A 56,571-nucleotide genomic window follows, 5' to 3' on the forward strand; every position below is an offset into this window, starting at 1 on the left:
CGACACCCCCATCGTCACCCGCAACACCGACGCGATCTCTCAGCGTGCCGGGGTCAGCGAGGCCGAGGCGCGGGACATGATGGTCAGCCTGAACCGCCACAAGAAACTGATCCTGCCCGAGGAAATCGCCGCCACCGCGCTGTGGCTGTGCAATCCGGCCTGCGAAAGCGTCAACGGATCGGAAATCGCCATCGGCGGCGGCCAGATCTGACCCTGCAGCGTTGCGCGGCCTGTCAGGGTTTCAGGCTGCGCGCCATCAGACCCGCGAAGACGCCGACACGGTCCAGGTAATCCTGGAAACTGCGGGCGATGGTCTTCTGACCGAACTGGCCCGCGATAATCGCCTCGGCCACGGCTGCGGCATTGGCGTCGGGCAGCACGACCCGGCCCGCCGCGGCCTCTCCGTCGAGCCATTCGGTCCAGATCGCGGCGATCTTTGCATTGCCTTCTTCGGCCAGGCGCGCGGCCTCGCCCGATTTGATGGCCAGCATCTCCTCGCCATGTGGTGAGTCCAGCAGCATCTTGGCCAATGGCCCGACCCGCGCACAGCATCCCGCCATCACGGCCTCCTGCACCGGGCGGCCGGGGCGCAGCGCCTCGCGCAATTCCGCGGCCTCCATGTCGAAGAAGGCGACAACCCCGTGGGCGAGGATGTCATCCTTGTTGCGGAAATACTGGTAGAGCGCCGCACGCGACATGCCCGCCCCCCGCGCAATATCTTCCATCGAGGCGCGCTTGACCCCGTACATCGAGAAAACCTCGATCGCGGCGCTCAGGATACGACCCTGCTTTTCGTCAATGTTTGGAAAGATTTGCGCGTTCATGAAGACGATCTGACAGAATTCGCAAAATTTGTCAATTGACACACTGACAATTTGGCTTGATTTTGTCAGCATGTTAACGGGAGGCGATTCCATGGCCAATCTGACGATCAATGGTGAAACCCGGTATGTCGATCTGCCGGACGAGGTGCCCCTGCTCTGGGCCTTGCGGGACGGGCTGAACATGACCGGCACGAAATTCGGCTGCGGGGTCGCCGCCTGCGGCGCCTGCACCGTGCAGATCGACGGAGAGGCCGTGCGGTCCTGCCAGGTCGCCGTCGGCGATGTCTGGGGCGAGGTCACGACGATCGAAGGGATCGGCACGCCGGACAACCTGTCCGTGCTTCAGGCAGCGTGGGTCGACCACCAGGTCGCGCAATGCGGCTACTGCCAGTCGGGCCAGATCATGCAGGCCGCCGCGCTGCTGGCCGAGAACCCCTCCCCCAGCGATGCCGAAATCGACGATGCCATGTCCGGCAACCTGTGCCGCTGTGGCACCTATCCCCGCATTCGCGCCGCCATCCATGACGCCGCATCCAAGATGCAGGAGGCCTGATCCATGTCCCGTATCGGTAAGATCGCCCGCCGGACCTTCCTCATCGGGTCAGCCGCCATTGTCGGCGGCGTGGCCTTCGGGGTCTATGCCGCCCGCAAACCCGCGCCCAACCCGCTGCGCCCCGAAGAGGGCGAGGTGGCGCTGAACCCCTATGTCCTGATCGACGCCGACGGCGTGACGATCATCGTGCCCAAGGCCGAGATGGGACAGGGCGTGCAGACCACATGGGCCACGCTGGCCGCAGAAGAGCTGGATATCGCTCCCGCCGATCTGCGCATCGAACACGGGCCTCCGGGCAAGGCCTATTACAACCGCGGCATGGGCGGTCAGATCCTGCCGGTGCCGGAATACAAGCTGTCGGGCTGGCAGGAGGCGCTTGGCGAACAGCTGAGCGTGGCCGGCAAGCTGTTCAACATGCAGGTGACCGGCGGCTCGACCTCGACCGTCGACGGTTATGAAAAGATGCGCCATGCCGGGGCCTCTGCCCGCGAAACGCTGAAAGAGGCCGCGGCACAGCAACTGGGCGTGGCCCGGTCCACGCTGAAGACCGAAGGCGGCGCTGTAGTCGCCCCGGACGGCACGCGCCTGCCCTACCCCGAGCTGGCCCTGGCCGCGGCCGAGATCGACCCGATTGTCGCCGACCTGCGCCCGCGTGGCGATTGGCGCCTGCTGGGCCGCAGCCAGCCGCGCCACGACCAGGCGCCCAAGGCCACCGGCACGGCCGAGTTTTCCATCGACGTGCGCTTGGAGGGGATGAAATTCGCGGCCCTCAAGCGCAATCCCTATCAGGGCGGCGCGATGAACGGTTTCGATCCCGCAGACGCGCTGGCCATCCCCGGCGTCGAACAGGTCGTCGACCTGGGCGATGGTGTCGCCGTCGTGGCCAACAATTCCTGGTCCGCGATGCAGGGCGCCGAAGCGGTGGTATTCGACTGGGGCGCGGGCAATTATCCCGCCACCACGGACGCGATCTATGCCCGGTTCGAAGAAGCGCTGAAGGGCGATGCCAATTCGACCCTGCTGGATCAGGGCGACGCCGACACCCTGCCGCAGGGCGCGCAGGAGGTCAGCGCCGATTACCAGGTCCCCTACCTGTCGCATGCCCAGATGGAGCCCCTGTCGGCCACCGCGATCCATCACGGCGACCGGATGGAATTATGGTCGGGCAACCAGATCCCCATTCATTGCCGTGCCGCCGCGGCAGAGGAAGCCGGCCTGGATGAAATCGCGATCACCCTGCACACGACCCTGATGGGTGGTGGCTTCGGGCGGCGTGGCTTCACCGACTTCACCCGCTATGCCGCGCGCCTGGCCACGAAGATGCAGGGCACACCCGTGCAATTGCTGTGGTCGCGCGAAGAGGACATGACCCACGGCTATTACCGCCCCGGCGCCATCGCGAAGTTCCGCGGCGCGGTGCAGGACGGCAAGGCGGTGCTGGTCGACGGTCGGATCGCCGGGCAATCCGCCACGGCCAGCTTCATGAAGATCCTGCTGGGTATCGCGCCGGCAGGCCCCGACAAGATCCATGTCGAAGGCGCCTTCGACCAGCCTTACGCCATTCCCAATGCGCGCATTCGCGGTTACCTGGCCAAGTTCGACCTACCGGTCGGTCCCTGGCGGTCCGTTGGCGCGTCGATCAACGGGTTCATCTTCGACAGTTTCATCGACGAGATGGCCCATGCAGCGGGCGCCGACCCGCTGGATTTCCGCCTGCAGATGATGCGCGAGGAAGACCCGCGCTCTGCCGGGGTGCTGGAAGCGGTGCGCGATATTTCCGGCTGGACGGGCAAGACGCCTGAGGGTGTCGGACGCGGTGTCGGCTTCTGCTATTCCTTCGGCACGCCGGTGGCCGAGGTGATCGAGGTTCACCAGACCGAGGACGGCATCAAGCTGGCCAAGGCCTGGATCGCCGTTGATCCCGGCCTCGCCATCGACCCTGCCAATATCGAGGCGCAGATGTTCGGCGGCATGATGTTCGGCCTGTCGGCGGCGATGCACCAGCAGATCACCTTTGCGGATGGCGCGGCGGAACAGATGAACTTCTACGATTTCGACGCGGTGCGGATGAACACCGCGCCCGAGGTCGTGGAGGTCAAGATCATCGAAAGCGGCCACCGCGTCTCGGGTGTCGGCGAACCCGGCACCCCGCCGGCCGCCTCGGCGCTGGCCAATGCGCTGTTCGATCTGACCGGGCAACGCGCCCGCCGCCTGCCACTGGCAGACCAGTTCGACTTCGTGGTCTGACAGGCCACCGAAACGCGAAAGGGCCCCGATCTCGGGGCCCTTTTTCGTGCGGTTGCGACAGGTCTCAGGCCGTCCGGGCCAGCGGCACCGGTTGACGCCGGTCCATCCAGGCCCGCGCCGCATCGCCGAAGGCCGAGAATAGCGGCCGCGACACCGGGTCCTCTGCCGCGTTGTATTCCGGGTGCCATTGCACACTGAGCGTAAATCCGGGCGCATCCTTGATATAGGCCGCCTCTGCCGTGCCGTCCGGTGCGGTGCCGTCGATGATGAACCGCTCGCCTGCGCGGATCACGGCCTGACCGTGCAGCGTGTTCGTCATGACCTTGCGCGTGCCGTAGAGCCGATGGAACGGGCCGCCTTCGGAAAAGGTCACCTTGTGACGAAGGGCAAACTTCTCTTCGATCGTGCCCTCGGGCGGCATGCGGTGGTTCATCTTGCCCGGCAGATCGCGGATTTCCGGATGCAGGGCTGACCCCATGGCGACCGCGACCTCCTGGAACCCGCGGCAGATACCGAAGACCGGCTGGCCACGTTCCACGCAGGCCCGGACCAGCGGCAGGGTGATCGCATCGCGGGCGCGGTCGAACGTGCCGTGCGCTTCGGTCTCGTCCTCTCCGTATTCCTCGGGGTGAACGTTGGGACGCCCGCCGGTCAGCACGAAACCATCGAAGGTTTCCAGCAACTCGTCGACCGACACGAAACGTGGATCGGCCGGGATCAGCAGGGGCAGGCCATCAGTCACCTCTGCCACGGCGGCCGAGTTCATCACGCCGCCCGCATGGGTGCGATAGCTGTCATTGATGACGTGAAGATTGGATATGATGCCGATACGCGGTCTGGCCATGATCGTCCTGTCTGCTGTTTGTCAGGAAGATAAGACCAAACCAGCTGTCTGCATAGGTCCGTGGCTGTGCGCAGGTGCAGGGTCACCCCGCACAGCCTGTCAAATGTGCAGAAGCCCACGCAAAGCGGGCGTCGCCCTTATTCCATCGCTTCCACGGCGCCGGTGCGGCCGTCGATCTGCACTTCGGCGCCCGAGGGATCGTCCCCGCGCACGAAGGCGGTGAAGGTGATGGCTGCGCCCATCAGCCCCCCGAAGACGAGGGCGGCTAGAATCCCCCAGATCGGGGCGCGATGGCTGGCTGCCTGGCGTTCGACATTGGTTGTCGGTGCGGACATGGCTTTCTCCTTCAATTGCTCTTTGAAGGTAAACGTCCGACGGCCCGCATCGGTTCACTTCAAGTTTTCGTAAGGTCAGACGTTTGAGAAATCCGCCCCGCACCCTGAGCGGCCTGCACGACCGCATGACAAGGCCGTGCGCGCCCCGCGCCTCCCCCTTGCATCCCCCGCGCGCGGCTGGAACAAGTCATGTAACCCGACATGACAGGAGCTCAGGCGATGAAAGATACCGACACCGGTGGCCCGACCATCTATCTCAAGGATTACCAACCCTTCGGTTTCGTGGTCCGGGACGTGTCGCTGCGCTTCGTGCTGCACCCAACGGCCACGCGCGTGCACAGCCGCATCACCTTTGCCCCGAACCCTGACGCGACCGCCCCGCGCGACTTCTTCCTCGATGGCGAGGACCTGAAGCTGATCGAGGCCCGGATCGACGGCACCCCCGTCACCCCCGAGGTGACCGCCGAGGGCCTGCGCTGCGACGTCCCCGAGGGAGAGTTCGTCTGGGAAACCGAGGTCGAGATCGCCCCGGACGAAAACACCGCGCTTGAAGGGCTCTACATGTCCAACGGCATGTATTCGACCCAGTGCGAGGCGCAGGGCTTCCGCAAGATCACCTATTACCCCGACCGCCCCGACGTCATGTCCGTCTTCACCGTGCGGATCGAGTCGGACCTGCCGGTGTTGCTGTCGAACGGCAACAAGGTGGCAACCGGCGAAGGCTTTGCCGAATGGCACGATCCCTGGCCCAAACCGGCCTACCTGTTCGCGCTGGTCGCGGGCGAGTTGCTGAACCTGCCGGGCAGCTTCACCACCCGGTCGGGCAAGGAGGTCGAGCTGAACGTCTGGGTCCGCAAGGGCGACGAGGACAAGTGCGACTTTGCCATGGAGGCGCTGAAGAAGTCGATGAAATGGGACGAGGATGTCTACGGCCGGGAATACGACCTCGACATCTTCAACATCGTTGCCGTCGACGATTTCAACATGGGCGCGATGGAGAACAAGGGGCTGAACATCTTCAACTCCTCCGCCGTTCTGGCCAGCCCGGAAACCGCGACCGATGGCAATTTCGAACGGATCGAGGCGATCATCGCCCATGAATATTTCCACAACTGGACCGGCAACCGCATCACCTGCCGCGACTGGTTCCAGCTGTGCCTGAAGGAAGGGCTGACCGTGTTCCGCGACAGCCAGTTCACCGCCGACATGCGCTCGGCCCCGGTGAAACGGATCGGCGATGCGCTGGACCTGCGCGGGCGCCAGTTCCGCGAGGATGGCGGCCCGCTGGCGCACCCCGTGAGGCCCGAAAGCTTCAAGGAGATCAATAACTTCTACACTGCCACCGTCTATGAAAAGGGCGCGGAGGTGATCGGCATGCTCAAGCGTCTCGTCGGGGACGAGGCCTATGCCAAGGCGCTGGACCTCTATTTCGACCGCCATGACGGGCAGGCCTGCACGATCGAGGACTGGCTGAAGGTGTTCGAGGATGCGACCGGCCGCGACCTGTCGCAATTCAAGCTGTGGTATTCCCAGGCCGGCACGCCCAAGGTCACCATGTCCGAGGATTGGGATGGCGCGACCTATACGGTCACGCTGAAACAGCAGGTGCCGCCCACACCCGGCCAACCGGAAAAGGCACCACAGGTGATCCCCTTTGCGCTTGGCCTGCTGGACCCGTCCGGCAAGGAGGTGCAGCCCACCACCCTGCTGGAACTGACGGAGGCAGAGCAGAGCTTTACCTTCAAGGGCCTCAAGAATCGCCCGATCCCCTCGCCCTTGCGCGGCTTCTCGGCCCCGGTCATCCTGGACCGCGAGACCACAAACGAGGAACGCGCCTTCCTGCTGGCCCATGACACCGATCCCTTCGCCCGGTGGGAAGCGGGGCGGCAACTGGCCAAATCCGCGCTGATCGCCATGATCGACGGCGGCCAGGCCCCCGACGCCGCCTATCTGGACGCGCTGCGGCAGCTGGTGAAGGATGAAACGCTCGACCCGGCCTTCCGCGCACTGACCATGGCCCTGCCATCCGAAGACGACCTGGCCCAGACCTTTGCAGATATGGGCCGCACCCCGGACCCGCAGGCGATCTGGGACGGCCGCGAGGCGATGCGGGGTGCCGTCGCAGAGGTGCTGAAGGACGATCTGACCCTGCTCTACGCCGCCAACACGGTGACAGAGCCGTTCCGCCCGGATGCCGAACAGGGCGGCAAGCGCAGCTTTGCCAACGTGATCCTGTCGCTGATGACCCGGCAGGACAACGGCGACGCCGCCCGCGCCCAATACGCCGCCGCCGACAACATGACCCAGCAACTGGGCGCGCTGTCGGCCCTGCTGGCCAATGACCTGGGCTCGCTCGAACTCGGGGCCTTTGCCGATCAGTGGCAGGGCGAACGGCTGGTGATGGACAAGTGGTTCGCCATCCAGGTTTCGCATGCCCGCCCCGACCAGGCGGCGCAGGTGGCGTCGGACCTGACGGAACGCCCGGATTTCACCATGAAGAACCCCAACCGCTTCCGCGCGGTGATGGGGGCCCTGGCGATGAACCAGGCCGGGTTCCACCATGCGTCGGGCGCGGGGTACAAGCTGCTGGCGGACTGGCTGATCAAGCTCGACCCGCTGAACCCGCAGACCACGGCGCGGATGTGTTCGGCCTTCCAGACCTGGCGGCGCTACGACGCGGACCGGCAAGGCATGATCCGCGAGGAGCTTGAGCGCATCGCCGCCCTGCCCGGCCTGTCCCGTGACACCAGCGAAATGGTCGGCCGCATCCTGGAGGCCTGACCGCCGCGATGGCCCACAACGTCACCCGCTTCTACCGCGGGGCCCGGCGCCATCCCAAATGGGACATGGGTACGCCGCCGGGCCGCCGCCCGCCCCGCCGTGGCGGCAGCGCGCGGCTGGTCAAGTGGCTGATCTTCGGTGCGGTTTTCGTCCTCGCGGGACTACCGGCCGTGGACGCGGTCAACGGTGCGATCAAGACCGAAGGCACCTGCAAGGTCGTCCGCGTGATCGACGGCGACACGGTTGACCTGTGGTGTGGCGGGGCCGAGCTGGACCGTGCCCGCCTGACCGGCTTCGACACGGCCGAGATCTTTTCGCCGCAATGCCTGTCTGAACGGGTGACCGGGCTGCGCGGGCTCTGGGCACTGAAGGTCGAGCTGCTGACGGCCAGCACGATCCGGGTCAGCGGCGACCGGCGCGACCGCTATGACCGCCGCCTTGTCGCGCTGCGGGTGGACGGCACCCCGTTGGCCACCCGCATGATCGACCGGGGCGTCGCACGGGCCTATTCCGGCGGACGCCGCGCGCCGTGGTGCAGCTAAACCCTCGGCAGGTTTGCGCCTGCGGCCAAGGGGTGGTCTAGTCCCGATATTGGACAAGAGGAATCGCCCATGAACCGCACGCTTCTGATCACCGGCGCCAGTTCCGGCATCGGCGCAGCCTGTGCCATACGCGGAGCGGCGTCCGGCACCCATCTGCTGCTGCATTACGGTGCCAACAGGGAGGGCGTGGAAGAGGTGGCCGATACAGCCCGCATCGCCGGGGCCGAGGTCACGCTGATCCAGGCGGATGTGGGTAAATCCGACGACATCACCCGCCTGGGCCGCGAGTCGGCCGAGGCCAGCGATCCGTCTCTGCCGCTGCACCTGATCAATAATGCCGGGGTCGTCGACCAGACCGCGACCATCGCCGACATGACGCCCGACCGGCTGCACCGGATGTTCGGCATCAACACAATCGGCGCCATCCTCGTCGCCCGGGAGGCCGTGGCCCTGATGCGGCGCGGACAGGGCGGCGGTGGCATCGTCAACGTCTCGTCCACCGCGGCGCGGAAGGGGATGGGTGGTCAATATATCGACTACGCAGCGTCGAAGGGGGCCATCGATACCTTCACCATCGGCCTTGCGGATGAGCTCGCCCCCGAGGGCATCCGCGTCAACGGCGTGCGCCCCGGCCTGATCGAAACCGATATCCACGCGAAGGGGGGCGAACCCGACCGCCTGTCGAAGATCGGGGGCACGCCTCCGCTGGGCCGGCCCGGCACGGCGCAGGAAGTCGCCGATGCGATCCTCTGGCTGCTGTCGGACGGGGCCAGCTACGTGACGCGGACCATCGTGGACGTCGCAGGGGGCCGCTGAGGTGGAAATCCGCGTCAATTTGGGCGGAAATCCACTCATCCAAACAGGGGGTTCTGCCCAATTTTGATGATCCTGCCTTATTACTGAATTTTCGCAAGGCTATGAAATCATTCGGGTAATTCTAAAACCCGAAAAATTCATCTTAAAGTTTGGTAATACTTCGGTCCAGATTGCGCCGAAGTGACGGCCATGGTCATGGGGATAACTCTTATTCTCCCCGACCCCGCCTTTTTTCGGCCCGAAAGGGCGGCGACAACCGCGTCAGATAACGTTGGAGTTCCTGATGCCCGGTTTCGCAGATATCACCGCCAAACTCGCCAAGCGTAGCCAGGCGCAGGTGGCCCGGGACAAATCCACATCCGCCGAAACGCCGATCCGGCTGGAGCTTTCCGCCCTGCCCGTCCGCGACGAAACCAAGCATGACCGGGGCCGTAACGTATTCTTTTCGCGGGGACAATTCCTGGCCCGCCAGGACCGCTGGGATGTGCTGGGCCGGCTCATTGCCGAAACCGACCGCAACCGGCTGACCACACCGTCGGGTGTCTCCATGGCGTCGCTTCTGGCCGATGGTGCCCGCGCCGATGCGGTCAGCCAGGCCCGCACCGCCATCGCCGATGGCGGCCAGTCGACCCCCGCCGGGATCACCGCGCTGGAAGAACTGATCGAGGATCACGCCGAGACATGGGGCGTCGCCCTGGTCGTCGCCCGTGCGCAGATCGAATGCGCCTGGGCCTGGCAGGGACAGGTCGACCCCTATGCCTTGCCCCACAAGCCCAAGCCCGATTTCCACGATTGCTTTGCCCGCGCCTTCGAACTGATCGACTATGCCGGTGACCGCGCGCCCAAGAGCGCCGAGATCGCGGCCTCCCGCTGCGACCTGCTGGCTGCCGACCCGATGGCCGAGGCCCGCGTGGACCTGTTCCATGCCCGCGCGATGGAGGCCGACCCGGAAAACCCCGGTCGCCTGCGCGCCTACGGTGTCCACCTGCTGCCGCGCTGGTTCGGCACCCATACCCGCCTCGCCGCCACGGCGGAGGACATGGCCGTCAACGATGCCTGCGACTGGGGCAACCGCGCCTATACCTGGATGTGGTTCGATGCCCTGCGGCTCGACCCCGGCTCGGCCGCGGTGATGGAAGCCGACCGCTTCATTGCCGGCATGCATGAAATCCTCGAGATCAACCCGGCGCCGCACATGGCCAACCTGATGGCCGCCTATGCCGCCGGCATGTCCGCCGCCACCGCGCCCGACGACCTGTCGGCCGAGGCCCGCAAGGTTCGCGCCCGCATCCATGCCGCGCTGCCGGAACTGCTGGACGCCTACCTGACCGAACTGCACCCCCAGGTCTGGGCCCGTGCCCATGCCCTGCCCGGCTCTGCCCATGTCGGTCCGCTCAGCCATGGCCGCATCGCCGCCGCCGCCGCCCAGGCCCGCCAGGCGATCGACAACGCGATGAGCGATCGCGACGAGGCCTGAGCCCCGCGCGACCGCCTTTCCTGCAACGACGTCCGGGGCCTCTTGCCCCCCTGCGCCGCCTCGCCTAGAACGCCGGGGTGACAGACGCGGAGACGGCCATGCTCGACCTCACTTACGAGACCCCCAAGCCCAAGGTGATCGCCGGGGCGAAACATGACTGGGAACTGGTCATCGGGATGGAAATCCATGCCCAGGTGTCCTCCAAGGCCAAGCTGTTTTCCGGCGCCTCGACCGAGTTCGGCGCCGAACCGAATTCCCACGTTGCCTTCGTGGACGCGGCCATGCCCGGCATGCTGCCCGTCATCAACGAATTCTGCGTGGCGCAGGCGGTGCGCACCGGGCTGGGCCTGAAGGCGCAGATCAACCTGTGGTCCGCCTTCGACCGCAAGAACTATTTCTACCCCGACCTGCCGCAGGGCTACCAGATTTCCCAGCTTTATCATCCGATTGTGGGTGAAGGCGAAGTGCTGGTCGAAATGGACGAAGGCATCGCCCGCCTGGTCCGCATCGAACGCATCCACCTCGAGCAGGATGCCGGCAAGTCGATCCACGACATGGACCCGAACATGTCCTTCGTCGACCTCAACAGGACCGGTGTCGCGCTGATGGAGATCGTCTCCCGCCCCGACATCCGCGGGCCCGAGGAAGCGGCGGCCTATGTGACCAAGCTGCGCCAGATCCTGCGCTACCTGGGCACCTGCGACGGCAACATGCAGAACGGCAACCTGCGGGCGGACGTGAACGTGTCGGTCTGCCGTCCCGGCCAATACGAGAAGTACCAGGAAACACAGGACTTTTCCCACCTGGGCACGCGCTGCGAGATCAAGAACATGAATTCCATGCGCTTCATCCAGGCCGCGATCGACTACGAAGCGCGCCGCCAGATCGGCATTCTCGAAGCGGGCGGAGAAATCGTCCAGGAAACAAGGCTTTACGACCCGGACAAGAACGAAACCCGATCCATGCGCTCGAAGGAAGAAGCGCATGACTACCGCTATTTTCCCGATCCCGACCTGCTTCCGCTGGAGATCGAACAGGGCTGGGTCGACGATATCGCCGCCTCACTCCCGGAACTGCCGGACGAGAAAAAGGCACGCTTCATCAAGGAGTTGGGCCTGTCGGATTACGACGCATCGGTGCTGACCGCCGAGGTCGCGAACGCTGATTTCTTTGAGAAAACCGCCGCGGGGCGGGACGGGAAGCTGGCGGCGAACTGGGTCATCAACGAATTGTTCGGCCGGCTGAAAAAGGACGAGAAGGACATCACCGAAAGCCCCGTCTCTCCGGACCAGCTGGGTGGTATCATCGCCTTGATTTCAAAGGGAGATATCAGCGGCAAGATCGCCAAGGACCTGTTCGAGATCGTCTATGTCGAAGGCGGTGACCCGGCGGTGATCGTCGAGGAACGCGGGATGAAGCAGGTGACCGATACCGGCGCGATCGAGGCGGCGGTGGACGAAGTGATCGCTGCGAACCCTGCCCAGGTCGAAAAAGCCAAGCAAAATCCGAAGCTTGCGGGCTGGTTCGTGGGCCAGGTCATGAAGGCGACCGGCGGCAAGGCCAACCCCAAGGCGGTGAACGAGATCGTTGCGGCCAAGCTGGGTTTGTAACCTGATATCAGAGACTTGAGATAAAGGGCGCCCCATCGGAGGCGCCCTTTTTCGTGCCCGCCGCAAGACTGCGCAACACCCACCGAACGGGACGTCGGTATTGCGTCGGTATCACGTCGGTAGTGCGTCGGTGCGGGTTCAGCCCTTCGGCGGCCTCGGCCTGATGCTCCCCAACCAGAAGCTGGCCCGTCTTTTCGCGGACCGGCAACGGAACCGGTGCCAGCCGCCAGGGCGCGGCGTCACCGGAACCGCCTTGGAAGAGGTCAGTCGCCTGCGCGACCGCTTCCTCGACCACATCACCCATAACGCCTCTCTTTACCCCAAAGTCAGATCAATCTACCAACGGGTCAACTAAGCCGGAGGCGCCGAGAATGACCGCAGACCCCTATCGCAAACCCATGGCCGGAGAGATCGTCGACGGGCGGTTCCTGGGCGAGGAGATGGAGATCAAACCGGAGTGGATCGACTTCAACGGCCATCTCAACATGGCCTATTACGGGGTGCTGTTCGATGTGGGCTGCAATCACGGGTTCCGGGCCCTGGGCTTCGGCGATGCCTACCGGCGCGACCATGGCTTTACCACGATGACCGCGGATTTTCGCATCCGCTACCTGAGGGAGCTGCACCTGGGCGACCGGGTCAGGTGTTCGTTCCGCGTGGTGAAAGTGGGCAGCAAGGCGTTTCATTATTGCCAGGAATTGATCCATTCCGACGGCTGGGTGTCGGCCACGGCGGAAACGGTGAACCTGCATGTGGATATGAAGGCCCGCAGGGTTGCACCCTATACGGAGGCCCGTAGGGTAGCGCTGCACCAAATGGCCGAAGAACACAGCAAGTGGCCGGTCCCCGACTGGGTGGGGCTGCCGCTGGGAGTACGAAATTGAGCGAGATTTTCCTGTCCCCCGAAATGGACATCAAACCCGAATGGATCGACCAGAACGGGCATCTGAACATGGCCTATTACGGCGTGCTGTTCGATACCGGCGTGGACGAGGCCTGCAAGGAACTGGGGCTGGGCTGGGAATACACTGCGCAGGGCACACACACGACCTATTCGGCGGAGTTCCGGATCCGGTATCGGCAGGAGCTGCACCTGGGCCACAAGGTCCGCGCGTCGTTCCGGCTGCTGGATGTGGGGCCCAAGGCGATCCATTTCTGCCAGGAGCTGATCCATTCCGACGGCTGGGTCGCGGCGACGGGGGAGGGAATCTCTCTGCATATCGACCAGTCGGGGCCGCGGGTCGCGCCGTATCCGGACGATATCAAGGCCAAGCTGGATGCGATGCTGGCGAAACATGCCCAAATTCCGGTCCCCGACTGGGTCGGCGCGCCGATGCAGATCAGAAAGTGACCTAAGGTCAGGATTCGCTGACTTAGCCCCCATCCGACCTGTGGTATCCTGTCGGCATTTGAAGGGCATGGGCGACTTGTCCCCCGTGCAGGAATTGCCTGAACCGGCCCCTCATTTCCGGGGCCATACCTCTGATCTGACGATTGGCCGGGGGACCGGCCTGCCACTGGATTGTCGCGATGACGGAAGAGATGACCCTCCTCCTGCGATGGACCGGCTTTGTCGGGGTGATTTTGTACCTCGCCGCCTATTTCGGCGTGCAGACCGGGCGGATGAGCCCGGCGGGCTGGGTCTATCCCTGGATCAATATCGCCGCGGCGAGCCTTGTTCTGCTGAGCATGGCCGCGGACTGGAACCCGGCCTCGGCCGTGATGAACGGGGTCTGGATCGCCATAGGGCTGGGTCACGTATCGCTGCGGGTGGTGCAACGGAGAAGGTGGGCGGCATGGCGGCCACGGGACCGCGCCATGGCGCTGGCCCCGGAGGTCGTGGCGATGGACCCGCCGGTCGAGGACATCGCGCCGCGCTAGGCCCGAGGGCTCGGCCCAAGCCGCGGGAATGCGCGGATTTTCCCCTGAATTGACAAGTTTTGGTTCGTTTTCGGCCTCGAATTGTGGCTAGGTTAGAAACAATCGAGACTGGCCGGTCTGATAAGGTCTGAAGGCACGGCGCGGCAAGAACGGGTATGAGATGAGCAGCTACGAGTACAAGGTCGTCACGGCGCCCAGCAAGGGACGCAGGGGGCGTGGGGTGAAGGGGCCGGACGGGCGCTTTGCCTTTTCCCTGGAATTGCTGATGAACGAAATGGCCGCCGAGGGCTGGGAATACCAGCGCGCCGAGACCCTGCCATCCGAGGAACGCAGCGGGCTGAGTTCGACCCAGACCGTATATCGCAACGTCCTGATTTTCCGCCGCAAACGCGCGGGCGACATGAGCGCCTACGACCCCCGCCTGATTGAAGGGCCCGAGGCCGGGACGATCCTTCTGCCCCCCGCCGCCCCGGACGAGGATAGCCAGGGCGAGAGCGACGAGAGCCTGGCCGGCATGCTGCGCCGCCGGGCGAGCCGGTTGATGACCGGCAGCGCACGCGACGATGCCCATGCCTACGAGGACGAGGACGGGCTGGCCGCGGGCGACAGCAATGCGGCGGCCAGCCTGGCCGACCGGTTTGCCCGTATCGACGAAGAGGAAACCGTGGCCGCCGAGGCGGACACGCCGGCGCCTGATGCGCAGGCGGACCAGGGTGATGCCCGTGCAGAAGCCGACGGCGCGGCAGCCGATGCACAGGACGCTGCCACGGACGCGGAAGACCCGCAGGGTGACGAGGTCAGCAAACAGCCGGGACGCGGGCCGGTTGCGGGCAATGGGCCGCTGTCGCACCGGGCGGCCGCCGAATAAGACACACTCACGGCGACGAAAACCGGGCCTCGCGGGGCCCGGTTTTGCTTTGCTTGCGGGGATGTGCGGCCCGGATGGTCGCGACCGCCGCTGAGGATCAGGCCGACAATTCCAGCGCCAGGGCGTGGATGCGACCGATCAACGCGGGACCAAGCGCGGCATGCACGGCGCGGTGACGCTGGATGCGGGATTGTCCGTCCAGCGCCGCGGCCTTCATGCGCACGCGAAAATGGCTTTCCCCGCCCTCCTGGAACCCGGCATGGCCGCGATGTTCCTCGCTTTCATCGAGCACTTCGAGCTGCTCTGGCGCGAAGCTTTGCTCAAGACGTTCGCGTATCTCTGCCGACACTGACATTTTTTCTGACCTCGCCTCTTCAATCTGCGGAAAGTCAGTCTAAACTGCATCGCCTGACTCGGAAAGGACAACGCATGGCCAAGAGCGACCCCTTCGGATTCGACATGTCGGTTTCTTCCGCGAAGAAGAAGACCAATCGCGGTCGTCGCGGCATGTCAGGCGCCTCTGAGACCTCGACCAAGGTCTGTGAACATCCCGGCTGCGAAGAGCCGGGCAAGTACCGCGCGCCCAAGGCGCCGGACGTTCTGGACGATTACTACTGGTTCTGCCAGCAGCACGTCCGCGAATATAACCTGAAATGGAACTTCTTCGACGGCACGACCGAAGCCGAGATGAATGCCCAGATGACCAAGGACAAGGTCTGGGAACGCGACACCAAGCCCCTGGGCGACCCGGAAGCGCGGGCCTGGGCCCGGCTGGGCATCGACGACCCGCACCAGGTGCTGGGCCAGAACGCGACCCGGAACCCCGGCAAGAACGCGGATGGCCAGACCACGAAACGCCTGCCCTCGACCGAGCGGCGCGCGGTCGAGATCCTGGAAGCCAAGGACCACTGGTCAAAGGCCGAGGTCCGCAAGGCCTACAAGGCGCTGATCAAGGTGCTGCACCCGGACATGAATGGTGGCGACCGCAGCCAGGAAGAACAGCTTCAGCTGGTGGTCTGGGCCTGGGACCAGATCAAGGACAGCCGCAACTTCAAGTGAGGGTGGCGGGGCCGGCACCGGCCCCTGTCCCTTGGGCGGCGCGGCCGGCGACGGCCCCTGCCCTCCGCCCCGGCGATCTGACAGGGCCCTCAACAGGACAAGAAAAAAGGCGCGGCAGGAAATTCTGCCGCGCCTTCAGTTTTTCTGCACTATGCTCTCAGCGTCGATTATCGTCGAACATCAGGTCCTTGGACGTCAGGAAGATAATCTCTTCCTTCGCCTCGGATGCAGCCTGCCCCTCCAGAACGCTACCACCGGCGGAGACGAGCCCCGCCGCAACGATGGTAAGAAGGAGGGAGGTTCTGCGAGAGCAGATCATTTCTCTCAACAATGGACTAACCTATTCATTTCATGCGCCATGGTGACGCTATCAATGTACTTACTCAATGTGACGGTTGTGTCAAACCAACCGCAGCATCTTTATGCTGCAAGTGCAGCAGGAATTTGAAAAAAAGTATAACTTCTCGGCATATGCCCCGCAGCATCCGCGGATTTCCGCCCATTTTCGAACATCAGATACTTTCGACGGGACCGACCGCAAGGACATCGCCGGTGGGCGCCCCGGTCGGGGAACCGCCCTCGGGTTCGTCGGAAATGGCCAGCACCGCGTTCGGCAGGCGGGCCGCCAGATCGGCGGGCAGCACGACGCTTTCACGCTCGCTGCCATTGGGCCAGACGAGGACGGAGACGGGCGCCTGCCCCTCTGCGATCAGCCAGAATTCCAGCGAACGGCCGGGCGCCGCGGCGCCTGAGCGCTGAAGAACCTCGAGCGCGCCGGTATCCACATCATAGGCGGCGGCAAAGACGACGCTTTCATCCTCGGCCGCGATTCGGGCCTGGAATTCGGGCGCCGCGGGGGTCATGACCCCGGAATTCAAAACCACCCAGGCCAGGCCGGCAGCGACGAGACCGCCGGCGGCATAACCGAAGAGACCGCGCAGCGACTTGGGCCGGCGCAGCAGCGACAGGAAGCCGGTACCGCCGTCCTGTTCCGCCAACTTGGCCTCGATCCCGGCCCAGACGGCGGCGGGAGGGACGACCTCGGGCCAGTCGTCGGTCATGGCCACGAAATCCTCGGCCCAGGCGGCGACGGCGGCGCGGAAGGCCGGGTCGCCATTCAGACGCGCCTCGGCCTCGCGCCGGTCGGCGGCGGGCAGAAGACCCAGGACGTATTCGGCCGCGATGATGCGGTCGTCGTCGTCGCTGATGTCGGAGGCGTCGGTCATTCGCTCAGGCATTCCTTCAATTTCAACAGGCTGCGGCGCAGCCAGGTTCGCATCGTGTTGAGCGGCACGTCAAAGCGCGACGCGAGCTCGGCATAAGTTTCGCCTTCGATATAGGCGCGGCGGACCGCTTCGGCCCGGTCGAGCGGCAGGCGTTCGAAACAGGTCAGGATACGGGCCCTGTCGGAGGAGGCCATGGCCAGCGCCTCGGGTCCGGGCGCGGCATCCGGCAATTCATGGGCTTCGTCAAGCCCTGCCCCGCTGGCCCGGCGGGCGCGTAGACGGTCGATGGCGTGGTTCCGGGCGATGGTGATCAGCCAGGTCATCGGGGAATAGCCCCCGGCCCTGTAGCGATCCGCATTGCGCCACACCTTGATGTAGATTTCCTGCAAGGCCTCTTCTGCTTCGGCTTCTGACTTCAAGATACGCAGCACGACACCGAAGAGTTTCGCGGAGGTGTGACCATATAATTGCGCAAAGGCCGCGCGGTCCTTTCGCGCGGCGCCATCAATCAGCGTCTCGATTTCCTCCCGGGTGCTCATCTTTCTCCTTCGGCCGGTCTGGGTTGAGGCATGCCGCCGCGAACCCGAATTTTGCCCTTTCCCTCAAATCCCGCTTCGATATGTTGCGGGTTGGGCCGGGAACGAGACCGGCAGAGGTGAAAGGACAGATCGACCATGGCCGAGGGTATGACCGATATCAACGCTAAACCGACAGAAGATATCTCCGTCCGGGAGGTGTTCGGCATTGATACGGACATGACGGTGAAGGGCTTCGAAGAACCGTCGGACCGCGTTCCGGAGCGGGATTCGACCTACAAGTTCGACCCCGACACGACGCTGGCGATCCTTGCAGGGTTCAGCCACAACCGCCGCGTGATGGTGCAGGGCTATCACGGCACGGGCAAATCGACCCATATCGAACAGGTCGCCGCGCGGCTGAACTGGCCCTGTGTGCGGGTGAACCTCGACAGCCACATTTCCCGGATCGACCTGATCGGTAAAGACGCGATCAAGCTGCGCGACGGCAAGCAGGTGACCGAATTCCACGAGGGGATTCTGCCCTGGGCGCTGCGCAACCCGACCGCGATCGTGTTCGACGAATATGATGCCGGCCGCGCCGACGTGATGTTCGTGATCCAGCGCGTTCTGGAACATGACGGCAAGCTGACGCTGCTGGACCAGAACGAGGTCATCACCCCGAACAAGTATTTCCGCCTGTTCGCGACGTCGAACACGGTGGGCCTGGGCGACACGACCGGCCTTTATCACGGCACCCAGCAGATCAACCAGGCGCAGATGGACCGCTGGTCGCTTGTCGCCACGCTGAACTACCTGAGCCACGACGCCGAGGCGGCGATCGTTCTGGCCAAGGCGCCGCATTACAACACCGAGGCCGGCCGCAAGACCGTGAACCAGATGGTGGTGCTGGCGGACCTGACCCGGACCGCCTTCATGAACGGCGACCTGTCCACGGTGATGTCGCCGCGGACGGTGATCACCTGGGCCCAGAACGCCGAGATTTTCCGCAATATCGGCTACGCGTTCCGCCTGACCTTCCTGAACAAGTGCGACGAGCTGGAGCGCCAGACCGTGGCCGAGTTCTACCAGCGCTGCTTTGGCGAGGAACTGCCGGAAAGCGCGGCCTCTGCGGCCAGCTGATCCGCTCTTCCTTACGGGACATGAAGAAACGGGCGCCTTTCGGGGCGCCCGTTTCCGTTTCGGCTGACTTGTGAGAGTCGGTCCGGCCCTTTCGGGCCGGGATATTGGGCTGGGGCGCCTTATGCGGCTTCCTGTGCCGCATCCGCATCGCGGGCGGCCATGGTGGCATTGGCCCACCAGACGAGGTCGTCCAGCGCCGCGGTGGCGGAGGGCGCGATATGGTCCGCGATCTCCGAGATCGGCTTGTCTGCGCCCATCGGGTGCACGGTCATGAAGTCGCCGCCGCCGATATGCACGGCATTGCGGGTCGGGACCATCTGCAGTTCGACACCGATCAGACGCAGCTGTTCGACAGCGCGGGCCGCGCCGACGCCACCATAGCCGATGGCGGTGAAGGGTTTGCGAACCCATTCCTTGTACGCCTGGTCCAGCGCGTTCTTCAGCGCCGCGGTCAGGCCGTGGTTGTATTCGGCCACGGTGAAGATGAAGCCGTCAAACTCGGCGATCTTTTCCTGCCATGCCACGGCCTTGGGATCCGAGGAGGGCATCCACATGTTCGACGCGGCTTCGTTGAAGAGCGGCAGGTCGAAATCTTTCAAGTCGACCAGCTCGACATCCATGTCGGTGCGGGCCTGGGCCTGTTCCAGCATCCACTGGGCGGGTTTCTCGGCGAACCGTGCGTCACGGGTGGAGCCGATGATGAGGGCGATACGGGGTTTGCGGGACATCTGATGTCTCCCTGTTTGCGTGTGTTACGACACCCATATTGCTCTCTTCGCATGCGCAGAAAACGCCGTTGGCCGCACAGGATCTGTGCGGGGCTGCACCCTCCTGCCCGAGGGTCAGCTTGGCGGGCCGGCTGCGCCATTCGCACCCCAAAAGCAAGGAAAACCACCTCATTCGCGCAAGGTTTTGAGAATATTTTTCATGCATGCTCAAGAAATGTGCGCTACGCTTCGACATATGGAACTGGTGCGATCCCTTGCGATCATCGCGTGCCTGGCCCTTGCGGGCAAAGGCAGCGCCGCGCCGGAGGATCAGAGCCTTGGACACGCCCTGTCCGATCCGGTCGTGATCTTTGCCGGATGCGCCGGCCGGTTTTCCGCCGAATTGGAACATCGCTGGCTGATGAGCCGCGATCCCGGTCGCGCCCGGCATCGCCGCCAGGCCATGGTGGACCTGCTGGACGCCGTGCGACCCTCCGACCGCGGGCCCGAGATCCTGGCCCGGCGGCTCGAGGCGAAACATGCGCAGGCGCAATTGCTGCAACGGGCGGAATTCAGCACCGACCCGGCAGAGGCCCGGATGGCGCGGCAAAGGGCCCGCCGCGCGGTTGCGGGGTGCGAGGCGCTGCTTCTGAGCTGACGCGACTTTTGCCTGCCCCTGTGGCAGGATGGCGGGGATCGCCCCACCCCGGACCCCGCGCCATGAACCCTGCCCAGAACCGCCCCGACCCAGCCCCGCCTCCGCGATGAGCGGCCTCGGTTTGCCCCTGCCCGGACGTCCCGCGCCCGACGCGCCACAGGACGCACAAGACAAGACCCGCCCTGCGACGCGCGAACCGCTTGCCGAGCGCCGCGCGGGATGCTTTACCTCTGCTATGAGCAAGTCCAGCGACAACCCCGCCGATCCGTTCAAGAAGGCCCTGGCCGAGGCCACCAAGGTCATGGCCGACGACCCGGAATTGAATGTCAGCTACACGGTCGACCCGTCGGGCAAGACCGCGGATTCGATGCGCCTGCCGCAGGTCAGCCGCCGCATGACCAAGGAAGAGGTGCTGATGGCGCGCGGCACGGCCGATGCGCTGGCCCTGCATCACCGTTATCACGATGCGGGCACCCATACGAAATACGCCCCCCAGGGGCAGATGGCGCGCGACCTCTACGAGGCGATGGAAACCGCCCGTTGCGAGGCCATGGGCGCCCGCGACATGCCCGGCACCGCCACCAATATCGACGCCAAGATCGGCGCCGAGGCCAAGCGCGCGGGCTATGCCGGGATCACCCAGGCCGCGGATGCGCCGCTGCCGGTCGCCGCGGGCTACCTGATCCGCCACCTCGCCACGGGCCGCGAGATGCCCGAAGGCGCCGACAACGTCATGGATCTGTGGCGCGGCTTCATCGAACAGCAGGCCGGCGGTACGCTGGAAAACCTGCAGGAAAAGCTGTCCAACCAGTCCGAATTCGCCAAGTTCGCCCGCCGGATCATCGAGGATCTGGGCTATGGCGACCAGCTGGGCGAAGACCCCGACAGTGTCGATGACGAGGATCAGGACGCCGCCGAGGATGGCGAAGAGGAACAGGACGAGCCCGACAGCACCGGCCAGTCCGAGGAAGAAGACGAGGCCGAGGCCAGCCCCGAACAATCGCAGGACGAACAGCAGGACCCGTCCGAGGCCACCGTCTCCATGGACGACATGGCCGAGGAAGAAATGGGCGAAGAGGCCGAAATGCCCGAGGGCGAGGCCCCGCTGGAGCCGCCGCCGCCCCCGCCCGTGTCGGATGCGGATCCCAACTACCTGATCTATGCCTCGGATTTCGATGAAGAGGTCGCCGCAGAGGACCTGGCCGACCCGGTCGAGCTGGAACGCCTGCGCGCCTATCTCGACCAGCAGCTGGAACCGCTGAAGGGCGCCGTTGGCCGCCTGGCCAACAAGTTGCAGCGCCGCCTTCAGGCACAGCAGAACCGGTCCTGGGAATTCGACAAGGAAGAAGGCGTGCTGGATGCCGGCCGCCTGGCCCGTGTCGTGGCCAACCCGACCACGCCGCTCAGCTTCAAGGTCGAGAAGGACATGGAGTTCCGCGACACCGTGGTGACGCTGCTTCTGGACAATTCAGGCTCGATGCGGGGCCGCCCGATCTCGATCGCGGCGATCTGCGCCGATGTTCTGGCACGCACGCTGGAACGCTGCTCGGTCAAGGTGGAAATCCTGGGCTTCACCACGCGCGCCTGGAAAGGCGGGCAAAGCCGTGAACGCTGGCTGAACGATGGCCGCCCGCAGCAGCCCGGCCGCCTGAACGACCTGCGCCACATCGTCTACAAGGGGGCCGACGCACCCTGGAGACGTTCGCGCGAGAATCTCGGCCTGATGATGAAGGAAGGGCTTCTGAAGGAAAACATCGACGGCGAGGCGCTGGAATGGGCGCATCGGCGGATGGTGAACCGCCGCGAGGCGCGCAAGATCCTGATGGTCATCTCGGACGGGGCCCCGGTGGACGATTCGACACTCAGCGTGAACCCGGCGAATTACCTGGAAAAACACCTGCGCGACGTGATCGCCATGGTGGAAAAGCGCAAGGCGGTGGAATTGCTGGCCATCGGTATCGGCCATGACGTGACCCGCTACTATGACCGCGCGGTGACGATCACCGATGTGGATCAGCTGGCCGGCGCGATGACCGAACAACTGGCCGCGCTGTTCGACAGCGATCCGCGCGCCCGGGCGCGCATGGTCGGGATCAAGAAGGCCTCCTAGGCTTCATCTTGCCGGAAATACTCCGGGAGGTCCGGAGGGCAGCGCCCTCCGGGGGTGCCACCCGGACCGCCGCCCGATCAGGTGCGCGGCACGGCCACGCGCCAGAGGCGGGTCAGCTGCGCCCAGAGCGTCATCACCGCCTCTTTCCGTCTGGCGCGGGCGACCATGCGGCGGTGCGTCAGCATCGCCTGGGCCTCGCGTTCGTTTTCCGTCGGCGGCGCCAGGAACGGGCCGCGGTGGTGCATCATGGCTGTGTCGAACTGGGGCAACATGGCTTTGTCCTTTCGGTGTCTGCCCTGATCCTGCCCGGCCCTGCCCCGCCTTGCTTGAAGGTCACGCAGAGCTTTCCCTTAGCTTTCCCCTAGAAACCCCCAAGATCTCTGCGCGCTTGCCCGTCACCCCAATTCGGGGCCATATCCGGTCATGATCTATCGCTTCGACAGCTGCCTTCTGGACACCGACCGACACGTGCTGATGCGCGCGGGCGATGCTGTGCCGGTGGAGCCGCAGGTCTTCGACCTGCTTCTGCTGCTGCTCAGCCATCCCGACCGGCTGGTGACCCGCGACGAAATCGTGGAGGCCGTCTGGCAGGGGCGGATCGTCTCCGAATCCGCCATTTCCGCCCGTATCGCCTCGGCCCGCAAGGCCGTGGGCGATGACGGCAAGGCGCAGCGCGTGATCCGCACCGTGGCGCGGCGCGGCCTGCAGATGGCCGTTCCCGTGGAGGTCGAGGCCTCGGACACAGGAGACGCAGCGCCAAAGCCCGCCACGCCCCCGCAGGCCCCGCGCATCCGCTATGCCCGCACTTCGCGCGACCGGCCCATTGCCTGGGCGGTGAATGGCGATGGCCCGCCGCTGGTCTGCGCCAACATGATCGGCACCGATCTGGAACAGGATTGGGCGCTGCACGCCAATCGCGCCATGTGGGAAATCCTAGGCGAACGGCATTCCGTGCTGCGCTACGACCCGGCCGGCACCGGCCAGTCCGGCGAGGACGGGCCCGAGCTGGATTTCGACCGCCAGGCCGAGGACCTGCACGCGGTGGTCGAGGCCGCGGGTCTGAACCGCTTCGTGCTCTACGCGGAATCCGGATCGGTCCTGACGGCGGTGCATTTCGCCGCCCGCTATCCCGACATGGTGCGCAAATTCGTGATCGTCGGCGGCTATGCGGAGGGCTGGAACCACCGCCGGACCGGCGCGTCGGGCACCCCCGCCATGATGGAGATGATCCGCGAAAGCTGGAGCAATCCGACCGGCGCCTTTGCCTCCAGCTTCATGCTGGCCTACCTGCCCGAGGGGCCGCTCGACGTGGTGCATGACCTGGCCAACAGCATGCGCAACGCGATCGACCGCGAAAACGAACTGGCCCTGCGCGAATTGCAGCACCGAACCTCTCTGCTGCCGCTGCTGCCGCAGATCACATGCCCGACCCTGATCCTGCATGGCCGCCGCGACGCCGTGCATCCGGTCAGCGAAGCGCGCAAGCTCGCCGCGGGCATCGCGGGCGCGGAACTGATGACCTTCGACACCGCCAACCACCTGCCGGTGCCGGGCCATCCGCTCTGGTCCGATTACGTGACGGCGATCCTCGACTTCCTGGGGCGCGACTGACAGCATCTGGCATCCCGCGCCCGTTCCGGTAAGAAGGGGGGGCACCCTGATCCCGGAGGTCCGCATGTTCCAGTCATTCGACAGCCCTACGTCACCCGATCAGGGCCCGCCGCGCCTGGCCGCCCTGCGCAAGCACATGAAGGACATCGGCATCGACGCCTTCCTCGTGCCGCGAGCGGACCGGTTCCAGGGCGAATATGTCTCGGACCATGACAACCGTCTGGCCTGGCTGACCGGCTTCACCGGCTCTGCCGGGGTCTGCGCCGTGACGCAGGACGCGGCGGTCGTGATGGTCGACGGGCGCTACAAGGTGCAGGTGAAGGCGCAGGTCGCAAAGGACTTCACCCCGGTGAACTGGCCCGAAACCACGCTGACCGACTGGCTGTCGGACACGCTGTCGACCGGCGCGGTGGTGGGCATCGACCCCTGGCTGCACACGATCGAGGAAGTGGGCAAGATGACCCTCGCCCTGCCCGGTCTCAAGTTCCGGGCCATCGCCAACCCGATCGACGCGGTCTGGGCCGACCAGCCCGACCCGCCCATGGGCCAGATCATCGCCCACCCGCTTGAATTTGCCGGCGAATCCCATGCCGACAAACGCGCCCGCCTGGCTCGTGACCTGGCCGAGCGGGGTGATGGCGCCGCGATCCTGACACTGCCGGATTCGGTGGCCTGGCTGTTCAATATCCGCGGCTCCGACATTCCGCGAAACCCGATCCCCCATGCCTTTGCCCTGCTGCGCGCCGATGCCAGCGCCGTGCTGCTGACCGAGCCCGGGAAATGCACGGGCCTAGACGATCACCTAGGCCCGGATGTCACCGTCGCCGCGCCCGACCAGCTCGAGGCGCTGATCCGCGACACCCAGGGGCCGATCCGGGTGGACCAGGCCAGCGCTCCGCGCGCCCTGGCCGACATGTTTGCCAAGGCGGGCGTGGAATATCGCCATGGCCCCGACCCCGCGCGCCTGCCCAAGGCCTGCAAGAATGCCGGCGAGTTGCAGGGCATGCGCGACGCGCATCTGCGCGATGCGGTGGCGATGTGCAACTTCCTGGCCTGGTTCGACACGACCGAACAACGTGTGTTGACCGAGGTCGACCTGGTCACGACGCTGGAAGGGTTCCGCAGCGAAACCAACATGCTGCGCGAGATCTCCTTCGACACGATCGCGGGCGCGGGCCCCAATGGCGCCCTGCCGCATTACCGGGTCACCACCGAAACCAACCGCGAGCTCGCGGACGGAGAGCTGATCGTGGTGGATTCGGGCGGGCAATATCCCGACGGCACCACCGACATCACCCGCACCCTCGTCGTCGGCGACGCGGGGGCCGAGGAAAAGCGCGCCTTCACCCTGGTGCTGAAGGGCATGATCGCCATGTCCCGCGCCCGGTTCCCCCGCGGCGTGGCGGGCGCGCATCTGGACAGCCTGGCGCGCTATCCGCTGTGGCTGGCGGGGCTGGATTACGACCATGGCACCGGCCATGGCGTGGGCGCCTACCTTTGCGTGCATGAAGGCCCGCAGCGTCTGGCACGGACGGGCGACGTGCCGCTGCAGGAGGGCATGATCCTGTCGAACGAGCCCGGCTATTACCGCGAGGGCGCCTTCGGCATCCGGATCGAGAACCTGATCGTCGTGCAGCAGGCCCCCGCGATCGAGGGCGGAGACGACCGCGACATGCTGGATTTCGAGACGCTCACCTGGGTGCCCATCGAAAAGCGCCTGATCGACCTCGACCTGCTGGACCGGGACGAACGGGACTGGCTGAACGCCTATCATGCGGAATGCCGCGACAAAATCGGCTCTCTGCTTTCGGGGCAAACCGCGGTATGGTTTCATGCTGCAACTGAAAAACTCTGACAGAAACGATACATCTTCACCCGGTTGTCACATGCGCCGGGCATGGCAAGATAAGCCTCTTGGGGAGGGCAAGACATGACTGATATCACGATCCAACCGGCCGAAGGCACGTGGACCGTCCGTTCCGGCGGCGCCGTCCTGGGGGAAAGCCGCAAGGCGCTGATGCTGACCGAGGGCGATTATCCGGCGGTCATCTATTTCCCGCGCGACGATATCGCGATGGCGTTCCTCGACCAGACCGACCACACCACCCATTGCCCGAAAAAGGGCGACGCGACCTATTTCTCCATCGTGACGAAAAGCACGACCCATGAGAACGCCGCCTGGTCCTACGAAACCCCGCTGGAAGGGATGGAACAGATCGCCGGCCACCTGGCCTTCTACGCCACCGATTTCGTGACCGTCGAACGCGTCTGACGCCCGACTGTTCCGCGCCAGGACCCCGCCCCTCGTGGCGGGGTCTTGCGTTTCATGGGGGCCTCTCGTGCCACCCACCTGCTTCATCTTGCCGAAAATACTCCGGGGTGGCCGTCAAAGCGCAGCTTTGATGGCAGGGGCAGCGCCCCTGTCCGTCCCCTCCTCCCACGTCGGCCCCTACCAGCGGGGCGCAACCATCAGCTGTGTTCTTCCGCCGCCGTGGCCGCCAGCGCCCGGTTATAGGCCCTGAGCGCATCGACATGGTAAAGCGCGCCCAGCAGTTCCGGCGGCTGGTCCGCACCCTGCAATTGCACCACCGGCAGGAACACCGCGCCGGTCCGGTCGAAGGCCGGCAGGGCGCTTTCCAGCGTCGCCTGCGCGTCGAGGTAATCGCCGGCGTCGATCATTTCCCAGCAGGTTTCCTCGGGGGCGGCCCGCTCCGCATCGCGGCGGCGCATGGCGCTGGCCACGCGCACAAGGCCCAGCAGGTAGGCCTGCGGCCCGGCGGCCAGGTGCACCCCGCGCCGTTCGATCTGCGTCAGGAAGAAGCTGCGATCCACCAGCCGGGTCCCGATGGCAGTCGAGATCGACACGGTCACCATCACCGCCAGCGCCGTGGCCCAGTCGCCCGTCAGTTCGAACACGATCAGCGTGGTCGAGATCGGCGCGCCCAGCACCGCCGCCGCGACGCCGCCCATCCCCGCCAGCGCATAGAGCGACGACGACCCCGACACGTCCGGAAAGATCGAGGTCGCGATCAGCCCGAAGGCCAGCCCCGTCAGCGCCCCGACCATGAGAGAGGGGGAGAAAACCCCGCCCCCCATCCGTCCGCCGATGGTAATCGACACAGCCACGGTCTTGATCACGGCAAAGACGATTGCGTCCCACAACCCGATCCGTCCGGTCAGGGCCAGCGATGTCGTCTCGTAGCCGACGCCGATGATATGCGGGAACCAGATCGCGATCATGCCCAGCAGGGCCCCGGCAATGGCGGGCCGGATGAAACGCGGCAGGCCGATGCGGCCCTGGATATGGGTCGCCACGTCCTCGGCCGCGAAGATCGACCGCATCAGCATCCCCGCCACCACGCCGCAGACCGCGCCCAGCAGCAGGAAGGCCGGCAATTCCTCGTAGAACTGGAACATGGAGGCATCGGGCAGCGTGAATTCCGTCACCCCGCCGAATTCCAGCCGGTTGATCACCGTCCCCGCGACCGATGCGATGACGATGGGCGCGAAGGCGTGGATGGCGAAGTGGCGCAACACGACCTCGAGCGCGAAGAGAGCCCCGGCAATCGGCGCGTTGAACGAGGCCGACACCGCCGCCGCCACCGCGCAGCCCAGCAGGTCGCGCCCGGTCACGCCATCCGCCTTGAGCCAGTGCAGCACGCGGGACGAGATCACCGCGGCCAGGTGGACCACCGGCCCCTCCCGCCCCGAGGACCCGCCGGTGGACAGCGTGATCAGCGATGCGGCAGCCGAGGCCAGGCCGGCCCGCCCCTCGACCCGGCCATCATTGAGCGCGGCGCCCTGGATCACGTCGGCCACCGAACGCACCCGCCCATCAGGCGTGAAGACATGCAAAATCGCCCCCACCACCAGCCCGCCCAGGATCGGGATCGTCAGCACCCAGTACCAAGGCAGCGTGCCCGCCCAGCTGTGCAGGTGGGTGATGTCGTCGGTGCGGTAGAGAAAGGCCTGAAGCCATTCGATGCCCTTGCGGAAGAACAGCGCCGCCGCCCCGCTGGCGATCCCGACAGCCAGGGCGATGAACCAGAACTGGATCTGGTTGGGCCCCCTTGTCAGGACGACATGCCAGCCCCCCCGCAGATGGGCCCAGGCGCGGTCAGCGGCCTCGGACAACGAGGATCGGCTGTTCTGCGACATGACGCGGGGCGGGTCCCTTTCTTGTGCATTCGGGCAGGCCTGGCAGCACTCCGATGCCCTTTCCAGTTCCCTGCACCTGTCTTAGAAGGGGCAAGCCCTACGAGGAGAGATGGAACATGGCATTTGAGACGGCTTGGGCCGAGCTTTCGGAAGTCTTAGGCGATCGCGTGACGCGCTCCAAGCCCGAAAGGGACGCGCATGGCGCCTCAGAGACCTATTTCCCTGTCGCTGCCCCCGACGCGGTCGCCTATCCCGAAACCACCGAAGAGGTCGCGGCGCTGGTGCGCATCTGCGCGGCCCATGGCGTGCCGGTGATCGGCTACGGCGCGGGCACCTCGCTCGAAGGGCAGTCGCAGGCGTTTTCCGGCGGCGTCACCGTCGATTTCGCCCGCATGAACAAGGTGCTGGAGGTCAGCCAGGGCGACATGCATGCCCGCGTGCAGCCCGGCCTGACCCGCGAGGTCCTGAACGAGGAACTGCGCGCCACGGGCCTGTTCTTCCCGGTCGATCCGGGCGCCAATGCCACGATCGGCGGCATGGCCTCGACCCGTGCCAGCGGCACGACGGCGGTGCGCTATGGCACGATGCGCGACAATGTCATGGCGCTGGAGGTCGTGATGGCCGATGGCCGGATCATCCGCACCGGGTCGCTGGCGCGCAAATCTTCGGCCGGATACGACCTGACGGGGCTATTCGTCGGCTCCGAAGGGACGCTGGGCCTGATCACCGAACTGACGCTGAAACTGCATGGCCAGCCGGAGGCGATCACCTCGGCCGTCTGTGCCTTCGACACGATCGGGGACGCGGTGCGCGCGGTGACCGACACGATCCAGATGGGCATCCCCATGGCGCGGATCGAGTTCGTCGATGCGGCCACGGTACAGGTTTTCAACGAGTATGCCGGCGCCGGCATGGTCGAGGCTCCGCATCTGCTGGTCGAATTCCACGGCTCGGAAAGCGCCGTGGCCGAGGATGCCGGGACCTTTGGCGAGATCGTAGGCGATCACGGCGGGCACGGGTTCAAATGGGCGGCCGATGCGGAGGAACGCAAGGCGCTGTGGACGCTGCGGCACAATGCCTATTGGGCCATCGTCAATGCTCGCGCGGATACCCGCGCCGTAGTGACGGATATCTGCGTGCCGATCTCGCGCCTGGCCGAAGCCGTCGAGGCGACCCAGGCCGACCTGGAAGAGCACAACATTCGCGGCCCGATCCTGGGCCATGTGGGCGACGGCAATTTCCATTCGATCCTGCTGTTCGACCCCGCCGATCCGGCAGAGCTGGAGCGCGTCAAGGCAGCGTCGGACCGGATGGTGCAGCGCGCGCTCGAAATGGGCGGTACGGCCACGGGCGAGCATGGAATCGGTGTCGGCAAGAAGGCCTTCATGGAACGCGAGCACGGTGAGGGCTGGCAGGTGATGGGCCAGTTGAAGGCCGCGCTGGACCCCGACAACGTCTTCAATCCCGGAAAATTGGTTCCAGATACATCTACTTGATGCGCAACGGCGTCAGCCTGGATGGCAAAAATGTTTCCAAAGAGTTAGGCGGGGCGTAAGCTGACCCAAGGTTCTGCCAGGTCACAAGCCCAGCCAAGTCCTTTGAAGTCTTTTGCCGCCATGCCGCTTACATCGCTCATTTCCAATGCCTCTGACAGGTCCGACAGCGTCACTGCGCGGGATATGGAATTGCGGGCCGAGCTTCTGGGCAAGCTCTACGGCGCGGCGCTGGAGCCCGAGCGTCTGGACGATGTGCTGGAGGATTGGGACGCGCTGGTCGTTCCGCAATGGCACCTGCCCTCGCGGTCGCGCCGGGCCATGCTGGAGGGCAGCGGGTTGCTGCCGCATATGCAGCAGCTGAACCGGATGCTGAACCACGTCCGCCGCGCGGCACCGCTGAGCGCCGAAGAGGCCGAGTTGAAGCAGTTCCGCCGCTCGGCCGCCTTCACGATCAATGGCGCGCTCAAGATCTCTGCGGCGAACGAGGCCGCGGTCGAGATGCTGGGCGTGGGCGCGCGGCAGGGTCTGCACGATCTGACCCTGCGCGCCGATGACCGTGCCGTGCTGGCCCGCGTGGCCGACGGCATGCTGAACAAGCGACCCGGCGCGACGGAACAATCGCGGCTGGTGCGCGCCCGGCGGGTGCCTGACGATCACCTGATCCTGTTGCAGATGCGCCTGGTCACCCCCGAGAAACAGCCGAAATTCGTCCTGGTCGTCACGACCGAGATGTACTGGCCGGAAGGGTCCGAAGCGACCCTGCGCGACGCCTTCGGCCTGACCCAGGCCGAAACCGAGGTGCTGATGGCCCTGACCCAGAGCCGCACGCTGAGCGACATCGCCGCAGCGCGGGGCCGGTCGGTCGACACGATCCGCACCCAGATCAAGGCGATCCAGACCAAGACGGAGGCGCGGGGCCAGAACGAACTGGTCAAGCTGGCGATGACGACGATGGATTTCGCCCCCAGCGATCCCGACCGGATCGGCCCGGCAAGCGATGCGCCGGCGGCAGCGCCCCGTGTTTCGCGTGGTGGGCAGGAATTGCTGCCCCTGCCCTATCGCAGCCTGACGCGCCCCGACGGGCGGCGGGTGGACTACCTGGAATTCGGCGCGACCGATGGCCGGCCCGTGATGTATCTCAGCTCGAACCTCGGGCTGTGCCGCTGGCCCGCGGATGCCGAACGGATGGCGATGCAGATGGGTCTGCGGGTCATCGCGCCGATCCGTCCCGGATTCGGCGGCTCCACCCCGCTGCGGCGCGGGCAGGATCGCGTGGGCGCGGTGGCGGCTGACATGATCGCCCTGCTGGACCATCTGCGTATCGCCTCGGTGCCCCTGCTGGTGCTGGATGAGGACATGATCTTTGCCGCGCGGTTGCATCATATCGCACCCCGTCGGGTGACCGCCGTGCTGGGCTGTAGCGCGCTGCTGCCGCTGACCCGGCCCGAACAATACGAACGGATGGGCCGCTGGCACCGCTTCATCCTGGGCACGGCACGTTATACGCCGCAGGTGCTGCCCTTCATGATCACCACCGGCTTTGCCATGGCCCGCCGCATGGGCAAGGCGGAATTCGTGCAACTGGTCTATGCGGGCAGCAAGGCGGATTGCGACGCCACCATCACCCCCCGCATCCAGGAAGCGCTGGACAGCGGATCGGATATCGTCCTGCGCGAGGGGTTCGACGCGGCCAAGGCCTATGCGGCCGAGGTCACGGCCATGCATCGCAACGACTGGAACGACGAACTGGCGGAAATGTCCGCCAACGTGCCCATGATCAACCTGATCGGCACCGAAGATCAGGCGATTCCCCCCGCCACTCTGGCCGAGTTCCGGGAGGCCCATCCGGGCATCAAATTCGAATCCGTGGCAGATGCGGGATCTTTCCTGTTTTTCCAGAAATGGCCGCTGGCCCTGGAGCATCTGGAGGCGCTAATGCGCGTCGAAAATGCTCCGACCGCCAGCGAATAACCGCCAGAACCACCCCATACCCGCCGCTTATCACCCGATTGGGGTATGACGAATTACTGAGATTTCATTAATTTCGAATCCGTAAGCGGTACCTTGTTTGGCCTCGATCCGGTCCTCCGGGTCGGGGCTATTTTTTGTTTGCCACGGGCAGACGACAGGTGCGTGACGGGGACGGCCGCTGGTAAGACCGCTGCCCGCTCAACCACCGAAATCAGTGAGAAACTCAGCCCAGCAGCGACAGGGCCGCCGCGCGCGCCTCTGCGGTGATGCGGTCGCCGGACAGCATCCGCGCGATTTCATCGACCCGTTCGTCGCTGTCGAGCGACGTGACGGTCGACAGAGTCGCTTCCCCCTCGACCCGCTTGGCAACGCGCCAGTGATGCGCCCCGAGTGCCGCGACCTGCGGGCTATGCGTCACCACCAAGACCTGTCCGGTGCTGGCCAACGCGGCCAGACGCCGCCCGACCGCGTCGGCGGTGGCCCCGCCCACGCCGCGGTCGATCTCGTCGAAGATCATGGTGACGCCGGGCGTGTCGCCGGTCAGGCAGACCTTCAGCGCCAGCAGGAAGCGCGACAATTCCCCGCCCGAGGCGATGCGGTTCAGCGCGCCTGCCGGTGCGCCGGGATTGGTGGCGACGGTAAAGGTTGCCTCGTCCGAGCCATCCGGCCCGGGATCGCCGGCGGTCAGGGCGGTACGAAACTCCGCCCGCTCCATCTTGAGCGGGGCGAGTTCCGCCATCACGGCCGCATCGAGCCGCGCCGCGGCCTCGGCCCGCGCCTCCGACAGGGTTTCGGCGGCTTCGGCATAGGCGGTGGCGGCCTGTTTCGCGGATTTCTCAAGCGACGCGATATCGTCCGCGCCCTGATCCAGCCGGTTCAGGCGGTCGCGCAGCAGGTCCGCGAAATCGGCCAAATCGTCGGGGGCCACGGAATGCTTGCGGGCGAGGCCACGGATCGCGAAGAGCCGCTCCTCCGTCGCCTCAAGCTCCAGCGGGTCGAAATCCAGCGCTTCGAGGCAGCGCTGCACCCCGTCGGCGGCTTCGCCCAGTTCGGCCATGGCACGGCCCAGGGCGGCGACCGGATCGTCCAGCTGATCGCCGGTATGTTCGGCAGCACCGTCCAGCCAGCGAAGCGCGTCGGACATCGCCCCCTCTGCCCCGTCGGAGCCGAGTGCTGCATGGGCGCGAGCCACGTCCTCGCGCACCTTTTCGGCGGATTGCATCATGCGGCGGCGGGCGTCGAGGTCGGCTTCCTCCCCCGGTTCGGGAGCCAGCTTGTCCAGCTCTCCGACGGCGTGGCGCAGGAATTCCTCTTCGGCCTGGACCTCTTCCAGCGCGGCGCGGGCGGCCTCGAGCGCCTTGGTCGCCTCCTGCCGCTTGCGCCAGGCCAGGCGCACGGCATCGGTCAGGTCAGGGCGGTTCATGTAGGCATCCAGCAACGCGCGATGGCCCCGTGGGTTCAGCAGCCCGCGATCGTCATGCTGGCCGTGCAGTTCCACCAACGTGTCCGACAACCGCCGCAGCACCTCGCCCGAGGACCGGCGATCGTTGACCCAGGCGGTCTTGCGCCCGTCGAGCCCGTTGACCCGGCGCAGGATCAGTTCGGGCCCGTTGGGGATCCCGGCCTCTTCCAGAACGGCATGTGCGGGGTGATCGTCGGGCAGGTCGAACCAGGCGGTGACCTCGCCCTGCTCCGCGCCCTGACGGACCAGGTCGGCGCGGCCACGCCAGCCCAGCACGAAGCCCAGCGAATCCAGCAGGATCGACTTGCCCGCCCCGGTTTCGCCTGTCAGCACGTTCAGACCTGGCTGGAACTCAAGCTCCAGCCGGTCGATGATGAGCATGTCCCGGATATCCAGCCCGCGCAGCATCCAACTATCCTGTCATGTCCCCCGAAGGGTCGGGGTCACAGCCACTTGCCGTTGATCATCTGACGGTAGATCTTGGACAGCCAGTTATCCCCGAACATCTTCATCTCAAGCCCCTGGCCGGTCAGCAGGTTATAGCTGTCCTCGTACCATTCGGTGGACTGGAAGTTGTAGCCAAGGATCGCGCCGGCGGTCTGCGCCTCGTCCGTCAGGCCGAGGCTGACATAGGATTCCACCAGACGGTGCAGCGCCTCTGCGGTATGGGTCGTGGTCTGGAAATCCTCGACCACGACGCGGAACCGGTTGATCGCCGCCGTGTAATGCTTGCGCTTCAGGTAGTAGCGCCCGATCTCCATTTCCTTCGACGCCAGGTGGTCGAAGGCGAGGTCGAATTTCAGGATCGAGGACCGCGCGTAATCGCTTTCGGGATAGCGTTCGATCACCGTGCGCAGCGATTGCAGCGCCTGGAAGGTCAGGCCCTGGTCGCGGCCGACCTCGTCGATCTGGTCATAATACGAGAGCGCCAGCAGGTATTGCGCATAGGCGGCATCGTCATCTGTCGGGTAGAAGTCGATGTAACGCTGCGCGGCCGAGCGGCTGTTCTCGTAATCCTTGTCGTTGTGATAGGCGAAGGCCTGCATGATCAGCGCGCGCTTGGCCCATTCGGAATAGGGGTAGAGGCGTTCGACCTCGCCGAAATATTCGGCGGCGCGCTCGTATTTGCGGCGATTCATCTCGAATTCAGCGCGGCCGTAGATCTGTTCCGCGGTGAAGGACTCGATCGGTTCGCCGCCCATGCCCAGACCGTCGGTTGATTGTCCGCCGCAGGCTGCCAGCGCCAGACACAATACAACCGGCATCGCCAGCCGTCTGGCCCGACCTGCGCCGCCTGACATTGTTGACTTCACCACTTGCCGTGCCCCGTTCGTCTTATTGGACTTTCCCACTGCGACCAGCCGGTCATAAACCCTGTCGGCCCCGGAGGTCCACTAGGGTCTATCACAGAAATTCCGGGGGGCAAATTGAGTTTCACCCCGATTTCGGCGGTGCTTCGCAAAGGCTTGGACCGGGCCGATCAGGCGACGGCGGGGATCTCTGCCGCGCAGACGCCGGCCCCCGGCAGACGCGACGCCATCGGGATATCGCAATCCACGATGCGGAAGTTCTGCGGGTCCGAGAAGAGTTCACGCAGGAGCGTGTTGGTCAGGCTGTGCCCGGCCCGCGTGCCGGTATAGAGGCCCAGAACCGGGCCACCCGCCAGCGCAAGATCGCCAAGCGCATCCAGCATCTTGTGGCGCACGGGTTCGTCCGTGCGACGCAGGCCGCCGGGGCTGACAACTTCGTCGCCTTCGAATACGACCGCGTTTTCGCCGGGGATGCCGCCCAGAGCCAGGCCCTGCTGCTGCATCGCATCCACATCCGCCTGGCGGCAGAAGGTGCGGCTGTCGCACAATTCGCGCACAAAGGTGCCGTTCTCCATCGTCAGGTGCTTTTGCTGCACACCGATGGCGGCGTCTTCGAAATCGATGGTGAAGGCAATCTCCATCACGCGGTTCGGTTCCAGACGGGCCCTGGCGGCGCCGTTGCTGACCTCGACCGGGCGCAGCACCTCGATCGCGCGGATCGGCGCGGCCTGGATCATCAGCCCGGCCTTGAGGAATTCTTCGACGAAGGGGCGCGCGGAGCCATCGAGGATCGGAACCTCGGGGCCGTCGATGTCGATCATCGCATTGTGAATGCCGCAACCGGCCAGCGCCGCCATAAGGTGTTCGATGGTCGAGACATAGGCCCCGGCCGCGTTTTCGATCTTGGTGCAAAGCGGGGACCGGTTCACCTTGTCCCAGCGGGCCTGGACCATCTGGTCGCCCAGCAGGATATCGGTGCGGCGGAACCAGATGCCGTGATCGGCCGCGGCAGGGCGCACGACGAGCCGTGCCGGTTGCCCCGAATGGAGCCCGACGCCCGAGAAGTGGACCGGTGCCTTGATCGTCTTTTGCACGTTAACCTCGCATCCCCTGCGCTTTGCTGGTCCTTGCCTTCATCCCCGAAGGCGGACCGCGCCTCTTGGTGTCCAATAGGTAAATACCCGCGGGCGAAGGCTCAACTCACTCTTTGCAACGGAGTGAAACATCCTTGCAATAAAGACGCGGGAGATCGCCTATGGGTTCCGCCCTCTGACCCAAGCCATTGATCTTAAATGAAAACGACCGCCCGAAGGCGGCCGCTTGAAGTCAAATGTGACGTCGTGTCAATCCGGCGATCAGTTCGCCTGACGGCGCAGGAATGCCGGGATTTCGATGCGTTCCTGATCCGGATCCTCGGAGTGATCGGGCGCCGCCTGGGCCGATTGGCCGCGGAAAGAGGGCTGCTGACGGATCGGCTGCGGGGCCGGCGTCGGCGCCTGTTTCGGCTCACCAGACATGCGGTTGATCAGCGAGTTGATCCCGAAGCGCGGCTTTTCGGCGGCCGGTTCTTGGGACTTCGGTGCCTTGTTTACGGCTGCCTGAAGGCGGGCCAGGGTTTCGGCCGACGGCTCGCCCGTGCGGGGCGAACGGGGGGCGACGAAATCCTCGGCCGCGTGGTCCGCGGCTGCGGTGGAATGCGGCTGGCGCGGCGGAACCATCTGGGCCGCTTCCGGGCGGTAGGCCGGGGCGGGCAGATCGTCTTCGTCATCGGCGAAGAGGTGATCCTCTTCATATTCGGACGAGGCGGTTTCGGCGTCGAAATCGGTGAAGAGCGACGGCTCTTCGATTTCCGGCTCGGGCTCTGCCACGGCGGCGACGACTGGTTCTGCAACCGGCTCGGGCTCGGCGGGCGCTTCGGCCTCGACCGCCTGGGTCAGCGGCTCTGCCAGGCGGCGACGCGGGGTCGGGATGTCATGCGGCACTTCGGCGGCGTCGATGCCGGTGGCGACGACGGAAACGCGCATCGCGCCCTGCATGTTGGTGTCCAGAGTGGAGCCGACGATGATGTTGGCGTCCGGGTCGACCTCTTCGCGGATGCGGTTGGCCGCTTCGTCCAGTTCGAACAGGGTCAGGTCTTCAGCGCCGGTGATGTTGATCAGCACGCCGCGCGCGCCGCGCAGGCTGATCTCGTCCAGCAGCGGGTTCGCTATCGCCTTTTCGGCAGCCTGGATGGCGCGATCTTCGCCCTCGGCCTCGCCGGTTCCCATCATGGCCTTGCCCATCTCGTCCATCACCGCGCGGACGTCGGCGAAGTCGAGGTTGATGAGGCCCGGGCGGACCATCAGGTCGGTCACGCCCTTCACGCCCTGATACAGCACGTCATCGGCCAGAGAGAAGGCTTCGGTGAACGTGGTCTTTTCGTTGGCGAGGCGGAAGAGGTTCTGGTTCGGGATGATGATCAGCGTGTCGACCATCTTCTGCAGGGCTTCGACGCCTTCCTCGGCCTGGCGCATGCGCTTGGCGCCTTCGAACTGGAAGGGCTTGGTCACGACGCCGACGGTCAGGACGCCCAGTTCACGGGCGGCCTGCGCGATGATCGGCGCGGCGCCGGTACCGGTGCCCCCGCCCATGCCAGCGGTGATGAAGCACATATGCGAGCCGGCCAGGTGGTCGACGATCTGTTCGATGCTCTCTTCGGCGGCGGCCGCGCCGATCGTGGCCTTGGCGCCAGCGCCCAGGCCTTCGGTCACCTTCACACCCAGCTGGATGCGATGCGAGGATTTGCTTTGCTGCAGAGCTTGGGCATCCGTGTTGGCCACAACGAAATCGACGCCATCAAGCTCCTTGTCGATCATGTTGTTAACCGCGTTGCCGCCAGCGCCGCCCACACCGAAAACGGTGATGCGGGGCTTCAGCTCTTCCTGTCCGGGGACCGAGAGATTCAGTGTCATGGTTTCTTCCGCCTGTAGGGCCGCCTTCTGACGGCGTTTTTCATTGCCTGCTGCACCCGATTGTAACGCCTTGCAAGGCTCGGGTCACGAAAAAATGGTTAAAAACACACTAAATATGGCAGTTTTTTCAAAGGGATTTGCGGGATTTTGCCGATCTGCCCACATATTGCGTTCACCAATTATCCTTGAACCAGCGCACGGCGCGTTTCAGCGACCGGGCCGGGTAGCGATCGATCGGCAGGTCGAAATCCCACCATTCATCCTGAGGATGTGCCGCGAACAAGCACATGCCCACCGTCGCCGCGAAACCCGGACCCGTCGCCGCCTGCGGCAGGCCATGCACGCGCAGCGGGCGGCCTAGGCGGACCTGCTGGCCCAGGATGCGGCTGGCCAGCCCATCGAGGCCGGGGATCTGGCTTGCCCCGCCGGTCAGCACGATCTGTTGCGACGGCAGGTGGTCGAAGCCTGCGGCGTCCAGCCGGTAGCGCACCTCTTCGAGGATTTCCTCGACCCGCGGGCGCATGATGCCGATCAGTTCGGCCACCGACACTTCGCGCCGGTCGTGGTTCCAGTCGCCGGTTTCTGATTTCAGCTCGATCTTTTCCAGGTCGTCGCGGCCGGTGGCCACCACCCCGCCGTAGAAGGTCTTGATCCGTTCCGCGTGGGACATCGGGATCTGCAGCGCCATGGAGATATCGCCGGTCACGTGATCGCCGCCCATGCGCACCGCATCGGCATAGATCATGTGCTTTTTCATGAAGATCGAGATGCCGGTCGTGCCGCCGCCCATGTCGATGCAGGCCGCGCCCAGTTCCTGTTCGTCCTCCACCAGTGACGAGACGCCGGTGACATAGGCCGAAGAGGCGATGCCGGCCAGTTCCAGGTCGCAGCGCTTGAGGCAATGGACCAGGTTCTGCACCGCGACGGAATCCACCGTCAGCATGTGCATGTCCGTGGACAGCGTGTTGCCGATCTGACCGCGCGGATCGTTCAGGCCGGACCGGTGATCCAGCGCGAAGTTCACGGGCTGGGCGTGCAGCACCTCGCGGCCCTCGCCGTAATCGGGCACGTCACAGGCCGCCAGCACGCGAGAGATATCCTGTTCGCTGACCGCCTGACCTTCAACATCGACCTCGCCCGCCAGCCCATAGGAGCGCGGACCCGCGCCCGAGAAACAGGCGATGACGTGATCGACGCGGATATTGGCCATCTTCTGCGCGGCCTGAACGGCGGTGCGGATCGCGCGCTCTGCCTCGGGCATGGCTTCGATCTCGCCGAAATTGACACCGCGGGACCGCGTGGTGGCGGCGCCGATCACCCGGAACCCGGCCTGCCCCGCCATGGAGCCGACACCGTCGCCCGGCGCATCGCCCACCTGGTCGAACCGCAGCACGAGGCAGGCAATCTTGGAACTGCCCACATCCAGAACCGCAACAACACCGCGCTGCATCGCGGCCTTGCGCATGTTGCGCATCGCTCTTTGGGTTTCGTAAAACATCGTCATCAGTTTCCAGTCTCCACCACCCAGTCGTGAACCTTGCGCCATTGATCCAGGGCATGGGCATTCATCCGCAGCGTCGGGCGCGCGGCAATCCGCATGTCCACCGCGGCCAGGTCGCGGTTCAGAACATCCTGTGCCTCGTGCAGGGCGATCACCCGCTCGAGTGCGAAATCCGGCCGGTCCTGCGGCAGCATGATCCGCAGGTCGGGGCTGAGAATGACATCCCAGCGGCGTTCGCCGACCCGGACCAGCCCGCGCAGGCGGTCCTTCATCGGCGCCATGATGTTGATCAGGCGCACGGCCTCCGCCACGTGCCGATCCGCACCGTAGCCGGCAATCACCGGCAGGTCCGGGCGGTCGGCGCGGGTCTGCACTGCGCTGATGGCGATGCCTTCGATATCCAGAACGTCGATCCCGTCACGGGTGCGCCACAGGGCAACCGGCGCGCGTTCGATGATCGACACTTCCAGAACGCCCTTCTGGCGGATGCGCGCGGCGGCTTCGGCCACGGCGGGCAGGTCCTCGACCGACCGGCGCAGCGCGTCGAGATCCAGATCGAAGGTGCTGATCGGGAAATCCAGCTGGGCGATTTCGCGGATATCGGCCTCGGTCCCGCCCGTGGCGCCTTCGACCGCCATCATGCGGACCATGAATTCAGGCCGCGTCTCGAAATCGTTGCGCAGGTCCTGAAGGCCCAGGATGATCGCGTCGCGCCGCGCATCGTTGGACATGTAGAGCGCGACCAGCCCCATCGACACCACGAAGGGCACCAGCACCCGCAGGGTCAGGCGATAGGCCGGGGTCAGCATCAGCCGCTGCATCCGGTAGGCCGCGCGGGACGGTGCCGGATCGGGCCGGGCCGAAGAGGCGGGACGCTTGGCGATCAGCGGTCGCATGAGGCGTCCTCCACCAGCCAGCGGCACAATTGACCAAAGGAAATCCCCTTGGCCTGTGCATGTTCGGGGGTCAGCGAGGTCGGCGTCATGCCCGGCTGGGTGTTCGTTTCCAGCAGGATCAGACCGTCGAGGCCCTTGTCCTCGTCCCAGCGGAAATCGGTGCGCGACACGCCCCGGCAGCCAAGCGCCTTGTGCGCGCGCAGGGCGTAATCCATGCAGGCCTCGGTGATCTCGTCGGGCAGGATCGCGGGGCAGACATGGTGCGACCCGCCGGGCGCGTATTTCGCCGTGTAATCGTACCAGCCCTCGGTGATGATCTCGGTCACGCAGAGCGGGCCGGGATCGCCCTCTTCCACGCCCATGACCGACACGGTCAGCTCACGGCCCGGCACGTAGGCCTCGACCATGACGATATCGGGCATGTCATCGGCCAGCTTCGGCGGGCTGTTAGCCCCTTCGGCCACCAGGTACACCCCGACGGAGGAGCCTTCGTTGTAGGGCTTCACCACGTAGGGCGCGGGCATCACGTGATCGGCCGTCACATCGTCCTTGCGGGCCAATTGCGATGCGGCGACGGGCAGGCCGTGGGCGCGGTAGACCTCCTTGGTCTTTTCCTTGTCCATCGCCAGGGCCGAGGCCAGGACGCCCGAATGCGTGTAGGGCAGCTTGAGCCATTCCAGCATGCCCTGAACGCAGCCATCCTCACCCCACCGACCGTGGAGCGCATTGAACACCGCATCAGGAGAAATCTCGGCCAGCCGCGCAGGCAGATCGGGGCCTGCATCGACCTCGACCACTTCGTAACCTTCGCCCCGCAAGGCGGCTGCGCATTCGCGCCCGGTTGACTGCGACACCTCGCGCTCAGACGAGGGGCCACCCAACAAAACCGCCACTTTCGGGGGTGTCCTGCTCGACAATCCCACGTTCGTGCCTCAAGTCCCGGGCCTTTTTCGGCCCTTGTTAAGCTGTTGAACCTTTTGGAGGTCCTGTATTCTGCTCCGCGCTCGCGTTCAGCCCTCTTCCGGGGCCGGTTCACCGATGCGCATGATTTCCCATTCTAGCGTCAATCCGGATGTTTGGAAAACTCTTTTTCGCACCTCTTCGCCCAATCCTTCGAGGTCTGCGGCGGTGGCGTTATCCAGATTAATCAAAAAGTTCGAATGTTTCTCGCTCATCTGCGCGCCGCCCCGCCGCGCGCCGCGCATTCCGGCGTCGTCGATGACCTTCCAAGCCTTCAGATCGTGCACGTCATCCGCCCGCCCGGTCGAGGAAAACCCGGCCGGGTTGCGGAAGGTCGATCCGGCCGTCCGGTCCTTTGTGGGTTGGGTTTCGTCGCGTTTTGCCAGCTGGGTTTCCATGCGGCTGGCCAACTCCTCCGGGTCGCCTTTGGACCCGTCCAGCACGACCTGCGCGACGACCCAGCCCTCGGGCAGGTCGGTCTGGCGATAGGCGAAGTTCAGGTCACCGGCACTCAGTTCGACAACCTCGCCCTTGCGGGAAACGGCGGTCGCGCTGACGAAATGATCGGCAGTGTAGCTGCCGTAGCACCCCGCATTCATGCGCAAGGCTCCGCCGATGGAGCCGGGAATGGTCCGCAGGAAGGTCAGGTCGATCCCCGCCTCGCCCGCGCGCTTTGCCACATGCGCATCGAGCGCGGCTGCACCCGCCGTGACGCGGGTGCCCTCGCAGGTGATGGAGTTGAACCCGCGGCCCAGCCGGATCACCACGCCGCGCAGCCCGCCATCGCGCACGATCAGGTTCGACCCGACGCCCATGGGAAAGACCGGGATATCCGCGTCCAACTGGCGCAGGAAATCCGCCAGGTCATCGATATCGGCGGGTTGGAACAGCCATTCCGCGGGGCCGCCAACGCGCAGCCATGTCAGGCCCGACAGGTCCCGCTCTGGTGTCAGGCGGCCGCGGATTTCGATCTGGTCAGGACGGGGCATGGCGTCTCCTTCGGGGCTTGCGCCGGGATAGCAACCGGCGCGGCCAAGGTCCAGCGATGCCCTGCGCTCAGCCCCCTGCGAGGGTCAGGCTCAGCGCGCCCAGCGACAGGATCAGCCCGACCACCGGCACCGCCATCGGCACGCGGAACGGGGCCTCGGGCGCGCGGCGTTTCAGCAGGATCAGCACCAGGTTCACCACCACGAAGACCGCCAGCAGCACCGATGACGTGATCCCCGCCAGCGTGGCAACGGGCAGCACCAGCGCCCCGGCGATCACCGCCAGCCCGACAAGGATCGAGGCCCGCAGCGGCGTGCCAAGCCGGGGATGGGCATGGTGGAAGCCGGCGAGCCAGGCATTGCGCGCGCCCAGCCCGAACAGCACCCGCGCCGCCATGACGATCTGCGCCAGCACGCCGTTCAGCGCCGCGATCAGCGCGATGCCCGACAGGAACCGCGCCTCGCCCCCCTGCCCGGCCTGCCAGACCAGCGCCAGCGGCCGTTCGCTTTGCGCCAGTTGGTCCAGCGGCACGGTCCGGACCGCCGCAAAGGCCACGATGGCATACAGGACCGAGGTCACGGCGAGCGAGATCAGGATCGCGCGCGGCAGGGTGCGCGACGGGTCCTGCACCTCTTCGGCCATGTTCACGATGTCCTCGAACCCGATGAAGGCGAAAAAGGCCAGCGCCGCACCGGTCAGGATGGCAGGCATCATCGGCACCAGCGGCGGCGGGGCGGCAAGCTCGGGCACCGGCGGCGCCTGGAACCCGGCCCAGACGACAAGGCCCAGCCCCGCGACCTCGATCAGGGTGAACAGCCCCGCCAGCGCCAGGCTTTCCAGCACGCCGGCGATGGCCACGGCCACCAGCGCGGCGCCGATCACGATGATCGCGGCCTCTGCCGGGATGTCGAGGATCAGCCGAAGATACCCCACCCCGCCCCGCAGCACCGCGGCCGCTGACACCGTCCCGGCGGCCACGATGGCCAGCCCGATCAGCGTGGCCAGCCAGGGGCGGCGCAGCCCTTCGGCGACGTAGGCGGCCTCTCCCGCCGCTTCGGGCAGGCGGGTCGAAAACTCGGCATAGGACAGCGCCGTCGGCGCAGCGATCACCCCCGCCACTACGAAGGCCAGCGGGGCATAGATCCCGGCCTGTGCGGCCACGGCCCCGACCAGCACATAGATACCGGCGCCGACCATGACACCTATGCCATAGGCGGTCAGAAGCGCGGGGCCGATGCGGCGTTTCAGGGTGTCGGGCATGGGGTCAGCCTTCCGGGTGTCGGCGAGAGGGATAGGCCCTGCCTAGCGCCCCACATCCAAGGCGACATTGATCGACATCATGCCCGGTGGCGTCATCCGCGGCTGGCGAATATTCGCAGGACCTGTTCGCCGATCCATTGCGCGCCGTACCGCACCGGCCAGCGCAGGACCCACATCCCCGCGACCAGCACGATCAAGGCGATCCACGGCCCGTTCTGCACCCAGACCCAAGCCAGCAAGGGCAGGCCAAGCGCGATCATCGCGTAGGCGAAGCGCCAGTGATTGTCCTTCGACGGCATCATCGCGACAACGTTGGCGACGATGGCCCAGAGACAGGCCAGGACCAGCGACAGGGTCATTCCCCGTCCTCCGGCCGCCATTTCGGGGCGCCGTTCAGCCGCGCCCAGAAGTATTTCAACGGGTTGCGGAACATCGACAGGAAGGCCAGCAGCGCCGGAAGACCCGCGACCCAGCCATGCTGGTACCAGATGAAGGCGATCAGCAGCGGTGCGGCGATCAGCAGGGTGATGCCCGGCACGTATTGGCGGCGCATCGGCAGCATCGCGGTGACGGCCGCCGCCAGCACCCAGAGGCACCCGAGGATCAGCGCCGCACTCATGCTGCGCCCCGGCTCAGTGGAAAAACCACAGACGGCGCGCGGACCGGCCCCAAGGCGATGCCCGAGGGGGCCGTTGCGCGCCCATCCCTCATTTCGACAGGCGCTTGGGCAGGTTGTTGGCCCAGGCCGAGATCGTCCCGGCCCCGAGGCAGACCACCATGTCGCCGGGTTGCGCCTGTTCGCGCACCAGCGCCTCCAGGTCGTCCTCGGTGCTGATGGCGCGGGCATGGCGGTGGCCATGGGCGATCAGTCCGGACACCAGATCATCGCGCGAGGCACCTGGGATCGGGTCTTCGCCCGCGGCATAGACCTCGGCGATGGCGACGACATCGGCATCGTTGAAACAAGCGCAGAAATCGTCAAAGAGCGAATGCAGGCGCGTGTAGCGGTGCGGCTGGTGCACGGCGATGACGCGGCCTTCGCTGGCCTGGCGCGCGGCGCGCAGCACGGCGGCGATTTCCACCGGGTGATGGCCGTAATCGTCGATCACCGTGACGCCGTTCGCCTCGCCCACCTTGGTAAAGCGGCGATTGACCCCGCCGAACTCGGCCAGGGCCTTGCGGATTTCCTCGCGCTTCATGCCCAGATGCCGGGCCACGGCAACGGCGGACAGGGCGTTCGACACGTTGTGATCGCCGGGCATCGGCAGGGTGCAACCCTCGATCTTTTCGCCTTCGGCCTGCAACAGGATATCGAAATGCGCGACGCCGGCCTTGTAGGTCAGGTTCACCGCGCGAATGTCGGCCTGGGCGTTGAAACCATAGGTCGTCACGCGGCGGTCGGTGATCTTGCCGACCAGTGCCTGAACCTCCGGATGATCGGTGCAGCAGACGGCCAGCCCGTAGAAGGGAATGTTGGACACGAAATCCAGGAAGCCCTGACGCAGCGTGTCGAAATCGCCCCAGTGATCCATGTGCTCGGGGTCGATATTGGTGACGATCGCGATGGTGGCGGGCAGCCGGTTGAAGGTGCCGTCGCTCTCGTCGGCCTCCACCACCATCCACTCGCCCTCGCCCATCCGCGCGTTCGAGCCATAGGCATGGATGATCCCGCCATTGATGACCGTCGGATCGAAGCCGCCCGCGACCATGACCTCGGCCATCATGGTGGTCGTGGTGGTCTTGCCGTGGGTGCCCGCAATCGCGATGTTAGACTTCAGCCGCATCAGTTCAGCCAGCATCTCGGCGCGGCGCACGACGGGCAGACCACGGCGGCGGGCCTCGTCCAGTTCCGGGTTGCCGGGCTTGATCGCCGACGAGATCACGACGACCTCGGCCTCGGCCAGGTTCTCGGCCGCCTGGCCCTCGAAGATCAGCGCGCCAAGGTCCTGCAGGCGGTCGGTGATCTTGGAGCGTTTCAGGTCGGACCCCTGCACCACGTAGCCATGGTTCAGCAGCACCTCGGCAATGCCCGACATGCCGATGCCGCCGATACCGACAAAGTGGATCGGCCCGACATCGCCGGGAAGTTTGGTTGCAGCATTCACGTCGATTCGCCCCTCGTATTTCATTCCTGCGGCGCGTCCCCGCCGGTTTTCCCTTGTTCGGCAAGCACCTGGACCATACCGGCCAGGTCCTGGGCCGCATCGGGCCGCCCCACGGACAGCGCTGCGCGGGCCATTTGCTCTGCCCCCTGGGGGTTCGACAAGACCCCGTGGATCTGCTCGGCAAGGGTTTGCACGTGGAACTGGCTTTCCGGCATCAGGATCGCGGCACCGGCCTCGACCAGGCCACGGGCATTGGCGGTCTGTTCGTCCCGGATCGCCGCCGCAAGCGGCACCAGGATCGAGGGCCGCCCGATCACCGTCAGATCCGCCACCGTGGACGCACCGGACCGGGCGATGACCAGCTGGGCCTCGCTCATCCGCTTGGGCACGTCATGGAAGAACGGTTCGACATCGGCGTCGATGCCCTGTTCGGAATAGAAGCCCGCAACCCGCTCCACGTCTTCCTCGCGGGCCTGGTGGCTGACGCGGATATGGCGCAGGATTTCGGACGGCAGCTCGGCAATCGCCGGGGGTACGACATCCGACAGGATCCGTGCGCCCTGCGACCCACCCATGACGAGGATCGACATCGGGTAGTCGCCCGGCGCGATATATCCCGCGCCCGCGCGTTCATGGATCGCCGCGCGCACCGGGTTGCCGGTGTGGTGGCCATCGACGCCCTCGGGCAGTTCGGTGGGCCAAGTGCCACAGGCCACGCGGTCCACACGCTTGGCAAACAGCTGGTTCACACGCCCCAGCACGCCGTTCTGTTCGTGGATCATCCGCGGCTTGCGCAGGATCGTGGCCGCCGCCATCGCCGGGATCGCCGGGTAACCGCCGAAGCCAACAACCACGTCGGGCCGGTCGCGCAGCATCCGCCAGCACGAGGCCAGCGTACCGCCGACGATACGGAACGGCACCAGCAGCTTGGCCGCCGCGCCACCGCGCGCGAAGGTGGCGGAGGCATGGACCTCGATCTCGACCGCCGGGGGGAAGCCCCCGGTATAGCGCGCGCCCCGCGCATCGGTCGACAGCTTGACCCGCCAGCCGCGGGCCAGCATCGTTTCGGCCAGCGCCTGCGCGGGGAACATGTGCCCGCCGGTGCCACCGGCGGCTATGACGAGCAGCGGTGCGTTCAGGTTCATCTCTTGCGCCCCGCCGCCAGAAGATCACCGATCTCGCCTTGCGGACGGGTGCGGGTGAAGGCCAGCAGCATGCCCACGGCAATGCCCGACGCGATCACCGAGGACCCGCCATAGGAAATGAAGGGCAGCGTCATGCCCTTGGCCGGCAGCAGCCGCACGGCCACGCCGAGGTTGATCATCGCCTGCACGCCGATCGTCGAGACGAGGCCGATCCCGGCCAGCCGGATGAACGGATCGCGTTCGCGGGTCAGGCGCAGGAAGGACCGCAAGACCAGCCCGGCGTAAAGCAGGATGATCAGCAGGACCAGCGCCAACCCGTATTCCTCGGCCGCGACGGCGATGATGAAATCGGTATGGGCATCGGGCAGTGACATCTTCACCTCGCCCTGGCCGACACCGACGCCGAACAGCCCGCCTTCGCGGATCGCGTTGGTGGCATAGCCGATCTGGGTGGTCGGATCGATTTCGGGGTTGAGGAACCCGTCGATCCGGCGCGCGAAGTGCTGCGAATTGTTGTAGGCAAAAACGCCCACGGCCACGACTGCGCCCGCCATGCCGATCAGCAGGGTCAGCGGCGCACCGGCCACGAAATACATCACGCCCCAGCCGAACAGGACCAGCGCCGCCTGGCCGAAATCCGGCTGCATGGCGAGGAAGAAGACGATCACCGTCATCAGCAGGAAGGACCACAGCCGCCCCGGCGGTCCGTTCAGCTCCTGCGCGGCGGCTAGCATCCAGGCGGCCACGACCACAAAGAGCGGCTTGAGGAATTCCGACGGCTGCAGCGAGGCAAAGCCCAGCGAATACCACCGCGTCGCGCCCTTGCCGAAATCCGACCCGAAGATCGGCAGCAGGATCAGCGCCACGAAGGACACCGCAAAGGCCATCACCGCAAGGCGGCGCACCAGTTGCGGCGACATCACCGAGGTCACGACCATCGCCGCCATGGCCAGTATCCCGAACACCGCCTGACGGGTCACGAAATGGAACGGCGGATAGCCCACCCGCTCGGCCAGCGGGGGCGAAGCCGCAAGGCCCAGCAGCAGGCCGATCCCGAACAGGATCAGCACGGTTGTCAGGGACCACCGGTCGATGGTCCGCCACCATTTGGGAAGAATCGGCTCACCGTCCCGCAAGGGGAGCGTGCCGTACACCATTTCTGTCATTGGACTGCCGCCTTCTGCCTCTGTCCTGTCCCGTTTTTCGGGATCTAATGCCTTAGTTTAGCGAAATTTGCCGCTCAGGGCCAGTCAGAATACGCCAATCGGCGTCATGACGTGCAGGGAAAGCGCCGGTTTGCGCCCGACACCGCCCGATTGCGCTGCGCCCCGGTTTCGGGCATGGCCCTGTCATGCAATTCGACACGATCATCCTGGGCGCCGGTGCGGCAGGCCTGATGTGCGCTGCCCATTGCGGCGGCCGGGCGCTGGTCGTCGATCACGCCCGCGCGGCCGGCGAGAAAATCCGCATCTCCGGCGGCGGGCGCTGCAATTTCACCAATACCGGCTGCGAACCCGCCAACTTCCTGTCGGAAAACCCGCATTTCGCCAAATCCGCCCTCGCCCGCTACACCCCATGGGATTTCGTCTCGCTGGTGTCCGAACACGGCATCGCCTGGCACGAAAAGACCCTGGGCCAGCTATTCTGCGACGACAGCGCCAAGCAGATCGTTGCGATGCTGCTCGACATGATCGCGCAGGCCGGGGCAGAGCTGCGCCTGCGCTGCGCCATCCGCGAGGTCCGTCACGACGGCAGCCGCTACCATGTTTCGCTGGACCATGACGGGCGCCAGGTTCAGGCCACGGCCCGCTCGCTGGTCGTGGCGACGGGCGGCAAGTCGATCCCCAAGATGGGCGCGACGGGGCTGGCCTACGACATTGCCCGCCAGTTCGGCCACCACCTGACCGACATCCGCCCCGCGCTGGTCCCGTTCACCTTCCCGGACAAGCAATTCGCGCCCCTGTCGGGCGTCGCCGTGCCCGCCCGCGCCCGGGCCGCAAACGGCCCCAGCTTCGACGAGGCGCTGCTGTTCACCCACCGGGGCCTCTCCGGCCCGTCGATCCTTCAGATCAGCTCCTACTGGCATGAAGGCGAGCCGGTGCATCTCGACCTGCTGCCCAGGACCGACGCCTTCGCCGCACTGAAATCCGCCCGGTCCGAGGCCGGTCGCCGCAGCCTGTCCCGGGTGCTGGCCACGCTCCTCCCCGCCCGCCTGGCCGATGCCATCGCGGCCGATCTCGCCCTGCCCGGCAACCTCGCGGATTGTTCGGATGCGGTGCTGCACCAGGTCGCCGCCCGCCTGCACGACTGGCAGCCCCTGCCGCAAGGCACCGAGGGCTATCGCACGGCCGAGGTCACGCTGGGCGGCGTGTCCACAGACGGGCTCTCCAGCGCGACGATGGAATCCAAGACCCGGCCGGGGCTCTATTTCATCGGCGAATGCGTCGACGTCACCGGCTGGCTGGGCGGGTACAATTTCCAATGGGCCTGGGCCTCGGCCATGGCGGCGGCGCAGGCCCTGCGCGCCGCCTGAGCGCTCAGGCCCCCAGCTGCGCCCGCACGCAGGCCGCGAAATCATCGCCCCGCTTCTCGAAGCTGTCATACTGGTCGAACGATGCCGCCGCCGGGGCCAGCAGGACGGTCTCGCCCGGCTCCGCCTCGGCCACGGCGCGCTCCACGGCACGGGCCATGTCGGTGCAGACCTCGGTCTCGACGCCGCGCAGCTGCACCGCGAATTGCGCCGCTTCCCGTCCGATCACATAGGCCTTGGCCACCGACGCGGTCGCGGGCAGCAGGGCGTCCAGCCCGCCCTCCTTCTCCAGCCCGCCGCAGATCCAGCGGATCCGATCGAACGCCCCAAGCGCCTTGGCCGCCGCATCCACGTTGGTCGCCTTGGAATCGTTGACGTAGCGCACGCCGTCCCGCTCCGCGATCAGCTGGCTGCGATGCGGCAGGCCGGCAAAGGAATGCAGCGCCTTCTCGATCACCCGCGGCGCCAGGCCCAGGCTGCGACAAGCCGCATAGGCGGCGCAGGCATTCTGGTGGTTATGCTCCCCCGGCAGGCCCTTGATCTGGCGCAGGTCGATCGACCCGACCTGCTTGGCCTTGCGCCATTCGGTCAGGAACCCCTTGCGGGCATAGACCAGCCAGCCCGCCCCCGTCAGCTTGCGCCCGACAGACACCCGGATCACCCGGTCATCGCCCGGCGCCTCGCCCAGCTGGTTCGCCAGGTAAAGCCCCTCGGCCTCGTCCACGCCGATCACCGCGCGATCCGGCCCGCCCTCGGCAAACAGCCGCCGCTTGGCCGCGAAATACCCGCCCAATCCGGCATGACGATCCAGGTGATCGGGGCTGAGATTGGTGAAAACCGCCACATCCGGCGTCAGCGCCCGCGCCAGGTCGGTCTGGTAGCTCGACAATTCCAGCACCACGACGCCGCCATCCTCGGGCGGGTCGATATCCAGCACGCCGCGCCCGATATTCCCGGCCAACTGCGCCTCGCGCCCCGCTTCGACCAGGATGTGATGGATCAGCGCCGAGGTGGTGGATTTCCCGTTCGACCCGGTCACCGCCACGACCCGCGGCTCGACCTCGTAATTGTGCCAGTCCTGCGTCGCGACCGACCGGAAGAACAGCCCGATATCGTTGTCGACCGGGATCCCTTCCTCCAGCGCGGCCGCCACGACCGGGTTCGGCTGCGGATAAAGATGCGGGATCCCCGGGCTGACGATCAGCGCCGCCACCCCTTCGAAGGCACGGGCGCGGGCCAGGTCCACCACGGCGAAGCCCTCGGCATCCGCCGCCTCACGCGCGGCGGGGTTGTCGTCCCAGCACACGGGCACCGCACCGCCCGCCCGCAGGGCGCGCGCCGCCACCAGGCCCGACCGGCCCAGCCCCAGCACTGCCACCTTCTGTCCTTCGACACCTTTCACCGGGATCATGCCACGGCCTCCAGCTTGGCGGCCCGCGGGCCGCAGGTCCTACCGCCCCCCTTCATCTTGCCAGAAATACTCTGCAGGGGGGTGCGGGGGGATGCAAAATCCCCCCGCGTCGCGACGCTGCAACCAGCGCCACGCTCGTTTCAGCGCAGTTTCAGCGTCGCCAGCCCGATCAGCGCCAGGATCAGAGAGATGATCCAGAACCGGATCACGATGGTCGGCTCGGCCCAGCCCTTCTTCTCGTAATGGTGATGAATCGGGGCCATCAGGAAGACCCGCTTGCCCGTCCGCTTGAAGTAGAGCACCTGGATGATCACCGACAGCGCCTCGACCACGAAGATGCCGCCGACGATGCCCAGCACGATCTCGTGCTTGGTGGCCACCGCGATCGCCCCGATCGCCCCGCCAAGCGCCAGCGACCCGGTATCGCCCATGAAGACGGCCGCGGGCGGCGCGTTGTACCACAGGAAGCCCAGCCCCCCGCCGATCAGCCCCGCCACGAAGATGATGATCTCACCCGTGCCCGGCACATAATGCAGGCCCAGATATTCGGTAAAGTCGGTGCGGCCCACCGTGTAGGCGATGATGCCAAGCGCCCCGGCGGCGATCATCACCGGCATGATCGCCAGCCCATCCAGCCCGTCGGTCAGGTTCACCGCATTGGCCGCGCCCACGATCACGAACATGGCAAAGGGCAGGAAGAAGATGCCGAAATTCAGCAGCACGTCCTTGAAGACCGGCAGCGCCAGCCGGAATTGCAGATCGTCCGGGTGCAGCGCCGTGGCCCAGTACCCCGCGATCGCCGCGATCACCAGGCCCAGACCCATGCGCACCTTGCCCGGCACACCGGCCACGTTCTGCTTTGAGACCTTGGCGTAATCGTCGGCAAAGCCGATCAGCCCGAAGGCCAGGGTCACGAACAGCACCACCCAGACATAGCCGTTGTCCAGCCGCGCCCAAAGCAGCGTCGAGGTCACAAGCGCCCCGACGATCAGCAGCCCGCCCATGGTCGGCGTCCCGGCCTTGACGATATGCCCCTCGGGGCCGTCATCGCGGATCGGCTGGCCTTTACCTTGCGTCCGCCGCAGCACGTTGATCAGGGGCTGGCCGAAAATGAATCCGAAGATCAGCGCGGTCATGAAGGCGCCGCCGGCCCGAAACGTGATGTATCTGAACAGGTTGAAGACGTCGCCGCCATCGGACAGGGCAGTCAACCAATACAACATCTAGCGTTCTCCTCGGCCCAAGCCTCTATGAATCTGGCGCGGGATGGCCCAATTTACGCAAGGCGTCAACAACCTCGCTCACCTTCGACCCCTTGGAGCCCTTGACCAGCACGACATCGCCGGCATCGGCCAGGCGTCCCGCCGCCTTGACCAGATCCTTTGCCTTCAGCGCGAACCGGCCCCGTTTTTCCGCCGGAAGCGCCTCGTACAGCACCTTCATCCGTTCGCCCACGCAATGGACGACATCCAGCTTGTCGATGGCGGGCAGATCGGCCAGCCCGGCATGCATCTGCAACTCTTCCGGGCCCAGTTCCAGCATCTCGCCCAGCACCGCGACGCGGCGTCCGTGCTTGTGACGCCCCAGATTGTCGCGCGGCCGCGCCGCCGCGATGACCTCCAGCGAGGCCGCCATCGACACCGGGTTGGCGTTGAACGCGTCGTCGATCAGCTCGAAACTCATCGCCTCGTCCAGCGGGTCCAGCAACAGCCGTTCGCGCATGCCCCGCCCCGCAGGAGGCACCCAGCGGGCCAGGTCGGCACAGGCCATCGCCCGGTCCAGGCCTAGCGCCTGCACGACCGCCAGCACGCCAAGCGCGTTCAGCGCATAATGCCGCCCCGCGGCGCCGACCTTGAACAACGCCGACGCGCGCCAGATCCGCGCCTCGGCCACCGTGGTGTCATCGACGATCTGGACCGACATCAGCCGGTGATGGTTGCTCCGGGCCTCGCCGAAGGTCAGGACGCGCGCCCCGGCCTCCTTGGCGGCGCTGCGCAGGATCGGCGTGGTGTCGAGGTCGCCATTGATGACCGCCCAGCCATCGGGCATCAGCCCGGCAAAGATGCTGGCCTTTTCCCGCGCGATCCCTTCGATATTGTCGAAAGCCTCGAGATGCGCGGTGCCGACGGTGGTGATCATGCCCACATGCGGCCGCGCCAGGCGCGACAGCGGCGCGATCTCGCCGGGGTGGTTCATCCCGATCTCGATCACCGCGATCTCGGTCTCGCGCGGCATCCGCGCCAGGGTCAGCGGCACGCCCCAATGGTTGTTGTAGGACGCCTCGGCGCAATGCACCCGGCGCTGGCCACCCAGCACGACACGCAGCATTTCCTTTGTCGAGGTCTTGCCGACTGACCCGGTGACGCCCACGACCTTGCCGTTCATCCGCGCGCGCGCCGCCCGGCCCAGGGCCTCCAGCCCGCGCAGGACATCCGGCACGATCAGCAGCGGCGCATCCGGCGCAACGCCCTCGGGCACGCGGCTGACCAGCGCCGCACCTGCGCCCTTTTCCAGCGCCTGCGCCACGAAATCATGCCCGTCGCGCGCCGCCGACAGCGCGACGAACAAATCGCCCGGGGCAATCGTGCGGGTGTCGATGGACACGCCGGTGACGGACCAGTTGCCCCGCGCTTCACCGCCGGTGGCGCGGGCGGCCTCGTCTGCGGTCCAGAGCGTCATGTCAGGCGCCCGTCAAGGGCCGCAACCGCCACGCTGGCCTGTTCGCAATCGTCGAAGGGAAAGACCGTGTCGCCGACGATCTGGCCCGTTTCGTGCCCCTTGCCCGCGATCAGCAGCGCATCACCGGGGCCAAGCGCATCGACCGCCCGCAGGATCGCCTCGGCCCGGTCGGCGACCTCGGTCGCCTCGGGCGCGCCAAGCAGAACGGCCTGACGAATGGCCGCCGGGTCCTCGCTGCGCGGGTTGTCGTCGGTGACGAAGACCAGGTCGGCATATTCCGCCGCCGCCTGCCCCATCAGCGGGCGCTTGGTACGGTCACGATCGCCGCCCGCGCCCACGACGCAGACCAGCCGGCCCATCACATGCGGCCGCAGCGCCTTCAGCGCCGTCGAAACCGCGTCGGGCGTGTGCGAGTAATCGACGAAGACCGCCGCGCCATTGGTCCGCTTCGCGGCCAGTTCCATCCGGCCATGCACCGTCATCAGCGAGGGCAGCACGGCAAAGACCTCGTCCGGGTCCTCGCCCGACAGGATCGCCATGCCGGCCGCGACCAGCACGTTTTCCGCCTGGAAGCCGCCGATCAGGTCCAGCTTGGCCTGGTGCACCTCGCCGTCGAAGGTAAAGCGGATCGTCTGGCTGTCCGCGTCGAAGCGACGACCCAGGATCTGCAACTCCGCATCCTCGCCGCTACCCACGGTCAGCACGTCCAGACCACGATCCGCCGCGATCTCGGCCATTTCGGCCCCGCGCATCCCGTCGATATTGATCACCGCCGCCGCATCGGGCGGCAGGACACGGGTGAAGAGCCCCGCCTTGGCGTGAAAATATTCTTCGAAATCATGATGGTAATCCAGGTGGTCCTGGGTCAGGTTGGTAAAAGCCCCGACCTTGAGAACCACCCCGTCCAGCCGCCGCTGGGCCAGCCCGTGGGACGAGGCCTCCATCGCCGCATGGGTCACCGCGTCGTCCGACAGCTGCGCCAGGGTGCGGTGCAGGGTGATCGGTTCGGGCGTGGTATGCATCAGCGGCAGCGACACGCTGCCCTCGACGCCCGTGGTGCCGATATTCACCGCGTCGCGGCCCGTCATCAGCCAGATCTGGCGCAGGAAGGTCGCGACCGAGGTCTTGCCGTTCGTGCCGGTCACCGCCGCCATCACCGGCGGCTGGCGCCCGAACCAGAGCGAAGCGGTATAAGCCAGCGCCTGGCGCGGATCCTCGGCGATCACCAGGGCGGCGTCGCTGGCCTCCAGCTCCTCGGCGGCGATCCGCGCGCCCTCTGCGTCGGTCAGGATGGCCGAGGCCCCCTGCCGCAGCGCATATGTGATGAATTCGGCCCCATGGACCCGCGTGCCGGGCATCGCGGCGAACAGGTAACCGTCGCGCACCTCCCGGCTGTCGACGGCGAGTCCCGTGATCGTGACGTCCCGTCCTGCCTTGGCAGACAGGCCCAGCTGGCCCAAAGTCTGCGTCCGCCCTGTCTCTGCCACCATCACCCCCGCCTTTCCGGCTTATTGCGATGTGAGCGTTATATCAGCGAGGGGGGCAGGTGCAATCTCGGGCCGCAGCCCCAATAGCGGCGCGACGCGGGTGATCAGCTCGGCCGCGACCGGCACCGCGGTCCAGCCCGCCGTGCGACGCGGCTCGGACCCCGAGGTCTCCACCGCCTCGTCCAGCGTCACCACCAGCACGTAGCGCGGGTCCGAGGCCGGGAACATCGACGCGAAGGTGCTGATCGTCTTGTCCTTGTAGTAGCCGCCCATCGGCTTCGGCTTGTCCGCCGTACCGGTCTTGCCAGCCACCTGGTAATGCTCGATCCGCGCAAAGGACGCGGTGCCGTCGGTCACCACCTTGCGCAGCAAGTCCTGCGATTGCTGCGCCGCCTTGGCCGACATCACCTGCGGGGCCGAGGCCGCCTGCGATTGCTGCGCCGCATTGCGCAGCAGCGTCGGGCGCACCAGCTTGCCGTCATTGGCGATGGTCGCATAGGCCGCCGCCAGGTGCAGCGGGCTGACCGAAATCCCGTGCCCGAAGGACACTGTCATCGTCGTCAGTTCCGACCAATTGTCCTGGTACAGGGGCTTGCCGCCCGCCGCCTCGATGATCTCGAGCGGGGTCGCCTCCAGCAGGCCCAGCCTGGACAGGAAATCCTTCTGCCGCTCCGCCCCGATCATCTGCGACATCCGCGCCGTCCCGATGTTGGAGCTTTCGACGATGATCTCCGTCACGCTCATCTCTGAGCCGTAATCGTGGAAATCGCGGATGCTGTGCTTGCCCCAGCGGATCGGGCCGCGGGTGTCCAGAACGGTCTCTGGATTGACCACCCCCATGTCCAGCGCCTGTGCGGCGGTGAAGATCTTGAAGGTCGAGCCCAGCTCGTAGACCCCCTGCACCGCCCGATTGAACAACGGGCTGTCGTCGGGATGCCCTTCGGTCGGGGGCGCGGGCCGGTCGTTCGGATCGAAATCGGGCAGCGACACGAGGCTCAGCACCTCGCCGTTCTGGGCATCCATCAGGATCGCCGCCGCGCCCTTGGCGTTCATCAGCCGCATGCCGCCGTTCAACACCTGTTCGGTCGCCGCCTGCACCGTCAGGTCGATGGACAGGTTCAGCGGCCGCCCGCCATTGGCCGGATCGGTCAGGTATTCGTCGAACATCTTCTCGATGCCGGCGCTGCCCTTGATCTCGGCCGCGTGCACGCCTTCCTCGCCGTAGCCAGCCCCGCCCAGGATATGCGCCGCCAGTGCCCCGTTGGGATAAAGCCGCATCTCGCGCGGGCCGAACAGCAGGCCCGGCTCGCCGATATCATGTACGGCCTGGCGCTGTTCCGGGCTGATCTTGCGCCGGATCCAGACGAAGCGCCGCTTGCCGGTGAAATCCTTGGTCAGACGCTCAAGATCCATGTCGGGAAAGATCGCGACCAGTTCCTGCGCCGCGCGTTCCGGCTCCACCATCTGCTGGGGATGCGCATAGAGCGAATAGGTTTCCAGGTTCGTCGCCAGGATGCGGCCCTTGCGATCCAGGATATCGCCGCGCTGCGCCACGATGGAGGCCCCGGCCAGCGAGGTCCGCGGCTCTGCCGGTTCCGAACTGGCGACCATGCCCATCTTCACACCGACCGCGCCGAAGGCCAGCGCAAAGACCGCGCCCAGCACGAAGATCCGCCCTTCGGCCCGGATGCGCGCCTTGTCCCGCATCTCCTCGTGGCGCAGGCGCAGGTTCTCGCGTTCGATCGCGTCGGGGTTTTCCCCGTTCTCGCGGGCTTCCAGGATACGCGCCAGCGGGCGCAGCGGGATGCGAAGCGACGGGCCGGTCATTCCGCGGCCTCCTCTGCGGCCAGGGTCGACACGTCGACGGGGTTGTTCAGCTCAAGCTCCGGCAGGGATTGCGACGCGGGGTAATCCACCTGGTTCGCCTTGCCGAATTGCTCGGGCCCCAGCGGCAGCAGACCCAGCGGCACGAAGTTCAGCTCTGCCAGTTCGCGCAGGCGATCGGGGCGGTTCAGATAGGCCCATTCGGCCCGCAGCACCGCCAGCCGGGCGCGCGCCTGGCCGATTTCCATCTGCAGCCGCTCGGCTTCGTCGGCGACCTGCTTGGTCTTGTAATTCTCCTGGTAGGCCCAGAATCCCAGCCCGATGAGGGCGGCGAAGGACAGGATGTACAGCAGCGTTCTCATGGCAGTTTCCCCTGGAATACCGGCATGCCCAATGCCTTTCGTTCGATCGTTCCCGCCGGGGCCTCGGTCCGGCGCCCGACCCGCAGCAGCGCCGAGCGTGAGCGCGGGTTCACGTCCAGTTCATCCGCGTCCGGCCCCGTCGCCTTGCGGCTGGCCAGGGTAAAGCGCGGCGCATCCTCTTCGGCCTGCGGCGCATAGCGGTTCGCGCGCCCCATTCCGCCCGACCGGTGCTGGAAGAAGCGTTTGACCATGCGGTCCTCGACCGAATG

53 protein-coding genes (2 of these 53 only partly in view) are annotated in these 56,571 nt (G+C 66.1%); 22 read left to right on the forward strand and 31 right to left on the reverse strand.

Going from position 1 to position 56,571, the window contains the following annotated elements; translation table 11 throughout:
* On the forward strand, positions 1-211 hold the 3' portion of the coding sequence (locus ATO9_RS12965; RefSeq protein ID WP_043749520.1) for an SDR family NAD(P)-dependent oxidoreductase. 542 nt of this gene lie to the left of the window's left edge; the window shows 211 of its 753 coding nt (coding positions 543-753); the start codon falls outside the window, past its left edge; it ends in the stop codon at positions 209-211.
* Between the two features lie 22 nt (positions 212-233).
* On the opposite strand, the gene ATO9_RS12970 is transcribed toward ATO9_RS12965, so the two are convergent.
* On the reverse strand, positions 234-824 hold the full coding sequence (locus ATO9_RS12970) for a TetR/AcrR family transcriptional regulator (protein ID WP_162183073.1): 591 nt from the start codon (positions 822-824) through the stop codon (positions 234-236).
* A 91-nt stretch (positions 825-915) separates the two neighbouring features.
* On the opposite strand from ATO9_RS12970, the gene ATO9_RS12975 reads away from it, so the two are divergent.
* Both ATO9_RS12975 and ATO9_RS12980 read left to right on the forward strand, forming a co-directional pair.
* Positions 916-1,377, forward strand: a complete 462-nt coding sequence (locus tag ATO9_RS12975) for a (2Fe-2S)-binding protein (protein ID WP_043749523.1) — start codon at positions 916-918, stop codon at positions 1,375-1,377.
* 3 nt (positions 1,378-1,380) lie between these two features.
* Complete coding sequence (locus tag ATO9_RS12980; protein WP_043749525.1) at positions 1,381-3,624, forward strand: xanthine dehydrogenase family protein molybdopterin-binding subunit; 2,244 nt, start codon at positions 1,381-1,383, stop codon at positions 3,622-3,624.
* Between the two features lie 64 nt (positions 3,625-3,688).
* Here the strand turns inward: ATO9_RS12980 and ATO9_RS12985 are convergent, their stop codons facing one another.
* Both ATO9_RS12985 and ATO9_RS12990 read right to left on the reverse strand, forming a co-directional pair.
* Complete coding sequence (locus tag ATO9_RS12985; RefSeq protein WP_043749526.1) at positions 3,689-4,468, reverse strand: gamma-glutamyl-gamma-aminobutyrate hydrolase family protein; 780 nt, start codon at positions 4,466-4,468, stop codon at positions 3,689-3,691.
* A 137-nt stretch (positions 4,469-4,605) separates the two neighbouring features.
* A complete protein-coding gene (locus ATO9_RS12990; RefSeq protein WP_043749529.1) occupies positions 4,606-4,803 on the reverse strand; it encodes a hypothetical protein in 198 nt (65 codons plus the stop codon).
* Between the two features lie 219 nt (positions 4,804-5,022).
* Here ATO9_RS12990 and pepN point away from each other — a divergent pair, with 219 nt between their 5' ends.
* From pepN to gatB, 5 genes are all read left to right on the forward strand, one after another.
* On the forward strand, positions 5,023-7,584 hold the full coding sequence (gene pepN, locus ATO9_RS12995) for an aminopeptidase N (RefSeq protein WP_043749532.1): 2,562 nt from the start codon (positions 5,023-5,025) through the stop codon (positions 7,582-7,584).
* Positions 7,585-7,592: 8 nt separating this feature from the next.
* On the forward strand, positions 7,593-8,126 hold the full coding sequence (locus ATO9_RS13000) for a thermonuclease family protein (RefSeq protein ID WP_043749533.1): 534 nt from the start codon (positions 7,593-7,595) through the stop codon (positions 8,124-8,126).
* Positions 8,127-8,195: 69 nt separating this feature from the next.
* Entirely contained in the window at positions 8,196-8,942 is a 747-nt protein-coding gene (locus ATO9_RS13005) for an SDR family oxidoreductase (protein ID WP_043749535.1), read from the forward strand.
* Positions 8,943-9,225: 283 nt separating this feature from the next.
* Complete coding sequence (locus ATO9_RS13010; protein WP_156127856.1) at positions 9,226-10,419, forward strand: hypothetical protein; 1,194 nt, start codon at positions 9,226-9,228, stop codon at positions 10,417-10,419.
* 98 nt (positions 10,420-10,517) lie between these two features.
* Positions 10,518-12,029 carry an Asp-tRNA(Asn)/Glu-tRNA(Gln) amidotransferase subunit GatB gene (gene gatB, locus ATO9_RS13015; protein ID WP_043749539.1) on the forward strand — a complete coding sequence of 504 codons (1,512 nt, stop codon included), beginning with the start codon at positions 10,518-10,520 and terminating at the stop codon, positions 12,027-12,029.
* Positions 12,030-12,036: 7 nt separating this feature from the next.
* Here gatB and ATO9_RS13020 read toward each other — a convergent pair whose 3' ends face one another.
* Entirely contained in the window at positions 12,037-12,333 is a 297-nt protein-coding gene (locus ATO9_RS13020) for a hypothetical protein (protein ID WP_043749541.1), read from the reverse strand.
* Positions 12,334-12,400: 67 nt separating this feature from the next.
* Here ATO9_RS13020 and ATO9_RS13025 point away from each other — a divergent pair, with 67 nt between their 5' ends.
* From ATO9_RS13025 to ATO9_RS24580, 4 genes are all read left to right on the forward strand, one after another.
* Positions 12,401-12,913 carry an acyl-CoA thioesterase gene (locus tag ATO9_RS13025; RefSeq protein WP_238318745.1) on the forward strand — a complete coding sequence of 171 codons (513 nt, stop codon included), beginning with the start codon at positions 12,401-12,403 and terminating at the stop codon, positions 12,911-12,913.
* Positions 12,910-13,380, forward strand: a complete 471-nt coding sequence (locus ATO9_RS13030; RefSeq protein ID WP_238318746.1) for a thioesterase family protein — start codon at positions 12,910-12,912, stop codon at positions 13,378-13,380. Before ATO9_RS13025 ends, ATO9_RS13030 begins: the two co-directional genes overlap by 4 nt.
* Before the next feature lie 191 nt (positions 13,381-13,571).
* Positions 13,572-13,910 (forward strand): CBU_0592 family membrane protein, encoded by a 339-nt coding sequence (locus ATO9_RS13035; RefSeq protein WP_156127857.1) that lies wholly within the window; start codon positions 13,572-13,574, stop codon positions 13,908-13,910.
* Between the two features lie 160 nt (positions 13,911-14,070).
* Positions 14,071-14,778 (forward strand): DUF4177 domain-containing protein, encoded by a 708-nt coding sequence (locus tag ATO9_RS24580; RefSeq protein WP_202902137.1) that lies wholly within the window; start codon positions 14,071-14,073, stop codon positions 14,776-14,778.
* A gap of 97 nt (positions 14,779-14,875) precedes the next feature.
* Here ATO9_RS24580 and ATO9_RS13045 read toward each other — a convergent pair whose 3' ends face one another.
* Complete coding sequence (locus tag ATO9_RS13045) at positions 14,876-15,133, reverse strand: BolA family protein (protein ID WP_043749546.1); 258 nt, start codon at positions 15,131-15,133, stop codon at positions 14,876-14,878.
* Between the two features lie 74 nt (positions 15,134-15,207).
* On the opposite strand from ATO9_RS13045, the gene ATO9_RS13050 reads away from it, so the two are divergent.
* A complete protein-coding gene (locus ATO9_RS13050; protein ID WP_043749549.1) occupies positions 15,208-15,837 on the forward strand; it encodes a J domain-containing protein in 630 nt (209 codons plus the stop codon).
* A gap of 512 nt (positions 15,838-16,349) precedes the next feature.
* Here the strand turns inward: ATO9_RS13050 and ATO9_RS13055 are convergent.
* Together ATO9_RS13055 and ATO9_RS13060 are read right to left on the reverse strand one after the other, a co-directional pair.
* Complete coding sequence (locus tag ATO9_RS13055) at positions 16,350-17,063, reverse strand: anti-sigma factor (RefSeq protein WP_043749552.1); 714 nt, start codon at positions 17,061-17,063, stop codon at positions 16,350-16,352.
* Positions 17,060-17,602 carry a sigma-70 family RNA polymerase sigma factor gene (locus ATO9_RS13060; RefSeq protein ID WP_043749553.1) on the reverse strand — a complete coding sequence of 181 codons (543 nt, stop codon included), beginning with the start codon at positions 17,600-17,602 and terminating at the stop codon, positions 17,060-17,062. The genes ATO9_RS13055 and ATO9_RS13060 overlap by 4 nt, the downstream gene beginning before the upstream one ends.
* Positions 17,603-17,737: 135 nt before the next feature.
* Here ATO9_RS13060 and cobS point away from each other — a divergent pair, with 135 nt between their 5' ends.
* Complete coding sequence (cobS, locus tag ATO9_RS13065; protein WP_043749556.1) at positions 17,738-18,721, forward strand: cobaltochelatase subunit CobS; 984 nt, start codon at positions 17,738-17,740, stop codon at positions 18,719-18,721.
* 119 nt (positions 18,722-18,840) lie between these two features.
* Here the strand turns inward: cobS and ATO9_RS13070 are convergent, their stop codons facing one another.
* The gene (locus ATO9_RS13070; protein WP_043749558.1) at positions 18,841-19,449 is read right to left on the reverse strand and encodes an NADPH-dependent FMN reductase; all 609 of its coding nucleotides are present in this window, start codon (positions 19,447-19,449) and stop codon (positions 18,841-18,843) included.
* A gap of 199 nt (positions 19,450-19,648) precedes the next feature.
* On the opposite strand from ATO9_RS13070, the gene ATO9_RS13075 reads away from it, so the two are divergent.
* A complete protein-coding gene (locus ATO9_RS13075) occupies positions 19,649-20,086 on the forward strand; it encodes a hypothetical protein (RefSeq protein WP_162183074.1) in 438 nt (145 codons plus the stop codon).
* 235 nt (positions 20,087-20,321) lie between these two features.
* Positions 20,322-22,196, forward strand: a complete 1,875-nt coding sequence (gene cobT / locus ATO9_RS13080) for a cobaltochelatase subunit CobT (protein ID WP_043749562.1) — start codon at positions 20,322-20,324, stop codon at positions 22,194-22,196.
* Positions 22,197-22,273: 77 nt separating this feature from the next.
* On the opposite strand, the gene ATO9_RS13085 is transcribed toward cobT, so the two are convergent.
* Positions 22,274-22,468 carry a hypothetical protein gene (locus ATO9_RS13085; protein ID WP_043749565.1) on the reverse strand — a complete coding sequence of 65 codons (195 nt, stop codon included), beginning with the start codon at positions 22,466-22,468 and terminating at the stop codon, positions 22,274-22,276.
* A gap of 151 nt (positions 22,469-22,619) precedes the next feature.
* On the opposite strand from ATO9_RS13085, the gene ATO9_RS13090 reads away from it, so the two are divergent.
* The 3 genes from ATO9_RS13090 (at position 22,620) to ATO9_RS13100 (ending at position 26,079) form a co-directional block, all read left to right on the forward strand.
* Entirely contained in the window at positions 22,620-23,807 is a 1,188-nt protein-coding gene (locus ATO9_RS13090; protein WP_043749567.1) for an alpha/beta hydrolase, read from the forward strand.
* A gap of 64 nt (positions 23,808-23,871) precedes the next feature.
* On the forward strand, positions 23,872-25,662 hold the full coding sequence (locus tag ATO9_RS13095) for a M24B family metallopeptidase (protein ID WP_043749570.1): 1,791 nt from the start codon (positions 23,872-23,874) through the stop codon (positions 25,660-25,662).
* A gap of 75 nt (positions 25,663-25,737) precedes the next feature.
* Positions 25,738-26,079, forward strand: coding sequence for a DUF427 domain-containing protein (locus ATO9_RS13100; RefSeq protein WP_043749574.1), 342 nt, complete (start codon positions 25,738-25,740; stop codon positions 26,077-26,079).
* A gap of 197 nt (positions 26,080-26,276) precedes the next feature.
* On the opposite strand, the gene ATO9_RS13105 is transcribed toward ATO9_RS13100, so the two are convergent.
* Positions 26,277-27,965 (reverse strand): chloride channel protein, encoded by a 1,689-nt coding sequence (locus tag ATO9_RS13105; protein ID WP_043749576.1) that lies wholly within the window; start codon positions 27,963-27,965, stop codon positions 26,277-26,279.
* A 116-nt stretch (positions 27,966-28,081) separates the two neighbouring features.
* Here ATO9_RS13105 and ATO9_RS13110 point away from each other — a divergent pair, with 116 nt between their 5' ends.
* Entirely contained in the window at positions 28,082-29,461 is a 1,380-nt protein-coding gene (locus ATO9_RS13110; protein ID WP_043749579.1) for an FAD-binding oxidoreductase, read from the forward strand.
* Between the two features lie 120 nt (positions 29,462-29,581).
* Positions 29,582-31,432, forward strand: a complete 1,851-nt coding sequence (locus tag ATO9_RS13115; protein WP_156127860.1) for a bifunctional helix-turn-helix transcriptional regulator/alpha/beta hydrolase — start codon at positions 29,582-29,584, stop codon at positions 31,430-31,432.
* Between the two features lie 223 nt (positions 31,433-31,655).
* On the opposite strand, the gene recN is transcribed toward ATO9_RS13115, so the two are convergent.
* The 14 genes from recN to ftsW form a co-directional block, all read right to left on the reverse strand.
* Positions 31,656-33,302, reverse strand: a complete 1,647-nt coding sequence (gene recN, locus ATO9_RS13120) for a DNA repair protein RecN (RefSeq protein ID WP_043749584.1) — start codon at positions 33,300-33,302, stop codon at positions 31,656-31,658.
* Positions 33,303-33,337: 35 nt separating this feature from the next.
* Positions 33,338-34,195: an outer membrane protein assembly factor BamD gene (locus ATO9_RS13125; protein WP_043749586.1), complete on the reverse strand. Its 858-nt coding sequence runs from the start codon at positions 34,193-34,195 to the stop codon at positions 33,338-33,340.
* A 179-nt stretch (positions 34,196-34,374) separates the two neighbouring features.
* On the reverse strand, positions 34,375-35,298 hold the full coding sequence (gene lpxC, locus ATO9_RS13130; RefSeq protein ID WP_043749587.1) for a UDP-3-O-acyl-N-acetylglucosamine deacetylase: 924 nt from the start codon (positions 35,296-35,298) through the stop codon (positions 34,375-34,377).
* 261 nt (positions 35,299-35,559) lie between these two features.
* The gene (gene ftsZ, locus ATO9_RS13135; protein ID WP_043749589.1) at positions 35,560-37,155 is read right to left on the reverse strand and encodes a cell division protein FtsZ; all 1,596 of its coding nucleotides are present in this window, start codon (positions 37,153-37,155) and stop codon (positions 35,560-35,562) included.
* Positions 37,156-37,327: 172 nt separating this feature from the next.
* On the reverse strand, positions 37,328-38,659 hold the full coding sequence (gene ftsA, locus ATO9_RS13140; protein ID WP_043749591.1) for a cell division protein FtsA: 1,332 nt from the start codon (positions 38,657-38,659) through the stop codon (positions 37,328-37,330).
* Entirely contained in the window at positions 38,659-39,552 is an 894-nt protein-coding gene (locus ATO9_RS13145) for a cell division protein FtsQ/DivIB (RefSeq protein ID WP_043749593.1), read from the reverse strand. Before ATO9_RS13145 ends, ftsA begins: the two co-directional genes overlap by 1 nt.
* Entirely contained in the window at positions 39,540-40,475 is a 936-nt protein-coding gene (locus tag ATO9_RS13150) for a D-alanine--D-alanine ligase (RefSeq protein ID WP_202902138.1), read from the reverse strand. Before ATO9_RS13150 ends, ATO9_RS13145 begins: the two co-directional genes overlap by 13 nt.
* An 87-nt stretch (positions 40,476-40,562) precedes the next feature.
* Positions 40,563-41,501, reverse strand: a complete 939-nt coding sequence (gene murB, locus ATO9_RS13155) for a UDP-N-acetylmuramate dehydrogenase (RefSeq protein WP_043749598.1) — start codon at positions 41,499-41,501, stop codon at positions 40,563-40,565.
* A gap of 67 nt (positions 41,502-41,568) precedes the next feature.
* The gene (locus ATO9_RS13160; protein WP_043749601.1) at positions 41,569-42,759 is read right to left on the reverse strand and encodes an APC family permease; all 1,191 of its coding nucleotides are present in this window, start codon (positions 42,757-42,759) and stop codon (positions 41,569-41,571) included.
* Positions 42,760-42,851: 92 nt separating this feature from the next.
* Positions 42,852-43,118: a DUF2484 family protein gene (locus ATO9_RS13165; protein ID WP_043749604.1), complete on the reverse strand. Its 267-nt coding sequence runs from the start codon at positions 43,116-43,118 to the stop codon at positions 42,852-42,854.
* Positions 43,115-43,378, reverse strand: a complete 264-nt coding sequence (locus ATO9_RS13170; RefSeq protein WP_043749605.1) for a DUF2484 family protein — start codon at positions 43,376-43,378, stop codon at positions 43,115-43,117. The genes ATO9_RS13165 and ATO9_RS13170 overlap by 4 nt, the downstream gene beginning before the upstream one ends.
* Positions 43,379-43,466: 88 nt before the next feature.
* Complete coding sequence (gene murC, locus ATO9_RS13175; protein ID WP_043749864.1) at positions 43,467-44,864, reverse strand: UDP-N-acetylmuramate--L-alanine ligase; 1,398 nt, start codon at positions 44,862-44,864, stop codon at positions 43,467-43,469.
* Positions 44,865-44,884: 20 nt separating this feature from the next.
* Positions 44,885-46,009 (reverse strand): UDP-N-acetylglucosamine--N-acetylmuramyl-(pentapeptide) pyrophosphoryl-undecaprenol N-acetylglucosamine transferase, encoded by a 1,125-nt coding sequence (locus ATO9_RS13180; RefSeq protein WP_202902139.1) that lies wholly within the window; start codon positions 46,007-46,009, stop codon positions 44,885-44,887.
* Complete coding sequence (ftsW, locus tag ATO9_RS13185; protein WP_043749608.1) at positions 46,006-47,175, reverse strand: putative lipid II flippase FtsW; 1,170 nt, start codon at positions 47,173-47,175, stop codon at positions 46,006-46,008. Before ftsW ends, ATO9_RS13180 begins: the two co-directional genes overlap by 4 nt.
* Before the next feature lie 185 nt (positions 47,176-47,360).
* Between ftsW and ATO9_RS13190 the strand changes: the two genes are divergently transcribed.
* Positions 47,361-48,542 carry a BaiN/RdsA family NAD(P)/FAD-dependent oxidoreductase gene (locus ATO9_RS13190; RefSeq protein ID WP_043749609.1) on the forward strand — a complete coding sequence of 394 codons (1,182 nt, stop codon included), beginning with the start codon at positions 47,361-47,363 and terminating at the stop codon, positions 48,540-48,542.
* Positions 48,543-48,546: 4 nt separating this feature from the next.
* Here the strand turns inward: ATO9_RS13190 and murD are convergent, their stop codons facing one another.
* From murD to rsmH, 7 genes are all read right to left on the reverse strand, one after another.
* A complete protein-coding gene (murD, locus tag ATO9_RS13195) occupies positions 48,547-49,950 on the reverse strand; it encodes a UDP-N-acetylmuramoyl-L-alanine--D-glutamate ligase (protein ID WP_043749612.1) in 1,404 nt (467 codons plus the stop codon).
* Positions 49,951-50,090: 140 nt separating this feature from the next.
* Positions 50,091-51,173: a phospho-N-acetylmuramoyl-pentapeptide-transferase gene (gene mraY / locus ATO9_RS13200; protein WP_043749614.1), complete on the reverse strand. Its 1,083-nt coding sequence runs from the start codon at positions 51,171-51,173 to the stop codon at positions 50,091-50,093.
* A gap of 25 nt (positions 51,174-51,198) precedes the next feature.
* Complete coding sequence (locus ATO9_RS13205; RefSeq protein WP_043749616.1) at positions 51,199-52,629, reverse strand: UDP-N-acetylmuramoyl-tripeptide--D-alanyl-D-alanine ligase; 1,431 nt, start codon at positions 52,627-52,629, stop codon at positions 51,199-51,201.
* On the reverse strand, positions 52,626-54,119 hold the full coding sequence (locus tag ATO9_RS13210) for a UDP-N-acetylmuramoyl-L-alanyl-D-glutamate--2,6-diaminopimelate ligase (protein WP_043749618.1): 1,494 nt from the start codon (positions 54,117-54,119) through the stop codon (positions 52,626-52,628). The genes ATO9_RS13205 and ATO9_RS13210 overlap by 4 nt, the downstream gene beginning before the upstream one ends.
* An 18-nt stretch (positions 54,120-54,137) precedes the next feature.
* Positions 54,138-55,943 (reverse strand): peptidoglycan D,D-transpeptidase FtsI family protein, encoded by a 1,806-nt coding sequence (locus ATO9_RS13215; RefSeq protein ID WP_043749620.1) that lies wholly within the window; start codon positions 55,941-55,943, stop codon positions 54,138-54,140.
* Entirely contained in the window at positions 55,940-56,302 is a 363-nt protein-coding gene (ftsL, locus tag ATO9_RS13220) for a cell division protein FtsL (protein WP_043749623.1), read from the reverse strand. The genes ATO9_RS13215 and ftsL overlap by 4 nt, the downstream gene beginning before the upstream one ends.
* Positions 56,299-56,571, reverse strand: the final stretch of a protein-coding gene (gene rsmH, locus ATO9_RS13225) for a 16S rRNA (cytosine(1402)-N(4))-methyltransferase RsmH (RefSeq protein WP_043749624.1). The gene runs 723 nt beyond the window's last position; the window shows 273 of its 996 coding nt (coding positions 724-996); the start codon falls outside the window, past its right edge; it ends in the stop codon at positions 56,299-56,301. The genes ftsL and rsmH overlap by 4 nt, the downstream gene beginning before the upstream one ends.

The organism is Pseudooceanicola atlanticus (genome assembly GCF_000768315.1).
GTDB classification, from domain to species: Bacteria; Pseudomonadota; Alphaproteobacteria; order Rhodobacterales; family Rhodobacteraceae; genus Pseudooceanicola; species Pseudooceanicola atlanticus.

Coding starts and splice junctions, on each gene's coding strand:
- ATO9_RS12970 (WP_162183073.1), bottom strand. CDS start 824: ATGAACGCGCAAATCTTTCCAAACATTGACGAAAAGCAGGGTCGTATC.
- ATO9_RS12975 (WP_043749523.1), top strand. CDS start 916: ATGGCCAATCTGACGATCAATGGTGAAACCCGGTATGTCGATCTGCCG.
- ATO9_RS12980 (WP_043749525.1), top strand. CDS start 1,381: ATGTCCCGTATCGGTAAGATCGCCCGCCGGACCTTCCTCATCGGGTCA.
- ATO9_RS12985 (WP_043749526.1), bottom strand. CDS start 4,468: ATGGCCAGACCGCGTATCGGCATCATATCCAATCTTCACGTCATCAAT.
- ATO9_RS12990 (WP_043749529.1), bottom strand. CDS start 4,803: ATGTCCGCACCGACAACCAATGTCGAACGCCAGGCAGCCAGCCATCGC.
- pepN (WP_043749532.1), top strand. CDS start 5,023: ATGAAAGATACCGACACCGGTGGCCCGACCATCTATCTCAAGGATTAC.
- ATO9_RS13000 (WP_043749533.1), top strand. CDS start 7,593: ATGGCCCACAACGTCACCCGCTTCTACCGCGGGGCCCGGCGCCATCCC.
- ATO9_RS13005 (WP_043749535.1), top strand. CDS start 8,196: ATGAACCGCACGCTTCTGATCACCGGCGCCAGTTCCGGCATCGGCGCA.
- ATO9_RS13010 (WP_156127856.1), top strand. CDS start 9,226: ATGCCCGGTTTCGCAGATATCACCGCCAAACTCGCCAAGCGTAGCCAG.
- gatB (WP_043749539.1), top strand. CDS start 10,518: ATGCTCGACCTCACTTACGAGACCCCCAAGCCCAAGGTGATCGCCGGG.
- ATO9_RS13020 (WP_043749541.1), bottom strand. CDS start 12,333: ATGGGTGATGTGGTCGAGGAAGCGGTCGCGCAGGCGACTGACCTCTTC.
- ATO9_RS13025 (WP_238318745.1), top strand. CDS start 12,401: ATGACCGCAGACCCCTATCGCAAACCCATGGCCGGAGAGATCGTCGAC.
- ATO9_RS13035 (WP_156127857.1), top strand. CDS start 13,572: ATGACCCTCCTCCTGCGATGGACCGGCTTTGTCGGGGTGATTTTGTAC.
- ATO9_RS24580 (WP_202902137.1), top strand. CDS start 14,071: ATGAGCAGCTACGAGTACAAGGTCGTCACGGCGCCCAGCAAGGGACGC.
- ATO9_RS13045 (WP_043749546.1), bottom strand. CDS start 15,133: ATGTCAGTGTCGGCAGAGATACGCGAACGTCTTGAGCAAAGCTTCGCG.
- ATO9_RS13050 (WP_043749549.1), top strand. CDS start 15,208: ATGGCCAAGAGCGACCCCTTCGGATTCGACATGTCGGTTTCTTCCGCG.
- ATO9_RS13055 (WP_043749552.1), bottom strand. CDS start 17,063: ATGACCGACGCCTCCGACATCAGCGACGACGACGACCGCATCATCGCG.
- ATO9_RS13060 (WP_043749553.1), bottom strand. CDS start 17,602: ATGAGCACCCGGGAGGAAATCGAGACGCTGATTGATGGCGCCGCGCGA.
- cobS (WP_043749556.1), top strand. CDS start 17,738: ATGGCCGAGGGTATGACCGATATCAACGCTAAACCGACAGAAGATATC.
- ATO9_RS13070 (WP_043749558.1), bottom strand. CDS start 19,449: ATGTCCCGCAAACCCCGTATCGCCCTCATCATCGGCTCCACCCGTGAC.
- ATO9_RS13075 (WP_162183074.1), top strand. CDS start 19,649: ATGCATGCTCAAGAAATGTGCGCTACGCTTCGACATATGGAACTGGTG.
- cobT (WP_043749562.1), top strand. CDS start 20,322: ATGAGCAAGTCCAGCGACAACCCCGCCGATCCGTTCAAGAAGGCCCTG.
- ATO9_RS13085 (WP_043749565.1), bottom strand. CDS start 22,468: ATGTTGCCCCAGTTCGACACAGCCATGATGCACCACCGCGGCCCGTTC.
- ATO9_RS13090 (WP_043749567.1), top strand. CDS start 22,620: ATGATCTATCGCTTCGACAGCTGCCTTCTGGACACCGACCGACACGTG.
- ATO9_RS13095 (WP_043749570.1), top strand. CDS start 23,872: ATGTTCCAGTCATTCGACAGCCCTACGTCACCCGATCAGGGCCCGCCG.
- ATO9_RS13100 (WP_043749574.1), top strand. CDS start 25,738: ATGACTGATATCACGATCCAACCGGCCGAAGGCACGTGGACCGTCCGT.
- ATO9_RS13105 (WP_043749576.1), bottom strand. CDS start 27,965: ATGTCGCAGAACAGCCGATCCTCGTTGTCCGAGGCCGCTGACCGCGCC.
- ATO9_RS13110 (WP_043749579.1), top strand. CDS start 28,082: ATGGCATTTGAGACGGCTTGGGCCGAGCTTTCGGAAGTCTTAGGCGAT.
- ATO9_RS13115 (WP_156127860.1), top strand. CDS start 29,582: ATGCCGCTTACATCGCTCATTTCCAATGCCTCTGACAGGTCCGACAGC.
- recN (WP_043749584.1), bottom strand. CDS start 33,302: ATGCTGCGCGGGCTGGATATCCGGGACATGCTCATCATCGACCGGCTG.
- ATO9_RS13125 (WP_043749586.1), bottom strand. CDS start 34,195: ATGTCAGGCGGCGCAGGTCGGGCCAGACGGCTGGCGATGCCGGTTGTA.
- ftsZ (WP_043749589.1), bottom strand. CDS start 37,155: ATGACACTGAATCTCTCGGTCCCCGGACAGGAAGAGCTGAAGCCCCGC.
- ftsA (WP_043749591.1), bottom strand. CDS start 38,659: ATGACGATGTTTTACGAAACCCAAAGAGCGATGCGCAACATGCGCAAG.
- ATO9_RS13145 (WP_043749593.1), bottom strand. CDS start 39,552: ATGCGACCGCTGATCGCCAAGCGTCCCGCCTCTTCGGCCCGGCCCGAT.
- murB (WP_043749598.1), bottom strand. CDS start 41,501: ATGCCCCGTCCTGACCAGATCGAAATCCGCGGCCGCCTGACACCAGAG.
- ATO9_RS13160 (WP_043749601.1), bottom strand. CDS start 42,759: ATGCCCGACACCCTGAAACGCCGCATCGGCCCCGCGCTTCTGACCGCC.
- ATO9_RS13165 (WP_043749604.1), bottom strand. CDS start 43,118: ATGACCCTGTCGCTGGTCCTGGCCTGTCTCTGGGCCATCGTCGCCAAC.
- ATO9_RS13170 (WP_043749605.1), bottom strand. CDS start 43,378: ATGAGTGCGGCGCTGATCCTCGGGTGCCTCTGGGTGCTGGCGGCGGCC.
- ATO9_RS13180 (WP_202902139.1), bottom strand. CDS start 46,009: ATGAACCTGAACGCACCGCTGCTCGTCATAGCCGCCGGTGGCACCGGC.
- ftsW (WP_043749608.1), bottom strand. CDS start 47,175: ATGACAGAAATGGTGTACGGCACGCTCCCCTTGCGGGACGGTGAGCCG.
- ATO9_RS13190 (WP_043749609.1), top strand. CDS start 47,361: ATGCAATTCGACACGATCATCCTGGGCGCCGGTGCGGCAGGCCTGATG.
- murD (WP_043749612.1), bottom strand. CDS start 49,950: ATGATCCCGGTGAAAGGTGTCGAAGGACAGAAGGTGGCAGTGCTGGGG.
- mraY (WP_043749614.1), bottom strand. CDS start 51,173: ATGTTGTATTGGTTGACTGCCCTGTCCGATGGCGGCGACGTCTTCAAC.
- ATO9_RS13205 (WP_043749616.1), bottom strand. CDS start 52,629: ATGACGCTCTGGACCGCAGACGAGGCCGCCCGCGCCACCGGCGGTGAA.
- ATO9_RS13210 (WP_043749618.1), bottom strand. CDS start 54,119: ATGGTGGCAGAGACAGGGCGGACGCAGACTTTGGGCCAGCTGGGCCTG.
- ATO9_RS13215 (WP_043749620.1), bottom strand. CDS start 55,943: ATGACCGGCCCGTCGCTTCGCATCCCGCTGCGCCCGCTGGCGCGTATC.
- ftsL (WP_043749623.1), bottom strand. CDS start 56,302: ATGAGAACGCTGCTGTACATCCTGTCCTTCGCCGCCCTCATCGGGCTG.